The organism is Pseudomonas sp. AC255, assembly GCF_979258175.1.
Map to the genome: position 1 here is coordinate 4,512,501 of NZ_OZ409841.1, position 57,278 is coordinate 4,569,778.

Annotated in this window: 49 protein-coding genes and 2 pseudogenes (2 of these 51 cut by a window edge); 33 read left to right on the top strand and 18 right to left on the bottom strand. The window is 61.5% G+C overall.

Translation table 11 applies throughout. The annotated features are described in order from the left end of the window. Window positions 1-1,314, bottom strand: partial view of a CoA-acylating methylmalonate-semialdehyde dehydrogenase gene (locus tag ACZZ0K_RS20470; protein ID WP_041479657.1) — the 5' portion only. It extends 180 nt beyond the left edge of the window; only the first 1,314 of its 1,494 coding nucleotides appear in the window; it begins with the start codon at window positions 1,312-1,314; the stop codon falls past the left edge of the window. Between the two features lie 76 nt (window positions 1,315-1,390). Then, window positions 1,391-2,740 (bottom strand): omega-aminotransferase AptA, encoded by a 1,350-nt coding sequence (aptA, locus tag ACZZ0K_RS20475; RefSeq protein WP_064362892.1) that lies wholly within the window; start codon window positions 2,738-2,740, stop codon window positions 1,391-1,393. A 137-nt stretch (window positions 2,741-2,877) separates the two neighbouring features. Between aptA and ACZZ0K_RS20480 the strand changes: the two genes are divergently transcribed. The 9 genes from ACZZ0K_RS20480 to ACZZ0K_RS20520 all read left to right on the top strand — a co-directional run bounded on the left by ACZZ0K_RS20480 (window position 2,878) and on the right by ACZZ0K_RS20520 (window position 13,419). After that, entirely contained in the window at window positions 2,878-3,798 is a 921-nt protein-coding gene (locus ACZZ0K_RS20480) for a LysR family transcriptional regulator (protein WP_056787796.1), read from the top strand. A 119-nt stretch (window positions 3,799-3,917) separates the two neighbouring features. Next, window positions 3,918-5,306, top strand: a complete 1,389-nt coding sequence (locus ACZZ0K_RS20485; protein WP_463559292.1) for a uracil-xanthine permease family protein — start codon at window positions 3,918-3,920, stop codon at window positions 5,304-5,306. Between the two features lie 88 nt (window positions 5,307-5,394). Next, entirely contained in the window at window positions 5,395-6,045 is a 651-nt protein-coding gene (locus ACZZ0K_RS20490; protein ID WP_463559293.1) for a TetR/AcrR family transcriptional regulator, read from the top strand. A 7-nt stretch (window positions 6,046-6,052) separates the two neighbouring features. After that, window positions 6,053-6,634: an IMPACT family protein gene (locus ACZZ0K_RS20495; RefSeq protein WP_125917571.1), complete on the top strand. Its 582-nt coding sequence runs from the start codon at window positions 6,053-6,055 to the stop codon at window positions 6,632-6,634. A gap of 612 nt (window positions 6,635-7,246) precedes the next feature. Beyond that, window positions 7,247-8,794, top strand: coding sequence for an ABC transporter ATP-binding protein (locus ACZZ0K_RS20500; RefSeq protein WP_258707557.1), 1,548 nt, complete (start codon window positions 7,247-7,249; stop codon window positions 8,792-8,794). 13 nt (window positions 8,795-8,807) lie between these two features. Further along, the gene (locus ACZZ0K_RS20505; protein ID WP_056787784.1) at window positions 8,808-9,914 is read left to right on the top strand and encodes an ABC transporter permease; all 1,107 of its coding nucleotides are present in this window, start codon (window positions 8,808-8,810) and stop codon (window positions 9,912-9,914) included. Continuing rightward, window positions 9,914-10,840: an ABC transporter permease gene (locus ACZZ0K_RS20510; RefSeq protein WP_150638115.1), complete on the top strand. Its 927-nt coding sequence runs from the start codon at window positions 9,914-9,916 to the stop codon at window positions 10,838-10,840. Before ACZZ0K_RS20505 ends, ACZZ0K_RS20510 begins: the two co-directional genes overlap by 1 nt. Before the next feature lie 277 nt (window positions 10,841-11,117). After that, window positions 11,118-11,804: an SDR family oxidoreductase gene (locus ACZZ0K_RS20515; protein ID WP_217864429.1), complete on the top strand. Its 687-nt coding sequence runs from the start codon at window positions 11,118-11,120 to the stop codon at window positions 11,802-11,804. A gap of 274 nt (window positions 11,805-12,078) precedes the next feature. Next, window positions 12,079-13,419 (top strand): 8-oxoguanine deaminase, encoded by a 1,341-nt coding sequence (locus tag ACZZ0K_RS20520; protein WP_463559796.1) that lies wholly within the window; start codon window positions 12,079-12,081, stop codon window positions 13,417-13,419. A 124-nt stretch (window positions 13,420-13,543) separates the two neighbouring features. Here ACZZ0K_RS20520 and ACZZ0K_RS20525 read toward each other — a convergent pair whose 3' ends face one another. Further along, the gene (locus ACZZ0K_RS20525) at window positions 13,544-14,635 is read right to left on the bottom strand and encodes a calcium:cation antiporter (protein WP_258707556.1); all 1,092 of its coding nucleotides are present in this window, start codon (window positions 14,633-14,635) and stop codon (window positions 13,544-13,546) included. Window positions 14,636-14,921: 286 nt separating this feature from the next. On the opposite strand from ACZZ0K_RS20525, the gene ACZZ0K_RS20530 reads away from it, so the two are divergent. The 3 genes from ACZZ0K_RS20530 (at window position 14,922) to ACZZ0K_RS20540 (ending at window position 18,152) form a co-directional block, all read left to right on the top strand. Continuing rightward, window positions 14,922-15,995, top strand: coding sequence for a BMP family ABC transporter substrate-binding protein (locus ACZZ0K_RS20530; protein WP_016771815.1), 1,074 nt, complete (start codon window positions 14,922-14,924; stop codon window positions 15,993-15,995). Window positions 15,996-16,152: 157 nt separating this feature from the next. Beyond that, window positions 16,153-17,118 carry a 2-oxoglutarate and iron-dependent oxygenase domain-containing protein gene (locus tag ACZZ0K_RS20535; RefSeq protein ID WP_150741596.1) on the top strand — a complete coding sequence of 322 codons (966 nt, stop codon included), beginning with the start codon at window positions 16,153-16,155 and terminating at the stop codon, window positions 17,116-17,118. Between the two features lie 80 nt (window positions 17,119-17,198). Then, window positions 17,199-18,152, top strand: coding sequence for an adenosine deaminase (locus tag ACZZ0K_RS20540; protein WP_024011466.1), 954 nt, complete (start codon window positions 17,199-17,201; stop codon window positions 18,150-18,152). Between the two features lie 121 nt (window positions 18,153-18,273). On the opposite strand, the gene ACZZ0K_RS20545 is transcribed toward ACZZ0K_RS20540, so the two are convergent. The 3 genes and pseudogenes from ACZZ0K_RS20545 to ACZZ0K_RS20555 form a co-directional block, all read right to left on the bottom strand. Next, entirely contained in the window at window positions 18,274-19,641 is a 1,368-nt protein-coding gene (locus ACZZ0K_RS20545; RefSeq protein ID WP_150638125.1) for an MFS transporter, read from the bottom strand. Between the two features lie 127 nt (window positions 19,642-19,768). Continuing rightward, a pseudogene (locus tag ACZZ0K_RS20550) lies at window positions 19,769-20,502 on the bottom strand (ArsR/SmtB family transcription factor). A gap of 317 nt (window positions 20,503-20,819) precedes the next feature. Beyond that, the gene (locus ACZZ0K_RS20555; RefSeq protein ID WP_016771820.1) at window positions 20,820-21,749 is read right to left on the bottom strand and encodes a LysR family transcriptional regulator; all 930 of its coding nucleotides are present in this window, start codon (window positions 21,747-21,749) and stop codon (window positions 20,820-20,822) included. Between the two features lie 118 nt (window positions 21,750-21,867). Here ACZZ0K_RS20555 and ACZZ0K_RS20560 point away from each other — a divergent pair, with 118 nt between their 5' ends. The 3 genes from ACZZ0K_RS20560 to ACZZ0K_RS20570 all read left to right on the top strand — a co-directional run bounded on the left by ACZZ0K_RS20560 (window position 21,868) and on the right by ACZZ0K_RS20570 (window position 23,531). Next, window positions 21,868-22,161, top strand: a complete 294-nt coding sequence (locus ACZZ0K_RS20560) for a putative quinol monooxygenase (protein ID WP_125917567.1) — start codon at window positions 21,868-21,870, stop codon at window positions 22,159-22,161. 32 nt (window positions 22,162-22,193) lie between these two features. Next, window positions 22,194-23,207, top strand: coding sequence for a zinc-binding alcohol dehydrogenase family protein (locus tag ACZZ0K_RS20565; RefSeq protein ID WP_256811723.1), 1,014 nt, complete (start codon window positions 22,194-22,196; stop codon window positions 23,205-23,207). A 150-nt stretch (window positions 23,208-23,357) separates the two neighbouring features. Further along, window positions 23,358-23,531: a hypothetical protein gene (locus ACZZ0K_RS20570; protein ID WP_016771823.1), complete on the top strand. Its 174-nt coding sequence runs from the start codon at window positions 23,358-23,360 to the stop codon at window positions 23,529-23,531. Between the two features lie 17 nt (window positions 23,532-23,548). On the opposite strand, the gene ACZZ0K_RS20575 is transcribed toward ACZZ0K_RS20570, so the two are convergent. After that, the gene (locus tag ACZZ0K_RS20575) at window positions 23,549-24,745 is read right to left on the bottom strand and encodes a multidrug effflux MFS transporter (RefSeq protein ID WP_024011460.1); all 1,197 of its coding nucleotides are present in this window, start codon (window positions 24,743-24,745) and stop codon (window positions 23,549-23,551) included. A gap of 105 nt (window positions 24,746-24,850) precedes the next feature. Then, window positions 24,851-25,030 carry a cation transporter gene (locus tag ACZZ0K_RS20580; protein ID WP_463559294.1) on the bottom strand — a complete coding sequence of 60 codons (180 nt, stop codon included), beginning with the start codon at window positions 25,028-25,030 and terminating at the stop codon, window positions 24,851-24,853. 148 nt (window positions 25,031-25,178) lie between these two features. Here ACZZ0K_RS20580 and ACZZ0K_RS20585 point away from each other — a divergent pair, with 148 nt between their 5' ends. The 3 genes from ACZZ0K_RS20585 to cueR all read left to right on the top strand — a co-directional run bounded on the left by ACZZ0K_RS20585 (window position 25,179) and on the right by cueR (window position 28,541). Beyond that, window positions 25,179-25,562 (top strand): hypothetical protein, encoded by a 384-nt coding sequence (locus ACZZ0K_RS20585; RefSeq protein WP_024011458.1) that lies wholly within the window; start codon window positions 25,179-25,181, stop codon window positions 25,560-25,562. A 175-nt stretch (window positions 25,563-25,737) separates the two neighbouring features. Next, on the top strand, window positions 25,738-28,131 hold the full coding sequence (gene cueA, locus ACZZ0K_RS20590; protein ID WP_463559295.1) for a copper resistance metal-translocating P1-type ATPase CueA: 2,394 nt from the start codon (window positions 25,738-25,740) through the stop codon (window positions 28,129-28,131). Continuing rightward, on the top strand, window positions 28,128-28,541 hold the full coding sequence (cueR, locus tag ACZZ0K_RS20595; RefSeq protein WP_016771827.1) for a Cu(I)-responsive transcriptional regulator: 414 nt from the start codon (window positions 28,128-28,130) through the stop codon (window positions 28,539-28,541). The genes cueA and cueR overlap by 4 nt, the downstream gene beginning before the upstream one ends. Here cueR and ACZZ0K_RS20600 read toward each other — a convergent pair. From ACZZ0K_RS20600 to ACZZ0K_RS20610, 3 genes and pseudogenes are all read right to left on the bottom strand, one after another. Then, window positions 28,495-29,702 (bottom strand): annotated as a pseudogene (locus tag ACZZ0K_RS20600) (MFS transporter). The gene cueR and the pseudogene ACZZ0K_RS20600 overlap by 47 nt on opposite strands. Window positions 29,703-30,258: 556 nt before the next feature. After that, a complete protein-coding gene (locus ACZZ0K_RS20605; RefSeq protein ID WP_016771829.1) occupies window positions 30,259-31,155 on the bottom strand; it encodes a PA4780 family RIO1-like protein kinase in 897 nt (298 codons plus the stop codon). Between the two features lie 430 nt (window positions 31,156-31,585). Continuing rightward, on the bottom strand, window positions 31,586-32,863 hold the full coding sequence (locus ACZZ0K_RS20610) for an acetyl-CoA C-acetyltransferase (RefSeq protein WP_252883128.1): 1,278 nt from the start codon (window positions 32,861-32,863) through the stop codon (window positions 31,586-31,588). A gap of 237 nt (window positions 32,864-33,100) precedes the next feature. On the opposite strand from ACZZ0K_RS20610, the gene ACZZ0K_RS20615 reads away from it, so the two are divergent. From ACZZ0K_RS20615 to ACZZ0K_RS20635, 5 genes are all read left to right on the top strand, one after another. Further along, the gene (locus ACZZ0K_RS20615; protein ID WP_252879379.1) at window positions 33,101-34,453 is read left to right on the top strand and encodes a 3-oxoacyl-ACP reductase; all 1,353 of its coding nucleotides are present in this window, start codon (window positions 33,101-33,103) and stop codon (window positions 34,451-34,453) included. Between the two features lie 2 nt (window positions 34,454-34,455). After that, window positions 34,456-35,310: a MaoC family dehydratase gene (locus tag ACZZ0K_RS20620; protein ID WP_252877383.1), complete on the top strand. Its 855-nt coding sequence runs from the start codon at window positions 34,456-34,458 to the stop codon at window positions 35,308-35,310. 302 nt (window positions 35,311-35,612) lie between these two features. After that, window positions 35,613-37,229, top strand: coding sequence for a collagen-like triple helix repeat-containing protein (locus ACZZ0K_RS20625; RefSeq protein ID WP_463559296.1), 1,617 nt, complete (start codon window positions 35,613-35,615; stop codon window positions 37,227-37,229). Between the two features lie 134 nt (window positions 37,230-37,363). After that, a complete protein-coding gene (locus tag ACZZ0K_RS20630) occupies window positions 37,364-39,034 on the top strand; it encodes a ShlB/FhaC/HecB family hemolysin secretion/activation protein (RefSeq protein WP_056787743.1) in 1,671 nt (556 codons plus the stop codon). A 519-nt stretch (window positions 39,035-39,553) separates the two neighbouring features. Next, window positions 39,554-39,916: a DUF6124 family protein gene (locus tag ACZZ0K_RS20635; RefSeq protein WP_016771835.1), complete on the top strand. Its 363-nt coding sequence runs from the start codon at window positions 39,554-39,556 to the stop codon at window positions 39,914-39,916. An 844-nt stretch (window positions 39,917-40,760) separates the two neighbouring features. On the opposite strand, the gene ACZZ0K_RS20640 is transcribed toward ACZZ0K_RS20635, so the two are convergent. Together ACZZ0K_RS20640 and ACZZ0K_RS20645 are read right to left on the bottom strand one after the other, a co-directional pair. Next, entirely contained in the window at window positions 40,761-41,168 is a 408-nt protein-coding gene (locus ACZZ0K_RS20640) for a response regulator (RefSeq protein ID WP_252885269.1), read from the bottom strand. 82 nt (window positions 41,169-41,250) lie between these two features. Next, complete coding sequence (locus tag ACZZ0K_RS20645) at window positions 41,251-41,457, bottom strand: Flp family type IVb pilin (RefSeq protein ID WP_122748111.1); 207 nt, start codon at window positions 41,455-41,457, stop codon at window positions 41,251-41,253. A 338-nt stretch (window positions 41,458-41,795) separates the two neighbouring features. Between ACZZ0K_RS20645 and cpaB the strand changes: the two genes are divergently transcribed. From cpaB to ACZZ0K_RS20685, 8 genes are read left to right on the top strand one after another with little or no spacing between them, the layout of a single operon-like run. Next, the gene (cpaB, locus tag ACZZ0K_RS20650; RefSeq protein WP_252885268.1) at window positions 41,796-42,737 is read left to right on the top strand and encodes a Flp pilus assembly protein CpaB; all 942 of its coding nucleotides are present in this window, start codon (window positions 41,796-41,798) and stop codon (window positions 42,735-42,737) included. Window positions 42,738-42,757: 20 nt separating this feature from the next. Continuing rightward, on the top strand, window positions 42,758-43,975 hold the full coding sequence (locus ACZZ0K_RS20655; RefSeq protein WP_252885267.1) for a type II and III secretion system protein family protein: 1,218 nt from the start codon (window positions 42,758-42,760) through the stop codon (window positions 43,973-43,975). Further along, a complete protein-coding gene (locus tag ACZZ0K_RS20660; RefSeq protein ID WP_252885266.1) occupies window positions 43,972-45,162 on the top strand; it encodes a pilus assembly protein in 1,191 nt (396 codons plus the stop codon). Before ACZZ0K_RS20655 ends, ACZZ0K_RS20660 begins: the two co-directional genes overlap by 4 nt. Beyond that, entirely contained in the window at window positions 45,159-46,427 is a 1,269-nt protein-coding gene (locus tag ACZZ0K_RS20665) for a CpaF family protein (RefSeq protein WP_041480648.1), read from the top strand. The genes ACZZ0K_RS20660 and ACZZ0K_RS20665 overlap by 4 nt, the downstream gene beginning before the upstream one ends. 17 nt (window positions 46,428-46,444) lie before the next feature. Beyond that, window positions 46,445-47,329 carry a type II secretion system F family protein gene (locus ACZZ0K_RS20670; protein WP_252885265.1) on the top strand — a complete coding sequence of 295 codons (885 nt, stop codon included), beginning with the start codon at window positions 46,445-46,447 and terminating at the stop codon, window positions 47,327-47,329. Between the two features lies 1 nt (window position 47,330). Then, complete coding sequence (locus tag ACZZ0K_RS20675; RefSeq protein ID WP_252885264.1) at window positions 47,331-48,215, top strand: type II secretion system F family protein; 885 nt, start codon at window positions 47,331-47,333, stop codon at window positions 48,213-48,215. Between the two features lie 23 nt (window positions 48,216-48,238). Then, a complete protein-coding gene (locus ACZZ0K_RS20680; protein WP_258707553.1) occupies window positions 48,239-48,961 on the top strand; it encodes a tetratricopeptide repeat protein in 723 nt (240 codons plus the stop codon). Between the two features lie 9 nt (window positions 48,962-48,970). Then, window positions 48,971-49,243: a DUF3613 domain-containing protein gene (locus ACZZ0K_RS20685; protein WP_041480652.1), complete on the top strand. Its 273-nt coding sequence runs from the start codon at window positions 48,971-48,973 to the stop codon at window positions 49,241-49,243. Between the two features lie 104 nt (window positions 49,244-49,347). On the opposite strand, the gene ACZZ0K_RS20690 is transcribed toward ACZZ0K_RS20685, so the two are convergent. The 4 genes from ACZZ0K_RS20690 to ACZZ0K_RS20705 form a co-directional block, all read right to left on the bottom strand. Further along, window positions 49,348-49,710 (bottom strand): DUF6124 family protein, encoded by a 363-nt coding sequence (locus ACZZ0K_RS20690; RefSeq protein ID WP_041480653.1) that lies wholly within the window; start codon window positions 49,708-49,710, stop codon window positions 49,348-49,350. An 886-nt stretch (window positions 49,711-50,596) separates the two neighbouring features. Further along, window positions 50,597-52,115, bottom strand: a protein-coding gene (locus ACZZ0K_RS20695; RefSeq protein WP_463559297.1) for an IS3 family transposase whose coding sequence is annotated in 2 segments (ribosomal slippage) — window positions 50,597-51,650 and window positions 51,649-52,115 — 1,521 coding nt in all. Because the reading frame shifts where the segments join, the coding sequence is not laid out codon by codon here. Between the two features lie 179 nt (window positions 52,116-52,294). After that, a complete protein-coding gene (locus ACZZ0K_RS20700) occupies window positions 52,295-53,074 on the bottom strand; it encodes a response regulator (protein ID WP_374046347.1) in 780 nt (259 codons plus the stop codon). Window positions 53,075-53,180: 106 nt separating this feature from the next. Beyond that, entirely contained in the window at window positions 53,181-53,651 is a 471-nt protein-coding gene (locus ACZZ0K_RS20705; protein ID WP_056787729.1) for an A24 family peptidase, read from the bottom strand. A gap of 35 nt (window positions 53,652-53,686) precedes the next feature. Between ACZZ0K_RS20705 and ACZZ0K_RS20710 the strand changes: the two genes are divergently transcribed. Beyond that, window positions 53,687-54,172: a TadE/TadG family type IV pilus assembly protein gene (locus tag ACZZ0K_RS20710; RefSeq protein WP_463559298.1), complete on the top strand. Its 486-nt coding sequence runs from the start codon at window positions 53,687-53,689 to the stop codon at window positions 54,170-54,172. After that, window positions 54,169-56,931: a PAS domain-containing sensor histidine kinase gene (locus tag ACZZ0K_RS20715; RefSeq protein WP_258707551.1), complete on the top strand. Its 2,763-nt coding sequence runs from the start codon at window positions 54,169-54,171 to the stop codon at window positions 56,929-56,931. The genes ACZZ0K_RS20710 and ACZZ0K_RS20715 overlap by 4 nt, the downstream gene beginning before the upstream one ends. On the opposite strand, the gene ACZZ0K_RS20720 is transcribed toward ACZZ0K_RS20715, so the two are convergent. Beyond that, window positions 56,916-57,278: the final stretch of a pilus assembly protein TadG-related protein gene (locus ACZZ0K_RS20720; RefSeq protein WP_258707550.1), read on the bottom strand. It continues 1,635 nt past the right edge of the window; only the last 363 of its 1,998 coding nucleotides appear in the window; its start codon lies off the right edge, out of view; its stop codon occupies window positions 56,916-56,918. The genes ACZZ0K_RS20715 and ACZZ0K_RS20720 overlap by 16 nt on opposite strands.

Consider the following 57,278-nt stretch of genomic DNA (forward strand, 5'->3'; position numbering starts at 1 on the left):
CACGTTGACGCCGACCATGCCGACTTCGATCTCGTCGCAGAACAGCCGCGCCGCTTCGCCGTCACGGGTGAAGATGCAGGTGCCGTTGCCGTATTCGTGATCATTGATCAGTTGCATCGCCTCTTCCAGGCTGTTCACCCGCACCACGCACAGCACCGGCCCGAAGATCTCTTCTTTATAGATGCGCATCTCAGGGGTGACGTTGTCGAACAGGCAGCCACCGAGGAAGAAGCCGTCTTCATGACCGGCGACGCTCAGACCGCGACCATCGACCACCAGGGTCGCGCCCGCCGCCACACCGTCATCCACATAACCGCTGACCTTGTCACGCGCCTGACCGGTAACCAACGGCCCCATGTCCAGACCGCACGAGGTACCCGCGCCGATTTTCAGTGCCTTGATCTGCGGAACCAGTTTCGCCACCAGCGCGTCGGCAACTTGATCGCCAACACACACGGCAACCGAAATCGCCATGCAGCGTTCGCCGCAGGAACCGTAAGCCGCGCCCATCAGTGCACTCACCGCATTGTCGAGATCGGCATCCGGCATCAGTACCGCGTGGTTCTTCGCGCCGCCCAGTGCCTGAACGCGTTTGCCGCGCTTGGTGCCTTCGGCGTAGATGTATTCGGCAATCGGTGTCGAACCGACGAAACTCAGCGCTTTGACTTCCGGCGCTTCGATCAACGCGTCCACCGCTGTCTTGTCACCATGGACCACACTCATCACGCCTTTCGGCAACCCTGCTTCCAGCAGCAACTGAGCGATCAGCAGCGTCGAGCTTGGATCGCGCTCGGATGGCTTGAGGATGAAGCAGTTGCCGCAGACGATCGCCAGCGGGTACATCCACAGCGGGACCATGGCCGGGAAGTTGAACGGAGTGATACCGGCAACAATCCCCAACGGCTGGAAGTCCGACCAGGCATCGATGTTCGGGCCGACGTTGCGGCTGTACTCGCCCTTGAGGATTTCCGGGGCGGCGCAGGCGAACTCGACGTTCTCGATACCGCGCTTCAATTCACCGGCAGCGTCTTCCAGGGTCTTGCCGTGCTCTTCGCTGATCAGTTGCGAGATGCGCGCTTCGTTCTGCTCCAGCAGTTGCTTGAAACGGAACATCACCTGGGCGCGCTTGGCCGGGGGCGTGTTGCGCCAAGCCGGAAACGCAGCCTTGGCGGCATCAATGGCTTTCTGAATGGTGGCCTGGCTGGCCAGTGGCAGTTTGTGAATTGCCTGACCGGTAGACGGGTTGAACACATCTACCGCGCGACCGTTCTCGGTTACCAGTTCGCCATTGATCAAATGCGGGATAACGCTCATCGAACACTCCTGAATTCTTGTGCGCAGACGCCCGCTACAGACGCCTGCTAATTACATAGCTATATAGAAGGAAAAATCAGTCGAGCTTGTTCAGCACTTCGCCGACCGCGTCGAACAGACGATCGAGGTCTTGCGGCTTGCTGTTGAAGGTTGGGCCGAACTGCAGGGTGTCGCCGCCGAAGCGTACGTAGAACCCGGCTTTCCACAAGGCCATGCCCGCTTCGAAAGGACGCACGATGGCATCACCGTCGCGCCCGGCAATCTGGATCGCGCCGGCCAGGCCGTAGTTGCGGATGTCGATGACGTTCTTCGAGCCTTTCAGGCCGTGCAGCGCGTTTTCGAAATGCGGCGCGACTTCGGCGACGCTCTGCACCAGGTTTTCCTTTTGCAGCAGGTCGAGTGCGGCAAGGCCAGCGGCACAGGCCACCGGGTGTGCCGAATAGGTGTAGCCGTGAGGGAATTCCACGGCGTATTCCGGCGTCGGCTGGTTCATGAAAGTCTGGTAGATCTCGGAGCTGGCAATCACCGCGCCCATCGGGATCGCGCCGTTGGTGACTTGCTTGGCGATACACATCAGGTCCGGGGTTACGCCGAAGCTCTCGGCGCCGAACATCGAACCGGTGCGGCCGAAACCGGTGATCACTTCATCGAACACCAGCAGGATGTTGTGCTGATCGCAGATTTCGCGCAAACGCTTGAGGTAACCCTGTGGCGGAACCAGTACCCCGGCGGACCCTGCCATCGGTTCAACGAACACCGCAGCGATATTGGAAGCGTCGTGCAGCTCGATCAACTTGAGCAGCTCATCGGCCAAAGCAATACCGCCCTGCTCCGGCATGCCGCGGGAAAACGCATTGCTCGCCAGCAGTGTGTGCGGCAGGTGATCGACATCCATCATCGCCTGACCGAACAGCTTGCGGTTGCCGTTGACGCCGCCGAGGCTGGTGCCGGCGATGTTCACGCCGTGGTAGCCACGGGCGCGGCCGATCATTTTGGTCTTGGTCGCCTGACCTTTCAGGCGCCAATAGGCACGGACCATTTTCACCGCGGTATCGGCGCATTCGGAACCGGAGTCGGTGAAGAACACGTGGTTCAGATTGCCCGGGGTCAGTTCGGTGATTTTCTCTGCCAACTGGAAAGACAACGGATGGCCGTACTGGAAACCCGGCGAGTAATCGAGAGTGCCCAGCTGTTTCGAAACGGCTTCCTGAATTTCCTTGCGGGTGTGCCCGGCGCCGCAGGTCCACAGACCGGACAGCGAGTCGTAGATCTTGCGGCCCTTGTCGTCGAACAGCCAGCTGCCTTCAGCGCCGACGATCAGACGCGGGTCGCGCTGAAAGTTGCGGTTGGCGGTGTACGGCATCCAGTGCGCGTCCAGCTTCAGTTGGCTGGCCAGTGGCGACGGCGCGTTTTCAGGCATGTTCATCGGGCAAAACCTCGCAGGGCATAAGCGTCAGGGAGATGGAAAGCGTTGTTGCAGCTAAATTGCCACGGCGATAAAGTCGGTGAAATCCAACTCTTCTAACCTTCAGTTAGATCATTGCTAAACAAAGAGAACAAAAAATGAGCAGCCGCCGCGCCGATCCATTGGCCCAGGTCAGTGACTTTGATATCCGTTTGCTGCGGATTTTTCGCAGTGTCGTGGAATGTGGCGGCTTCTCCGCAGCGGAAACCGTGCTCGGCATCGGGCGCTCGGCGATCAGCCAGCAGATGAGCGATCTGGAACAGCGCCTCGGCTTGCGCTTGTGTCAGCGTGGCCGGGCCGGATTTTCCCTGACCGAGGAAGGTCGTGAGGTGTATCAGTCGGCACTACAGCTGTTGAGTGCACTGGAGAGTTTTCGCACCGAGGTCAACGGTCTGCACCAACACCTGCGCGGCGAGCTGATCATCGGCCTGACCGATAACCTCGTTACCCTTCCGCACATGCGCATCACCCACGCCCTCGCGCAGTTGAAGGAACGCGGGCCGGATGTGCAGATCCAGATTCGCATGATTGCACCAAACGAAGTTGAACAAGGTGTGCTCGACGGGCGCCTGCACGTTGGCGTGGTGCCGCAGGCCAGCGCCTTGTCAGGACTGGAATATCAGCCGTTATACAGCGAGCGTTCGCTGCTGTATTGCGCGGTGGGTCATCCGCTGTTTTATGTCGACGACAAGCAACTCGATGATCAACGCCTCGACAGTCAGGACGCGATTGCGCCGACCTTTCGTTTGCCGGCGGAGATTCAGGCGCACTATCAGGCGCTCAATTGCACTGCCAGTGCCTCTGACCGTGAGGGCATGGCATTTCTGATTCTGACCGGGCGCTACATCGGTTATCTGCCGGATCACTACGCCAGCCTTTGGGTGCAGCAGGGGCGTTTGCGTGCGCTCAAGGCCGGCACGCGTTTTTACGATTTGAGTCTGGCATCGGTCACGCGCAAGGGGCGGCGCCCTCATTTGGTGCTGGAAAGTTTCCTGGAGAGTCTGGCCGCGACGCGATAGATAAGCGCGCAGAGCCCAGCCCGGCAGGGCCTCATCGACAGAATCCAGGAATAACCTGAGCAAGTGGACAGGTTTTTGCAGTGAAGGGCTGACTCGTCCTTCAACAAGAAGCCAAAACCATGCAGCCAGATTCCGATTCGTCCAGTGAACTGATCTACGGCCTCAACGATCGCCCCAAACCACTCGCCGCCATTCTCGCCGCACTGCAACACGTGCTCGCCAGTTTCGTCGGCATCATCACCCTGCCACTGGTGATCGGTTCCGCGCTCGGGCTGACCGCGCATCTACCGTACCTGATCAGCATGGCGCTGATGGTCTCGGGCGTCGGCACTTTTATCCAGGCGCGGCGACCGTTCGGCATCGGCGCGGGGATGATCTGTCTGCAAGGCACCAGTTTCGCGTTTCTCGGTGCGGTGCTGTCGGCCGGGTTTCTGGTCAAGCAGCGCGGCGGCAGCCCGGAAGATATTCTGGCGATGATTTTCGGCGTGTGCTTTTTCGGCGCAATCGTGCAGATCGTGCTCAGCCGTTTCATCGGTCAGTTGCGCCGAGTGGTCACACCGCTGGTGACCGGCATTGTCATCACGCTGATCGGCATCAGCCTGATCAAGGTCGGCATCACCGATCTGGGTGGCGGCTTCAATGCCCCGGACTTCGGCGCGCCGGGCAATCTGGCCTTGGGCGTGTTCGTGCTGCTGACGATCATTCTGCTCAACCGTTCGAACACGCCTTGGGTACGACTGTCGGCGATCATCATCGGACTGGTGCTAGGCAGTCTCGCTGCGTGGTTCAGCGGAAAATTAGTGCCACAGCCGTTGCCTGACTTGCCGCTGGTGAGTTTTCCTACGCCGTTCAAGTTCGGATTCAACTTCGACTGGACCGCTTTCCTGCCGGTCGCTCTGATTTACCTGATCAGCACCATCGAAACCGTCGGCGACCTCACCGCCAACTGCATGCTCGCCCGCCAACCGATCAGCGGCCCTTCTTATATAAGCCGCTTGCGCGGTGGCGTGCTCGGTGACGGCGTGAGCTGCATGATCGCGGCGACCTTCAGCGCCTTCCCCAACACAACGTTCGCGCAGAACAACGGCGTGATCCAATTGACCGGCGTTGCCAGCCGCTACGTCGGTCTGTATATCGGCGCGATCCTGTTCTGCCTCGGCCTGTTCCCGATGATCGGTGCGGTGCTGCAACAGATCCCGAAACCGGTGCTCGGCGGTGCGACGCTGGTGATGTTCGGCGCAGTGGCGGCGGCGGGCGTACGCATTCTCGCGCAGTCACCGCTGGACCGGCGCAGCATGTTGATCATCGCCACTTCGTTCGGCGTCGGCCTTGGCATCGCCGCGCAACCGAACCTACTGCACCTGTTGCCGAAACTGGTGCAGAACCTGTTCGACTCGGCGATCACCAGCGGCGGGCTGACGGCAATCGTCCTGTGTCTTTTGTTGCCGGAAGGCAAAACCGCTGAGACAAAAAGCCCCGCGTCATTGAACAAGATCGAACAGGCGTAACTGTTTTTCCGCGCAAGGACTTGTCGGATGCCTGTGGGTGCGCTATCAACGCAACTGGTTGCACCCACAGACAATCCCGGAAGTGCCTATGACCTTTGAAGTCCCAGCCCACGGCGGCAAACCCGCCAGCCGCATTCGTCAGAAGAACGAAGAGACCATTCTCAAAGCCGCCGAAGACGAGTTCGCCCGTCACGGGTTCAAAGGCACCAGCATGAACACCATCGCGCAGAATGCCGGGCTGCCCAAGGCCAACCTGCATTACTACTTCACCAACAAGCTCGGTTTGTATGTGGCAGTGCTGAGCAACATCATCGAGTTGTGGGACAGCACCTTCAACACCCTCACTGCCGAGGATGACCCGGCCGAAGCGCTGACCCGCTACATCCGCGCGAAGATGGAATTCTCCCGGCGCCACCCACAGGCTTCGCGAATCTTCGCCATGGAAGTGATCAGCGGCGGCGAATGCCTGAGCGAATATTTCAATCAGGATTACCGCACCTGGTTCACCGGGCGCGCGGCGGTGTTTCAGGCGTGGATCGATGCGGGCAAGATGGATCCGGTCGATCCGGTGCACCTGATCTTCCTGCTGTGGGGCAGCACCCAGCATTACGCCGACTTCGCCACGCAGATCTGCCGCGTCACCGGGCGCAGCAAGTTGACCAAGCAGGACATGGAAGACGCCGGCAACAACCTGATCCGCATCATTCTCAAAGGCTGCGGCCTCACTCCTTCTCTATAAGACGTTTATGCCTTTCACCCTCAGCGGTTTTTGCGAGTACCGCGAAGAGATTCGCAAAAGCCGCTTCATCACTCTGGCGACGCCGATCAGCAGCCCCGCCGATGCGCAGGCGTTTTTCGAGCAGCACAGCGATTTGAATGCCACGCACAATTGTTGGGCGTGGAAACTCGGCGCGCAATACCGCAGCACTGACGACGGCGAGCCGGGCGGCACCGCAGGGCGCCCTATTCTCGCGGCGATCGAAGCGCAGGACTGCGATCAGGTCGCGGTGCTGGTGATTCGCTGGTACGGCGGCATTCAACTGGGCACTGGCGGCCTGGCCCGGGCCTACGGCGGTGGCGCCAACAAGTGCCTGCAAGCGGCGGAAAAAATCGAGCTGATCAGCCGCGTGCCGCTCAGTTGCGCCTGCGGATTTGCCGAGTTGGCGCTGGTGAAGTTGCGCGTGGCGGATCTCGGTGGATTGGTGGTGGAGGAAAACTTCACGGCCAATGGGGTTGAGTTGAAATTGGCGGTAGGAGAAGCGCAGATCGAAGTGCTGCAAAGTCAGTTGGCGGATCTGAGCCGTGGGCGGATTTTGTTGCAGCGTTGAGAGTGGAAGATCAAAAGATCGCAGCCTTCGGCAGCTCCTACAGGGTGATCGCATTCCACCTGTAGGAGCTGCGGAACGCTGCGATCTTTTTGGGGCATTACATGCATTCCATTTTCTGCCGACTTGCCCACATCGGCTGTGCACCCGACTGTGGATAACCTGAGCACATACCGCTGTAACCCTTCTGTCATGCGGCTTTGCGCGATTTGTTCACTTTTCGTTCAATTGATCCGACGAAACGAAAAATCAGCGTAAAAACAGATAGTTAACATCGTTTATCACCATTAGAAGAAAGCATCGCAGTGCTTATGCCCGACCTCGGCGCTTGCGCACAATTACTGTGGAACAACCTGTGGATAAGCCGTTCATGACCGTCGCTGTCGCTGGATCTGCCTAGGCCCCAAGTGATTGCTCGTTTTTTAACCAACGTAGCACGAGCAAAACTGGAGCCTGTTCAATGGCTTTGCGCTGAATTGGTGCTCGATAGAAAGACAAAACGCCCGCCGATGCGCTGCTGTCGGCACTTGCGGACCGGCTCCGCAAGCGTTCCTGACTCAATGGCCAGGAAATTGCTTTATCCACAGGCACAACTCCAAGTCAGTCGAGCCTGTCATGTCCATCGCCCCTTCCCCGCCGCGCCTGCAACTGCGCCAGATCAGCAAACGCTACCCCGGTTGTCTGGCCAACGACGCCATCGACCTGAGCATCGCGCCGGGTGAAATCCATGCCCTGCTCGGTGAAAACGGCGCGGGCAAAAGTACGTTGATGAAGATCATTTACGGGGTCACCCAGTGCGACAGCGGTGAAATGCTCTGGCAGGGGCAGCGCGTGCAGATCCGCAACCCGGCACAGGCGCGGCAGTTGGGCATTGGCATGGTGTTCCAGCATTTCTCGCTGTTCGAAACCCTCAGCGTCGCGCAGAACATTGCCCTGGCGATGGGCGCGGCGGCCGGCACGCCGAAGCAACTGGAACCGAAAATTCGCGAAGTATCGCGGCGTTACGGCATGGCGCTGGAGCCGGAGCGACTTGTCCACAGCCTGTCGATCGGCGAGCGGCAGCGGGTGGAAATCATTCGTTGCCTGATGCAGGACATCCGCCTGTTGATTCTCGACGAGCCGACCTCGGTGCTGACGCCGCAAGAGGCGGACGAATTGTTCATCACCCTGCGGCGCCTTGCCGACGAGGGCTGCAGCATTCTGTTTATCAGCCACAAGCTCGGTGAAGTGCGGGCCTTGTGCCACAGCGCCACGGTGCTGCGCGGCGGTCGGGTAGCCGGGCATTGCCTGCCGGCGCAATGTACGGATCAGCAACTGGCACAACTGATGGTCGGCGAAGCGGCGGGATTGATTGGCGAGTATCCGAAAGTCAGCGGTGGCGCGGCGTTTCTGCAGGTGCAGGGTTTGAGCTGGCACAACCCGGATCCGTTCGGCTGCTCGCTGACAGACATCGACCTGCAAGTGCGCAGCGGTGAAATCGTCGGCATCGCCGGGGTCGCGGGCAATGGTCAGGATGAGCTGCTCGCCCTGCTCAGCGGCGAGCAGCCCTTGCCTCGTGCGCAAGCGGCGACCCTGCGCTTCGCCGAGCGAAACGTCGCTGACCTGCGCCCGGACGCGCGGCGCAAACTCGGTCTGGCCTTCGTGCCGGCCGAACGCCTCGGCCACGGCGCGGTGCCGGAGTTGAGTCTGGCCGATAACGCCCTGCTCAGTGCTTTCCAGCAAGGACTGGTGAGCCACGGGTTGATCCAACGCGGCAAAGTCGAAACCCTCGCGCAGCAGATCATCCAGCGTTTCGGCGTGAAGACCCCGGACACGCAAACCGCTGCGCGCAGCCTGTCCGGCGGCAACCTGCAGAAATTCATCCTCGGCCGGGAAATTCTTCAGCAACCGAAACTGCTGATCGCCGCGCACCCGACCTGGGGCGTCGACGTCGGTGCCGCCGCCACCATCCATCGCGCCTTGATTGCCCTGCGCGATGCCGGCGCGGCGATTCTGGTGATTTCCGAAGACCTCGATGAGCTGTTCCAGATCAGCGATCGCCTCGGCGCGCTATGCGGCGGGCGTCTGTCGGCACTGCAAGACACCGGCCTTACACAGCTGAGCGATGTCGGCGCGTGGATGGCCGGCCAGTTCGATCACTCACCTCGCGCCGCCTCGGTTTAACGGAGTTCCAACCATGCTGCTTTCTCTCGAACCCCGTGGCCAGCAATCGCGCCTGATGCTGTGGTGCTCGCCGTTATTGGCGGCGGCGCTGACCCTCGGCTGCGGCTCGCTGTTGTTCATCGCGCTGGGCCACGACCCATTGCAAACCTTGCACACACTGCTGATCGCGCCCGTCAGCGATTTGTATGGAGTGTCCGAATTGCTGGTCAAGGCGCTGCCGATTCTGCTCTGCGCACTCGGCCTGGCCGTGGCCTATCAGGCGCGGATCTGGAACATCGGCGCCGAAGGCCAACTTCTACTTGGCGCCTTGGCCGGCAGTGCTCTGGCAGTGAACGTTATCGACATGCAAAGTCGCTGGGCGCTGGTGCTGATTCTGCTGACCGGCACGCTGGCGGGCGCCGCATGGGCCGGGCTCACCGCATGGCTGCGCACGCGCTTCAATGCCAATGAAATCCTTACCAGCATCATGCTCAATTACATCGCGCTGAACCTGCTGCTGTTCTGCGTGCACGGGCCGTTGAAGGATCCAGCGGGCTTCAATTTCCCGGAGTCGGCGATGTTCGGCGACGCCAGTCGTTTGCCGCTGCTGCTGGAGGACGGCCGCGTGCATGCCGGCGTGTATTTCGCCCTGCTCGCGCTGGTTGCGGTGTGGGTGTTGTTGCAGAAAAGCTTTATCGGCTTCCAGATCAAAGTGCTCGGGCTGGACAAGCGTGCGGCAGGTTTCGTCGGCTTTCGCGAGAAGCGCCTGATCTGGCTGGCGCTGTTGATCAGCGGAGCTCTGGCCGGACTCGCCGGGGTCTGCGAAGTGACCGGGCCGATCGGCCAACTGGTGCCGCAGGTGTCGCCGGGCTATGGCTACGCGGCGATCACCGTGGCGTTTCTGGGACGGTTGAATCCGCTCGGCATTCTGTTCTCCAGTCTGCTCATGGCGCTGCTGTACATCGGCGGCGAGAGCGCGCAGATGTCGCTCAATCTGCCGCAAGCGATCACCCAATTGTTCCAGGGCATGATGCTGTTTTTCCTGCTCGCCTGTGACGTGCTGATTCTCTATCGGCCACGCCTGAAACTGCGCTGGAGCCGGCGCGCCTCGACCCCTGCCGTAACCGCCGGAGCGCTGTGATGGATATCGATCTGTTGAGCAATATTTTCTATGCCATGGTCCGCTGCGGCACGCCGCTGTTGCTGGTGGCATTGGGTGAGTTGATCTGCGAGAAAAGCGGCGTCCTCAACCTCGGCCAGGAAGGCATGATGCTGTTCGGTGCGGTGATCGGTTTTATCGTCGCGCTGAACAGCGGCAACCTGTGGCTGGGTGTGCTGTTGGCGATGTTGGCCGGGATGTTGTTGTCGTCACTGTTTGCCTTGGTCGCGCTGGTGTTCAACGCCAATCAGGTCGCCACCGGTTTGGCCCTGACGATCTTTGGTGTCGGGCTTTCGACGTTTGTCGGCGCGGCATGGGTGGGTAAGCCGCTGGCGGGTTTCGAGCCTCTGGCGATTCCGTATCTGAGTGAGATCCCGCTGATCGGGCGGATGCTGTTTGCCCAGGATCTGCTGGTGTATCTGTCGTTCGCGCTATTTGCCTTGGTGGCGTGGGTAATCATCAAAAGTCGTGTCGGCCTGATCATTCAGGCGGTCGGTGAAAACCCGGATGCGGCCAGCGCAATGGGCTTGCCGGTGCTGACCGTACGCACCTTGGCGGTGTTGTTCGGCGGAGCAATGGCCGGGCTGGCCGGGGCCTATCTGTCGCTGGCCTACACGCCGATGTGGGCGGAAAACATGACCGCCGGGCGCGGCTGGATTGCCCTGGCGCTGGTGGTGTTTGCCAGTTGGCGGGTGTGGCGGTTGTTGCTCGGGGCGTATCTGTTTGGCCTCGCCAGCATCCTGCACCTGGTGGCACAGGGATTGGGACTGGCGATACCTTCGAGCCTGCTGGCGATGCTGCCGTATTTGGCGACGATCTTGGTGCTGGTGTTGCTCTCCCGCGATGCCGTACGCACTCGGTTGTATGCGCCGGTTTCGTTGGGGCAGCCGTGGCAATCGGGACATTAGTTGATGTCAGAGCGGGCCTCTTCGCGAGCAGGCTCGCTCCCACAGGAGATCTGAGTGAACACGGGCATATGTGGGAGCGAGCCTGCTCGCGAAGGCCTCCGCACCGGCAACATCTGGAGCACGACCCACAACTATTTCTGATCAAACACCCTCGAGAAACTCAAGAAGCCTGGAGTATGCTCCGGGATCAAAGCCTGTTTTTCGCCAAGCGCTGCAACTGCGCCTCGGTCAGGCGTGTCCATTGAATCCTGAATGCTGACTTTCAAGGAAACCCATCATGTCTCAGGCAAAAAACGCACTGATCATCGGCGCCTCCCGCGGCTTGGGCCTCGGTCTGGTGAAGACCCTGCTGGCCGATGGCTGGCAAGTCACCGCGACGGTGCGCAATCCGCAGAAGGCCGAGGCGCTGCAAGCGCTGGGTGACGTGCGCATCGAGAAGCTCGACATGGACGATCAGCAAGCGGTGATCGCTCTGAGCCAGAAGCTCAAGGGCGAAACCTTCGATCTGTTGTTCGTCAACGCCGGGGTCAAAGGCCCGGACGTGCAGACGCCGGGCGGCGCGACCCTGGCCGAGGTCGGGCAACTGTTTTTCACCAACGCGGTGGCGCCGATCAATCTGGCCCAGCGTTTCGTCGGGCAGATTCGCGACGGCAGCGGCGTGCTGGCGTTCATGAGTTCGGTACTCGGCAGCGTGACCATGCCCGACGCGCCGGAACTGGCGCTGTACAAGGCGAGCAAGGCGGCGCTGAATTCGATGACCAACAGTTTCGTCACGCAACTGGGCGAGCAGAAACTGACTGTACTTTCGCTGCACCCGGGCTGGGTGAAGACCGACATGGGCGGCGAAGGCGCCGATCTCGACGTCGAGACCAGCACCCGCGGGCTGATCGATCAGGTCAATGCGTTTACCGGCAAGGGCGGGCATCACTTCGTCAATTACAAGGGTGAAACCATTCCCTGGTAAGCACTGATAATCCCGATGTGGGAGCGAGCCTGCTCGCGAATACGATCTGTCAGGTAAATCTGTATCGACTGACATGACGCCTTCGCGAGCAGGCTCGCTCCCACAGGGGGATGATGGTGAATGGTCGGGTGGCGCTTGCCCGATGGGGCGATTTGTTTGAAACTGCGCGCCTCGTCCTTCGCGGCGACCCTGGATCAGCAGACAGGGCAACACTGAGCTGGCAACCCTGAACCCAACTTTCAGAGGAGCCGGCCACAATGCCTGCGACCCGTACCTGGTTAAAAATCCCCTCGCCATTTTCACCTCCAACGAGCTTGATGCCCGTGGCGGCCTTGTCGTGCAAGACGGTGTCATCGTCGAAGTCCTCGCTGCCGGTCAGCAGCCGTCGGCGCCGTGCAATGAAGTGTTCGATGCCCGCGAGCATGTGATCCTGCCGGGCCTGATCAACACTCACCATCACTTCTATCAAACCCTGACCCGCGCCTGGGCGCCGGTGGTCAATCAGCCGTTGTTTCCGTGGTTGAAAACCCTGTACCCGGTATGGGCGCGGCTGACCCCGGAAAAACTCGCCCTCGCCACGAAAGTGGCGCTGGCCGAATTGCTGCTCTCGGGTTGCACCACGGCTGCCGACCATCACTATCTGTTCCCGGATGGTCTGGAAAACGCCATCGACGTGCAGGTCGAAACGGTGCGCGAACTGGGCATGCGCGCCATGCTCACGCGCGGTTCGATGAGCCTCGGCGAGAAGGACGGCGGCCTGCCTCCGCAACAAACGGTGCAGGAAGGTCAGGTGATTCTCGACGACAGTCAGCGGCTGATTCACGAGTACCACGAGCGTGGCGACGGTGCGCAGATCCAGATCGCTCTGGCGCCATGCTCGCCATTCTCGGTGACCCCGGAAATCATGTCGGCCAGCGCTGATCTGGCGAACAAGCTCGATGTGCGTCTGCACACCCACCTCGCTGAAACTCTCGATGAAGAAGACTTCTGTCTGCAACGCTTCGGCCTGCGCACCGTCGATTATCTGGACAGCGTCGGTTGGCTCGGCCCGCGTACCTGGCTGGCCCACGGCATCCATTTCAACCCCGACGAAATCGCCCGCCTCGGCCAGGCCGGCACCGGCATTTGTCACTGCCCAAGCTCGAACATGCGCCTGGCGTCCGGCATCTGCCCGAGCATCGAGCTGACCGACGCCGGCGCGCTGTTCGGCCTTGGCGTTGACGGTTCGGCGTCCAACGATGCCTCGAACATGATCCTCGAAGCGCGTCAGGCTTTGTACATCCAGCGCCTGCGCTACGGCGCCGAAAAGATCACCCCGGAGCGCGTGCTGGGCTGGGCGACCAAAGGTTCGGCGAGCCTGCTCGGTCGCACTGACATCGGCGAAATCGCCGTGGGCAAACAGGCGGATCTCGCGTTGTTCAAGCTCGATGAACTGCGCTTCTCCGGTAGCCATGATCCGATTTCGGCGTTGCTGCTGTGCGGCGCCGATCGGGCAGATCGGGTGATGATTGGCGGCAAGTGGCGTGTGATTGATGGTCAGGTTGAAGGGTTGGATCTGAAAGGTCTGATCGCCGATCACAGCCAGGCGGCCCGGCAGTTGATCGCAGGGACCTGACTCACCGCCGTTCAAAACTGTGGGAGCGAGCCTGCTCGCGAAGAGGGAGTGTCAGACAACATGTTTGTCGGATGACACACCGCTTTCGCGAGCGGGCTCGCTCCCACATGGGTATCTGCCAGCCCTATAGGCCCAGTAGGGACAGCATGATGAATGTGGCAAACAGCACAAAGTGCGTCATGCCCTCAATGGCGTTGGTCTCGCCGTCATTGAGGTTGATTGCGCTGACGATCAGGGTGATGAAGATCATCACCGTTTGCACCGGGGTCATCGCCATTTGAAACGGCTGGCCGGTGTACAGCGCCATCGCTTCCATCACCGGTACGGTCAGAATCACCGTCGACAGTGACGCCCCCATCGCAATGTTGACCACCGACTGCATGCGATTGGCCAGCGCCGCTCGTAATGCGGTGAGAATCTCCGGCGCGGCGGAAATCGCTGCCACCAGAATCGCCGTGATAACTGGCGGCGCGCCCGTGCCTTCCAGGCCCAGATCGAGGGTCTTGGACATCACCTCGGCCAGTGCGCCGATGATCACCACCCCCGACACCAGAATGCCGATCGACAGCACCAGGCTGACCGGCTTCGGCTCCTGCTCGACCGGCTCTTTCTTCCGACGTTTGTCCGGGTAGCTGTAGCTGAAAAAGTAACTGTGCGGGCCGACCTGCATGCGCAGGAACAGCGCGTAGAGCACCATCATTGCGCCGATGGTGAACGCCGAATACATCTTCCAGTTGGCCTCGGGAATGAACTCCGGGACCACCATCGACACCCCCATCGCGGTGAGGATCATGACGCTGTAGCTGCGCGCCGAATCGTCGTTGTAGGACTGTTCGCCGTGTTTGATCCCGCCCATCAAAGCGGCGAGGCCGAGGATGCCGTTGATGTCGAGCATGACCGCTGAATAGATCGTGTCGCGCACCAGCGTCGCCGAGGCCTCGTTGCTCATCATGATCGCCAGGATCACCACTTCGACCAGCACTGCCGAGAGTGTGAGGATCATCGTGCCGTAGGGGTCGCCGACTTTTTCCGCCAGCAGTTCAGCGTGATGAGCGACGCGCATCGAGGCGGCGACAATAAAGGCGATCAGCAGCAGACCGCCGACCAGCGCGACTATCTGGCCGTTGTGCAGCAGCCAGTGTTCCAGTGGATAAGCAACGCACGCGGCAAGGACTGCCAGCAGCAGGAAGCTTTCTTGTTTGAGGATCGAGAGCATGACGGGCCTTTTGCCGAAAAGAGCTGATGAAGCTACTGACTGCCGAGCGCCGCTAACGTTTCGTTACATCTCTGCGCACCACGCGATGGCAGCTGGATTCAGGCATGCACTTTTATTGGCCTTGCCGGCCTCTTCGCGAGCAGGCTCGCTCCCACATTGAAATGCGTCCCTGTGGGAGCGAGCCTGCTCGCGAAGGCCGCGCCGCGTTTTCGAATGCGTTTGTTGTCCTTTTGGTCAGCAATTTGCATTGGCCCTGAGCACACACAACAAAATGGAGTTCGGGTTCATGCCAATACGTCCGCTGCACAAACTGCTGTACGCCGCCATCGGTCTGGGAATCAGCCTGAGCGCCAGCGCTGCCGATCCGCTGAAGGTCGGTTTCGTCTACATCGGCCCGATCGGTGACCACGGCTGGACGTATCAGCACGAACAGGGGCGCAAGGCCCTGGCGGAAAAACTCGGCACGCAGATCACCACCAACTACGTGGAAAACGTCGCCGAGGGCGCCGACGCCGAGCGGGTGATCCGCAACATGGCCAAGGACAAATACGACCTGATTTTCACCACCTCTTTCGGCTACATGAACCCGACGGTGAAAGTCGCCAAACAATTTCCCAAGGTGACGTTCGAACACGCCACAGGCTACAAGCAGGACAAGAACCTCGGCACTTACCTGGCACGCACTTACGAGGGCCGTTACGTCGGCGGTTTCCTCGCGGCGAAGATGACCAAGACCAAGAAGATCGGCTACGTCGCCTCGTTCCCGATTCCGGAAGTGATCCGCGACATCAACGCCATCCAGCTGGCCTTGAACAAGTACAACCCTGGCACCGAAATCAAAGTGGTGTGGGTCAACTCCTGGTTTGATCCGGGCAAGGAAGCCGACGCCGCCAACGCGCTGATCGATCAGGGCGTCGACGTGGTGTTCCAGCACACCGACAGCCCGGCGCCGATCCAGGCTGCCGAACGGCGCGGCGTGTATGCCGTGGGCTACGCCTCGGACATGGCCCACTTCGGCCCGAAAGCGGTGCTGACCTCTATCGTCAACGACTGGGCGCCGCACTACATTCAGGCGACGCAGAGCGTGATCGATCACACCTGGAAATCCCAGGATTACTGGGGCGGGTTGAAGGAAGGCACGGTGGAACTGCCGATCAGCGACCTGGTGCCAGCGCCGGTGAAAGCCGAGGCCGAGCAGTTGATCGCCGACATCAAGAGCGGCGCATTGCAGCCGTTTACCGGGCCGATCAAGGATCAGGCCGGTGTAGAAAAAATCCCGGCGGGCGTGAGCGCGACCAATGCGGAACTGGCTTCGATGAATTACTACGTTGAGGGCATGAAGGCCGAGATGCCGAAGTAACTTTCAAAAAATACACCGACCCGTGTGGGAGCTGGCTTGCCTGCGATGAGGCCTTCACATTCAACATCACTGTTGCCAGTTAGATCGCCATCGCTGGCAAGCCAGCTCCCACAGTTTTTTCAGTGTTCTCATGTTTGCGTTTCTTCAGGACCAGTGCATGAACAGTCTTCCGATCATTGATATCAGCCCGCTCTATAGCGACGACGAAAACGCCTGGCCTGCGGTGGCCGAACAAATCGACCAAGCCTGCCGCGAGTGGGGCTTTTTCTACATCAAGGGCCATCCGATCTCGGCGCAACGTATCGACGCCCTGCTCGATCACGCCCAGCGCTTCTTTGCCTTGCCCGCCGCAGAAAAACTCAAGATCGACATCACCCAGACCCGCCATCATCGCGGCTACGGTGCGATTGCCACAGAGCAACTGGACCCGGACAAACCCAGCGATCTGAAGGAAACCTTCGACATGGGCCTGCACCTGCCGGACGAGCATCCCGAGGTGCTCGCGGAAAAACCCTTGCGCGGCCCCAATCGGCACCCGGCGCAACCCGGCTGGGAAACGCTGATGGAGCAGCATTACCTCGACATGCAGGCGCTGGCGCAAACCCTGCTTCGAGCGATGACCGTTGCGCTGGGCATCGAGCGCGACTTCTTCGATACGCGTTTTGTCGAACCGGTCAGCGTGTTGCGCATGATCCATTACCCACCGCGTCACACCGCCAGCTCCGCCGAGCAACAAGGTGCCGGCGCCCATACCGATTACGGCTGCATCACCCTGCTCTATCAGGACAGCGCCGGCGGTTTGCAGGTGAAGAACGTCAAAGGTGAATGGATCGACGCGCCACCGATTGACGGCACGTTCGTGGTCAACCTCGGCGACATGATGGCGCGCTGGAGCAACGACCGTTATCGCTCGACGCCGCACCGGGTGATCAGCCCGCTGGGCGTGGATCGCTATTCGATGCCGTTCTTCGCCGAACCGCACCCGGACACGCGCATCGAATGCCTGCCCGGCTGCCAGGACGCGCAGCATCCGGCGAAATATCCGACCACCACCTGCGCCGAATTCCTGCTGTCGCGTTTCGCCGATACCTACGCGTATCGACGTGAGCAAGAGGCGGTTTGATCGATCACCTGGTCAGGTTTTGCCAATTGTTGCGGCCAGCCTCTGTAGAATGCCGGCATTGCACCTGATGAGAAAAGACTATGTACGACTGGCTCAACGCCCTGCCCAAAGCCGAACTGCACCTGCATCTGGAAGGTTCGCTGGAGCCTGAACTGCTGTTCGCCCTGGCCGAACGCAACAAGATCGCCCTGCCGTGGAGCGACGTTGAAACCCTGCGCAAGGCCTACGCCTTCAACAATCTGCAGGAATTTCTCGACCTGTATTACCAGGGCGCCGATGTGCTGCGCACCTCGCAGGACTTCTATGACCTGACCTGGGCCTACCTGCTGCGCTGCAAAGCACAGAACGTGATCCACACCGAACCGTTCTTCGATCCACAGACCCACACCGACCGGGGCATCCCGTTCGAAGTGGTGCTCAACGGCATCGCCGCCGCACTCAAGGATGGCGAGACGCAACTGGGCATCAGCAGCGGTTTGATCCTCAGCTTCCTGCGCCACCTCAGCGAAGACGAAGCACAGAAAACCCTCGATCAGGCGCTGCCGTTCCGTGATGCGTTTGTCGCGGTCGGGCTCGACAGTTCCGAGATGGGCCACCCGCCGAGCAAGTTCAAACGCGTCTTCGATCGCGCCCGCGACGAAGGCTTCCTCACCGTCGCTCACGCCGGTGAAGAAGGCCCGCCGGAGTACATCTGGGAAGCCATCGACCTGCTGAAAATCCAGCGCATCGACCATGGTGTCCGCGCCATCGAAGACGAGCGCCTGATGCAGCGGATCATCGACGAGCAGATCCCGCTGACCGTGTGCCCGCTGTCGAACACCAAGCTCTGCGTGTTCGATCACATGTCGCAGCACAACATCCTCGACATGCTCGAGCGCGGCGTGAAGGTCACGGTCAACTCCGATGACCCGGCGTATTTCGGCGGTTACGTGACCGAGAACTTCCATGCGCTGCACGAGCATCTGGGAATGACCCAGGATCAGGCCAAGCGCCTGGCGCAGAACAGCCTGGATGCGCGGTTGGTAAAACCTTAAGCAACACCGCAAAACCAATGTGGGAGCGAGCCTGCTCGCGAAGAGGGAGAGTCAGTCAACATTTACGTTGAATGACACACCGCTTTCGCGAGCAGGCTCGCTCCCACATTCATATCGATGTTCACTCGGTAAGCTCTTCCAGGGTCTTGCCCCGCGTCTCCATCCCGAACAGCCACACCACGCCCGCCGCGATCGCAAAGCACGCCGCGCCCAGCGCGAACACCCCGCCCTGCCCGGTAATCGGGAACACCAGCCCGGTCACCAATGGCCCGAGCAGTGAGCCGACGCGGCCGATGGCCGAGGCGAATCCCGAGCCGGTTGCCCGTGCGGACGTCGGGTACAGCTCTGGCGTGTAGGTGTAGAGCACCGCCCACATGCCGAACAGGAAAAACTGCATCAACAGCCCGGTGCCGATCAGCAACGCCACGTTGCCGCCGAACACCGCACTCTGCCCATACAGAAACGCCATCACCCCGCCGCCCAGCAGGGTGACGATGCACACCGGTTTGCGCCCCCAACGCTCGACCAGCCACGCCGCCATGAGGAAGCCGGGAATCCCGCCGAGCGAGATCAGCACCGTGTAGTAAACCGACTGCGTCACGGCGAAACCCGACTGCTGCAGCAATGCACTGAGCCAGGAAGTCAGCCCGTAAAAACCCAGCAATGCGAAGAACCACAGACTCCAGATCATCGTTGTGCGCTGGCGATATTGCGGCGACCAGATCTGCTTGAGTGCCGAGAAGAAATTACCCGGTGGCGTCACCGTGCGTGGCAAACGAACCGGTTCCGGCAAGCCTGCACCGCCCAGCGAAGCACGCACTCGCGCTTCGATGCCGTTCAACACCTTGTCCGCGTCGACGTCGCGCCCGGCCTGTTCCAGCCAGCGCGGCGACTCAGGGATGAAAAAGCGGATCGCCAGAACGAACACCGCCGGCACCGCCAGCACCAGGAAGATATCGCGCCAGCCAATCAGCGGCAGCAGGAAGTACGAGAGCACGCCCGCTGCGACAAACCCCAGCGGCCAGAAGCCGTCCATCAGGGCGATGTAGCGCCCGCGCCGTTGTGCTGGAATCAGCTCCGAGAGCATCGACTGTGCGATGGGAAACTCCATGCCCATGCCAATTCCGAGCAGGATGCGAAACAGCGTCAGCGTCTCCACCGTCTGCGCTGTCGAACACAGGTAACTGGCCACGCCCCACAACACGATGCTCCACTGAAACACCGGTTTGCGCCCGAAGCGGTCGGCGAGCATCCCAGACAACGACGCGCCGAGCACCATGCCGAAAAAGCTCGAGCTGGCCAGCAACCCCGCTTGCGCACTGCTCAGGCCGAACTCGGCTTTGATCGAGCCGAGCAGGAAAGTCATCATCGCCAGATCCATGGAATCGAAGAAAAACGCCAAGGCGATGATGATGAAAATGACGCGGTGATAGCCGCTGAGCGGCAGCCGTTCCAGGCGTTCAGCCGCACTAAAGCGTTGTGTATTCATGTTGTGCTCCCCCATCCGGAAAATCCCCGGATCGAGTGTGCGCGATGGTCATACAGAGGTCGTACTGGATGCGACCTGTTCACAGCCGTGGACGACGTCAGCCTTCAGCTCATCGCCGAGCAACGCTCTAGAACGCTGTTTCCAGCTCGGTTTCCTTGGCAAAGCGATGGATTTCGCGCTGGCCGGTGGCGGTCAACTGCAAGGCGCGGGAATCGTTGGGCAAAGTCAGCCAGCCGGACTGCATGAACAACTGCAACAGCGCCGCGCCCAGTGAGCCGCCCATGTGCGGACGGCGCTCGCTCCAGTCCGGGCAGGCGCAGGCGACCTGCACGTTGCGGTGGGCCAGGGCCTGGATGAACACTCCGCGCTGCGCCAGTCGGGTGGAGCCCTTGTGCGTCACCACCACCCGCTGCTCAAGCTGTTCGATCCAGCCGGCGTCGAGCAGGCGCTGATACAGGTCGGCCGCCAGGGTGCCGCCCAGATGATCGTCGCAGAACCGCGCGCGCAACAGCGAAGACGGCGCCGCCTGCGGCCTGACCATGGGAGTCGTGCGTTTCAGCGCATCAGGGATTTGCCGTGGCGCGCTGGCAATGGTGGCGCTGGCCAGTGCTTCGATCGCCGCGCCGATTTCCGGTGCCGCCAGGCGAAAGAAGCGTTTGCGCCCACGCATTTCGATGTTCAACAGCCCCCTGCGGACAGGCGTCCCAGATGCGCACTGGCCGACGACGGCGAGAGCCCGGCCAGCAGCGCCAGCTCTTCGGCTTGCCGCGCCGAGCCATCCATCAACGCCCACATCATCGCGCTGCGCTTGGGGTCGGCCAGCAATGTCGCGATCTGGCTGATGCACGGTGCATGTTCCATATGTTCACTCCCTGTTGAATCGTATCGTCTACCGCTCGGAGACATCCTGGCCGGTTATGGGGCATCGGCCAACACGCGAAAATCGCCCGGGATCGGTGGCAAGGGATGCCATCGACACCAGCTGCTCCGGCACACAACCTGGCAGCAGAAGTAGCAACCGTCACCAAAAGCCGGCAACGCGTTACGGGGTCTGCGCGCCGGGTGTCAGTGCAGGCATGAGGCGGGCGCTAGTATAAGCGGGTTAAGCCAGACGTCCTGCGCCTGGGCCTGGGCAGGTGGCGATTGTTCCTGACAGAAATTTCTCTAATTGCCTGCGACTAATGATCAACTTTGAGGAAACCGGGAAATTGGCTACTCAATTCGGCGCATCGGCTGGCGAGCATCTCTCTCAGAAGGTTCACCGGCTTACTCAATTGTGCGCGATGGGCGCACAACAGATTCAGCGGTGCGCGCTCACACAGCAGTTCCGGCATCAGCACTTTGAGGCGTCCGGCGAGCACATCGGCGCCGACGTCGAGCCAGGACTTGTAAGCGATACCGGCACCGGCCAGCGCCCATAGCCGTACTACGTCGGCGTCATCGCTGAAGCGGTCGCCGCTGACGGTCAGGCCGACTTCGCGCTTGCCATCGTGAAAACTCCAGTGGTCGTGGACGCGGCTGCCGAGCATGTACAAAAGGCAGTTGTGCTGGGCCAATTGCTCGAGCTGGCGCGGCTCGCCATGCCGGGCCAGATAATCGGGGGATGCGCACAACACCCGGCGATTGTGTGGGGCGATGGGCAAGGCGATCAGGCTGGAATCTTCCGGCTCGCCGTAGCGCAGGGCGATGTCCACCGGTTGCCGGAACAGGTCGGCGATGCGGTCGCCAAGCAGCAGGCGCACCGTCAGCTTCGGGTGTTCACGCTGGAACGCGTCGAGCCACGGCAGCAGCAGATTGCGGCCGAAGTCCGAGGGCGCCGAAAGCTGCAAAATCCCGCTGACCTGATCCTGTCCGCTGGCGAGCAGGCGACGCCCTTCGTCGAGATTGCTCAGGGCGGCGCGGGCATATTCAAGAAAGCCTTCGCCCTCGGCGGTCAGGCGCAGGCTGCGGGTCGAACGCGCCAGCAGCCGCGCACCGAGTTGCTGCTCGATGCGCTTCAACGCCGCGCTGGCCACCGCCGCGGACATGTCCATCACCCGTGCCGCCGCCGACAGGCTGCCCAGATCCGCCGCGCGAACAAACAACTGCAAGTCATCAAAACGCAGCATGCGCAGCCTCGATTATCAAAAAATATTGAAAGAGACTGCTCTTTTAGCCGGTTTTATCGCGCAGAGAAATAGCCAATGATGGCCTCCATCGAATTCATCCCGATTCTGGAGTCCGCGCATGTCCCAGCCCTTTACCGCTATCGCCACCCTGACCGCCAAACCCGGTCAGCAGGACGTTCTCGAACAGGCGCTGCGCGCCCTCGTCGAACCGAGCCGCGCCGAGCCCGGTTGTGGCCAGTACGACCTGCACCGCGACCTTGCCGATCCGCAGGTTTTTTATGTCATCGAACAGTGGGCCAGTGACGAGATTCTTGAGGCGCACAACGCCAGCGCGCATTTTCAGAAGTTTCAGGCCAGCGCCGGCCACACCATCGAACACTTCCAGCTCAAACGCCTCGGCAAGATTGCCTGAATCCTTCTTCTATCAACTGTACGGAGCCATTTATGAAAGCCATTGCCTATTACGCTTCCCTGCCGATCAGCGACGCCAAGTCCCTGCAGGACATTGAACTGCCAGAGCCGGTCGCCGGCCCGCGCGACCTCTTGGTGGAGGTCAAAGCCATTTCGGTCAACCCGGTCGACACCAAAGTGCGGCAGAACATGGCGCCGGAAAACGGCGCGGCGAAAGTGCTGGGCTGGGACGTTGCCGGTGTGGTCAAGGCGGTCGGCAGCGAAGTCACCCTGTTCAAGGCCGGTGACAAGGTGTTCTACGCCGGTTCGATCGCCCGGGCCGGTGGCAACAGCGAGTTGCACGTGGTCGATGAGCGCATCGTCGGTCACATGCCCAAGTCCCTCGGTTTCGCCGAAGCCGCCGCGCTACCGCTGACCGCCATCACTGCGTGGGAATTGCTCTTCGAGCGCCTGCAAATCAGCGAGGGCAGCAATGATGAGGGTCAGAGCCTGCTGATCGTTGGCGCGGCGGGCGGAGTGGGCTCGATCCTTACCCAATTGGCCAAGCAGTTGACCGGCCTGAAAGTGATCGGCACCGCTTCCCGCCCACAGACCCGTGACTGGGTCAGCGAACTCGGTGCCGATCTGGTCATCGATCACAGCCAGCCACTGAGCGAAGAATTGAAGCGCGCCGGCATCGCCAGCGTGACCCACGTCGCCAGCCTGACCCAGACCGATCAGCATCTGGCGCAACTGGTCGAAGCCCTCGCGCCGCAAGGCAAGCTGGCGCTGATCGACGATCCGAAGTCCCTCGACATCAGCCTGCTCAAGCGCAAGAGCCTGTCGCTGCACTGGGAGTTCATGTACACCCGCTCGCTGTTCGAAACGCCGGACATGATCGAACAGCACAAGCTGCTCAACCGCGTCGCCGAACTGATCGACGCCGGCACTTTGAAGACAACTTTGGGCGAGCACTTCGGCGTGATCAATGCAGCCAACCTGCGACGCGCCCATGAGCTGCTGGAAAGCGGCAAGGCCAAGGGGAAAATTGTTTTAGAAGGTTTCTAAAAAATAAAGCCTCGCAACCGCTCGTGATGCCAGAGCGGTTGCGGGGCTTTTGCCGTCAGTCGGTTGCTTGACCCTTGTCACAATTACGCGGGTATCGAGGTCTACAATCGAAGCCTCTGCGATACATCTTTTACGCAAGGGAGGTCAGCAATGAAGATCCTGATAAAAGAAGTGGCAAAGTCTCAATGGCAGGTGCGCCTGGACCAGCACGTCGTAACCTTTCGCAGTGAAGCCGAGGCTCTGGCCTTCACTCGCACCCTCGAAGCGCGACTCTGCGCGCCCCACCGAATCCCCGAACCCAGCCAGCAGCGCGCCGCCGGCTGAGCTCCAAAGTCGAGCGTTCAGACCTGGGCTTGCGCCAACGCCCGGGCATTCTGCAAACGCCGGGTGAGCAGCGCGACGCTCACCACCAGCAAACCGCACAGGCTGATGACCATCGCCATCGGCACGGCGCTGCCATCGTGCAACACCCCCACCAACGCGGCGGCACCGGCGGCGATGCTGAATTGCAGGCAACCGAGCATTGCCGATGCACTGCCGGCACGGGCGCCCTGACCGTTCATTGCGCAAGCTGAGGCGTTGGGAATGATGCAGCCGAGGCTGGCAATGCAGATGAACAGCGGAATCAGCAACGGCCACAACGCCTCTGGACGCATCGCGCTGACCGCCAACAGCGTCAGCCCGGCGAGGAAATACACCCACACCGCGCGCACCAGCAAGAACGCCGGGCCACGCTTGGCCAGCAGACGCGCATTGACCTGCGCCACCAGAATGAACCCCGCCGCGTTGGTGCCGAACAGCCAGCCAAAATGCTCGGCGGGTACACCGTAGAGCTTGATGAACACAAACGGTGAGCCAGCGATGTAGGCGAACATGCCGGCGATCGCGATGCCGCCGGTCAGGGCGTGGCCGAGGTAGACCGAATCCTTGACCAGTCGCGCGTACTGGCGCAACGCACCGGACAACGGCTGGCGCGGCACGTGGGCCGGCATGCTTTCCGGCAGCCCCAACGCCACCGCCAGACCCGCCGCCGCACTGAACCCGGTGAGCACCAGAAAGATCGACTGCCAACCCGTGGTATTGACCAGCAGCCCACCGAGCATCGGCGCCAGAATCGGCGCCAGGCCCATCACCAGCATCAATTGGGAAAACACCTTCGCCGAGCCCACCGCGTCGCACTTGTCGGCAACCACCGCGCGGGAAATCACCATCCCCGCACAGCCACCGAGTGCCTGGACGAAACGCGCGCCGATCAGCCATTCCAGGCTCGGCGCGTAGGCGCAGGCCAATGACGCCAGAGTGAACAGAGCAACGCCGCTGAGCAGCGGAAGTCGCCGGCCGAAACGATCGGAAATCGGTCCGTAAGCCAGTTGGCCCAGCGACAGACCGAGGAAGTACGCCGCCAGCGTCAGCTGGACATGCTGCTCATCGGTGCCGAACGCCAGCGCCATGGCCGGGAAGGCAGGCAAATAGAAGTCGATCGCCAAAGGACCGAAGGCGCTCAAGGCGCCGAGTATCAAAATCGTGCGGAAATTCATCAGGCATCCAGGTGGGCAAGTCGCAGCCCGACAGTCTAGCCGCGCCCGGACGCCTTGAACATTCCGATAGCTCGCTAACGATCAATTTCAGACGAGCTTCACCTCTTAACCCTCTTCGCGGATCGCTTCGATGACCTGATCGGCACTCAGCGCACTTTCGACGCCGACTTCCTTGGCCGCCAGATCGACGCGCACGCTGGCTGCCGGATCCAGCGCCTGCACCGCAGAAGTAATGGCTTTGACGCAATGACCGCAGGACATGCCTTGAACGTTGAACACTTGCATGGGAAGACTCCTTTGAGTGAGGTTGCCGGCAGTCTCGAGCTTGCCACGATGGCAAGGTCAAGTTCTGCGAAAAACTGCCGGGCTGGCATTCGGCGCCGCGCTCGGCCAAGCTGCATGCATCAATGACTGGAATTCAGGAGATTCAGCCATGCGCTGGTCAGCTTTGGGCCTGTTTGGCTTGCTCAGCCTTTTCGCCGCCGTCCCGCAGGTGCAAGCCGCCGGCGAGGATTACGCGGTACTGATCATTTCCCGCGAGCGCCTCGAAGTGGCGACCTCGTGCGAGATCGGCGTGTACATCCAGGATCAGCTCTCGGCGCGCCTGTTCCAGGAGCAGAGCACGTCGTTCAACTTGCCGCCGGGCAAGGTTTCGCTGCGCTTGAAACTGCTGCCGGGCCAGGCGCCGGGTTGTAATCCCGGGATGCTCGCACCGGGCTCGCAGGAAGTCGTGCTGCATGCCGGGGATGTGCTGAAGTTCCGCCTGGCGATGAATGCCGAAGGCGTGTACCTCAAGCCGGCTGGCCTCGGTTATTGAGCAACCGCCTCGACCTGTGGGAGCGAGCCTGCTCGCGAAAGCGCCGGGTCAGCCAACATGATTGCTGAATGATGCACCGCATTCGCGAGCAGGCTCGCTCCCACAAGAATGGTGCTTGACCTTGCCCGCATGGCAAGGTTGATCCTGTAGACATCCACTACAGGGAGCGCGACCGATGTCCGAATCCACCACTTTCGATCTGCCGATTGCCGGCATGACCTGTGCCAGTTGCGCCGGGCGTGTCGAGCGGGCGCTGCGCAAGGTCAGCGGCGCCAGTGCCGTCAGTGTCAACCTCGCCACCGAACAGGCCCGGGTGCAGGCGCCCGGCGACAGCCTGCCGGCGCTGATGCAAGCCGTGGAGCGCGCCGGTTACAGCGTGCCCCGGCAAACCGTCGAATTGAGCATCGACGGCATGACCTGCGCGTCCTGCGTCGGTCGCGTCGAACGTGCCCTGAGCAAAGTCCCAAGCGTGAGCAGCGTCAGCGTCAATCTGGCCAACGAACGTGCGCACATCGAATTACTCGGCCAGGTCGATACGCAAACCCTGCTCGACGCGGTGAGCAAGGCCGGTTACTCGGCCAGCGTCTGGCAAGCTGAACGGCCACAGTCCGATGACCAGCAAAAACGCCTGCATCGCGAGCGCTGGGCATTGATCTGCGCGATCGCCCTCGCTCTGCCGCTGGTGTTGCCGATGTTGCTGCAGCCGTTCGGCATTCATTGGATGCTCCCGGCCTGGGCGCAATTCGCCCTCGCCACACCGGTGCAATTCATCTTCGGCGCACGCTTTTATGTTGCGGCGTGGAAAGCCGTGCGCGCCGGTGCCGGCAACATGGACCTGCTCGTCGCCCTCGGCACCAGCGCCGGTTATGGCCTGAGTGTCTATGAATGGGCCAGCGCCGCCGGACGCATGCCGCATCTGTATTTCGAGGCCTCGGCGGTGGTCATCGCTTTGGTGTTGCTCGGCAAATATCTCGAAAGCCGCGCCAAACGCCAGACCGCCAGCGCCATCCGCGCTCTTGAAGCGTTGCGGCCGGAGCGGGCGATTCAAGTCATCGACGGGCGTGAGCAGGACGTTGCGATCAGCGCCCTGCGCCTCGACGATCTGGTGCTGGTCAAACCCGGCGAACGCTTCCCGGTGGATGGCGAAGTCGTTGAAGGCCAGAGCCACGCCGACGAAGCGCTGATCAGTGGCGAAAGCCTGCCAGTGCCGAAACAGCCGGGCGACAAGGTCACCGGCGGCGCGATCAATGGCGAAGGTCGTTTGCTGGTGCGCACCCAGGCGCTCGGCGCGGAAACCGTGCTGGCGCGGATCATTCGTCTGGTCGAAGACGCGCAAGCGGCGAAAGCGCCGATCCAGAAACTGGTGGACAAGGTCAGCCAGATCTTCGTGCCGACCGTGTTGCTGATCGCCCTGGCTACGCTGATCGGCTGGTGGCTGTACGGCGCACCGCTGGAAACCGCGGTGATCAATGCCGTCGCCGTGCTGGTCATTGCCTGCCCGTGCGCCCTCGGCCTCGCCACCCCGACGGCGATCATGGCCGGCACCGGCGTCGCCGCACGCCACGGCATTCTGATCAAGGACGCCGAAGCGCTGGAGCGCGCCCATGAAGTCAGCAGTGTGGTGTTCGACAAGACCGGCACGCTGACCTCGGGTACGCCGCGTATCGCGCACTTCAGCGCGGTCGATGGCGACGAAAACAATCTGCTGACACTGGCCGGTGCCTTGCAGCGCGGCAGCGAGCATCCGTTGGCCAAAGCGGTGCTGGATGCCGCCGCCGAACGCAGCTTGAACGTGCCCGACGTCAGCGACAGCCAGTCGCTGACCGGACGCGGCATTGCCGGCACGCTGGATGGCCGGCGCCTGGCGCTGGGCAACCGGCGGATGCTCGACGAAAGCGCCTTGAATGCCGGTGAATTGAGCACATCCGCCGAAGCGTGGGAACGCGAAGGTCGGACACTGTCGTGGCTGATCGAACAAAGTCCTGAGCCGAAGGTGCTGGGCCTGTTCGCCTTCGGTGACACGCTGAAACCCGGCGCACTGCAAGCGGTGCAACAACTCGCCGCGCGGGATATCCAGAGTCACCTGCTGACCGGCGACAATCGCGGCAGCGCACGGGTGGTGGCCGAGGCCTTGGGCATCCGCAATGTTCACGCCGAAGTGCTGCCTGCCGACAAAGCCGCGACGGTGGCCGAGCTGAAGAAAACCGGCGTGGTCGCCATGGTCGGCGACGGTATCAACGATGCCCCGGCCCTCGCCGCCGCAGACATCGGCATCGCCATGGGCGGCGGCACCGACGTCGCCATGCACGCGGCCGGCATCACGTTGATGCGCGGCGATCCGCGACTGGTGCCGGCAGCGCTGGAGATCAGTCGCAAGACCTATGCGAAGATTCGCCAGAACCTGTTCTGGGCCTTTGTCTACAACCTGATCGGCATTCCGCTGGCGGTGTTCGGCTTCCTCAATCCGGTGCTGGCCGGCGCGGCGATGGCGCTGTCGAGCGTCAGCGTGGTGAGCAATGCGCTACTGTTGAAAACCTGGAAACCCAAGGACCTGGAGGAACACCGATGAACATCGGCCAAGCGGCCCGACAAAGTGGCCTGAGTGCAAAAATGATTCGTTACTACGAGTCGATCGGTTTGCTCAAAGCGGCCAATCGCACCGACAGCGGCTACCGCGTGTACGGCAGCGATGACCTGCACACGCTGGCGTTCATCAAGCGCTCGCGGGATCTGGGCTTTTCCCTGGAGGAGGTCGGCAAGCTGCTGACCCTCTGGCAGGATCGCCAGCGTGCCAGCGCCGATGTGAAAGCACTGGCGCGCCAGCACATCGACGAGCTGAACCAGAAGATCCGCGAGCTCGGCGAGTTGCGCGACACCCTGCAGGACCTGGTCGAGCATTGCAGCGGCGACCATCGCCCGGACTGCCCGATTCTCAAGGAACTGGCGTCGGGCTGCTGCGCGCAACCCGCCCGCGCCTGATCCGCAACAGCGTCACCACGCACAACGTACCCAGGGGAATGCCGTGGAACAGCATGACCACGGCCCCCGGCGTCCACCACGCATAGAACGGCGCAGCGACCAGCATGCCGATACCGAAACCGCTCATCTGCAGCAAGGTCAGCACGCTGAAAATCGGCAGGCGTAACGCCGCAGGTTCCCGTTGCAAACGTGACATCAGGCTGACTTCGGAAACCCCGTCGCCAAGCCCCGCCGGCAAGGCGAACAGCAGCAGACCGTAGAGGCTGTGCTGCTGGAACATCAGAATGAAACCGCACGACATCAGCGCCACGCCGCAGAAAAATCTTCTTTCGAGGTGGCTGTTCTCCGAGCCCTTGAGGTGACTGGCGATGCGTGCGCCGAGCAGTTTGCCGCTGGCCCATACCGCAAGCGCCAGGCCCAAGGTCGTACTCGCCGCCTCCGGCGTGAGCAGTTTCGAAATGATCGGGAAGCCGACGTTATGCGCAGCGCTGCCCAAGGTGTCGGCCATGGTCACCGCGAGCATGGCCGCGACCACTGGCGCCGAACGCAGGCCCTGCCGTAGCGCAAACCATTCACCGCGCTCCGGCTGTTCGATGACATCGTTTTTTCGAAACGCAGCGGCACGATCAGCAGCGCCGCGAGCAAATAGGTCAGCGCGTTTAGGGCGAAGACCGTTTCAAAACCGAAAGCAGCCACCAGCAACCCCGACACCAGACTGCCGCCGACCATGGCGGCTGAAGAGGCTGAGGCGATCCAGGCATTGGCCTTGAGCAGCTGCGCCGGCGCGATCAAACGCGGCAACTGGCTGTTGAGGCCGATGGCGAACATCGAATTGCCCAGGCCGAGGCCGAAGGCAATCAACGGCAACAGCCACGCCTGCTGACTCGCCGGTGTGATCAACAGCAGCCCCAGCAGCGCCGCACGCAACAGATCGAAAGCAATCAGCGGCGCGCGGCCCTGCCAGCGTCGGTAGAAGCGTGTGCCGATCAGGCTGGCAAAAATTCCGCCACCGACGCGGCTGGCAAGGAAAATCCCGACGCTCATGGCGCTGTTGCTTAACAGGTAAACGTAGGTGGACAGCGCGACCATGTTGAGGAAGGCGCCGAAATCGGAGATCAGCCGGGCGGTTACGATCAGGTGGGTGTTGCGTGGGGTGGTCACATTCAGTCCTTGAGTGTGGTTGGAGCGCTGGACAGTAGACGCGAATAAGCCAGGATCCGAAAGCCCCCTCACCCTAGCCCTCTCCCAAAGGGAGAGGGGACCGATTGGGGGATATTTGGGAAATACACCGACCTGAACGTTTTCCGTTGAATCCATAATCGACTCGGTTTTTTCAGGTCGATGTATGGCTAAAGACACCTCGGTCGGCCCCTCTCCCTCCGGGAGAGGGACCGATTGGGGGATATTTGGGAAATACACCGACCTGAACGTTTTTCTTTGAATCCATAATCGACTCGGTTTTTTCAGGTCGATGTATGGCTAAAGACACCTCGGTCGGCCCCTCTCCCTCCGGGAGAGGGACCGATTGGGGGATATTTGGGAAATACACCGACCTGAACGTTTTCCGTTGAATCCATGATCGACTCGGTTTTTTCAGGTCGATGTATGGCTAAAGACACCTCGGTCGGCCCCCTCTCCCTCCGGGAGAGGGCTGGGGTGAGGGTGCTTTTTGACTCAAACAAAAAACCCGGCCGAAGCCGGGTTTTTCATCACGCGATCACTGCATCCACGGCGGTGGAGGCGGTTCTTCGGGTTTGCCTTTCGGCGCGTCGTCCGCCGCGCGAATGGCCTGCTTGCGTTCCTCGTCGAGGCGCGCCGCTTCGATTTCGCGCAGCACCCCGCCGACATCCGCCAGGTCCTCCGGATCGTCGAACTCGCCGGTCAGCACACTGTTCGGGTGCAAGGTGCCGGCTTCGTACAACGCCCACATTTCCTTGGCATATTTGGTCTTCTTCAATTCCGGCGCGAAGCGACCGAAGTACGAAGCCATGTTGCCAACGTCACGCTCTAGCATGCTGAACGCGTGGTTGTTGCCCGCAGCGTCGACTGCCTGGGGCAGGTCAATAATCACCGGACCGGTCGGGGTCAGCAGCACGTTGAACTCGGAGAGGTCACCGTGCACCAGACCGGTACACAACATCAGCACGATCTGCGAAATCAGGAACGCGTGATACTCGCGCGCCTGATCAGGCTCCAGCACCACATCGTTCAGACGCGGCGCAGCGTCGCCGAATTCGTCAGCCACCAGTTCCATCAACAGCACGCCGTCGAGGAAGTCATAGGGTTTGGGCACTCGCACGCCGGCGCCGGCCAGACGGAACAGCGCCGCCACTTCGGCGTTCTGCCAGGCGTCTTCGGTCTCTTTGCGACCGAACTTGGACCCCTTCGCCATGGCCCGCGCCTGACGACTGTTACGAACCTTGCGGCCTTCCTGATACTCGGCCGCCTGGCGGAAACTGCGTTTATTCGCCTCCTTGTAGACCTTGGCGCAACGTAACTGATTGCCGCAGCGCACTACATAAACAGCTGCCTCTTTGCCACTCATCAGTGGACGCAGCACTTCGTCGACCAGACCGTCCTCGATCAGGGGTTCAATGCGTTTTGGAGTCTTCATCAGCTTTTATTGTGGGTCCTTTATTACCAAACACGCGAATGTCACTCGTTATACGGCAATCCTCGCCCGACGGGGAGGGGTTGCCGACCTGTGAACCTTGAGGATGCACACACTGTGCCGGATCAATCGCAGCGACCCGGGCGAATCATAGCCGAGACCGTGGCATTGATTGGTATCGGTCGGCAAGGGCATTTGCGACAGAATCTGACATGGTCGGTGAACTTCAGTTGCCCTCACCCCAGCCCTTTCCCAGAGGGAGAGGGGGCCGACCGAGGTGTCTCCCGTAATACATCGACCTGACAGACCGCAGCGCTTCTGGTTTGAATCGCATCTCTGGATTCGGTGAAGGGCGCTCAGGTCGGCGTCGATTTCAAGCATCCCCCGATCAGTCCCCTCTCCCTTTGGGAGAGGGTTAGGGTGAGGGGCTTTTTCAGCGTTCAATGATCGCGGTGACACCCTGCCCGCCCGCCGCACAGATCGAAATCAACCCTCGCCCCTTGCCCGCCGCATCCAGCAGCTTGGCCAAATTCGCGACAATGCGCCCGCCCGTTGCGGCGAACGGATGCCCCGCCGCCAGCGAACTGCCTTTTACATTGAGCCGACTGCGATCAATCGAACCCAGCGGTGCCTCGAGCCCCAGGCGGGTTTTGCAATATTCGGGATCTTCCCAGGCCTTGAGCGTGCACAGCACTTGCGCGGCGAAGGCTTCGTGAATTTCGTAGTAATCAAAATCCTGCAAGGTCAGGCCGTTGCGCGCCAGCAAGCGTGGCACGGCATACACCGGCGCCATCAGCAGGCCCTCGGCACCGTTGACGAAATCCACTGCCGCCGCTTCGCCGTCGCGCAGATAAGCAAGGATCGGCAAGCCGCGCTCTCTGGCCCATTCTTCACTGCCGAGCAACACCACCGAAGCGCCATCGGTGAGCGGCGTGGAATTGCCCGCCGTCAGCGTGCCCTTGGCGCTTTTCTCGAAGGCCGGTTTCAGCGCGGCGAGTTTTTCCAGGGTCAGGTCCGGGCGCAGATTGTTATCGCGGGTCAGGCCGAGGAAAGGCGTCATCAGATCGTTGTGCCAGCCTTCGCTGTAGGACGCGGCGAGTTTGTGGTGGCTTTCGAGGGCCAGTTGATCCTGTTCTTCGCGGGGAATATTCCAGGTCTGCGCCATCAGTTCGCAGTGCTCGCCCATCGACAGGCCAGTGCGTGGCTCGCCGTTGCGCGGGAATTCGGGGATCAGGTGCTGGGGGCGCAACTGCAAAAGGGTTTTCAGTTTGTCGCCGGTACTCTTGGCGCGGTTGGCCTGCAGAAGAATCCTGCGCAGGCCTTCGCTGACGCTGATCGGCGCGTCGGAGGTGGTGTCGACGCCGCCGGCAATGCCGCAGTCGATCTGGCCGAGGGCGATCTTGTTCGCCACCAGCAACGCCGCCTCCAGACCGGTGCCGCAGGCTTGCTGAATGTCATAGGCCGGTGTCGTCGGAGACAAGCGCGAGCCGAGCACGCATTCGCGGGTCAGGTTCATATCCCGTGACAATTTAAGCACCGCGCCTGCCACCACCTCGCCAATGCGCTGGCCGTGCAGGTTGTAGCGCTCGATCAGGCCTTCCAGCGCGGCGGTGAGCATCGCCTGATTGCTGGCCGTGGCGTACGGCCCGTTGGAGCGGGCGAAAGGGATGCGGTTACCGCCGATGATCGCGACGCGGCGCAGCTGGGTCATGGATAACTCCTGTGGAATTTGCGGATTCACATGGAAACCTGTGGGAGCTGGCTTGCCAGCGATGGGGGCGGCACTCCCAACCCTTCAGCGGCTGACACTCCGCCATCGCGGGCAAGCCCGCTCCCACAGGGTCAGTGGTCTACTCTGCTAAACCAGCGTAGGCCTTATTGCGCCGATCGAACGATTGATTGCCGTAGACAGTCCACACTTTGAACCCCAACTTCTGGAGAGCGTTCCATGTCTGACCGCTATATCGACTTCGCCAACTCATCCTTCGGCCATCGTCTGGTCGGGGCCTTGGGCCTGCCGTCGCCGGTGCGGCTGGAACGCTGGCAGGCGGGGCGTCTGCGGCCGATCGAGGGCGCCCTGTTGATCGGTGGCGGGCCGCTGGCCGAACGGATCAGCGTGTTTGCCAATCGCTTGACCGACGCGATCTACAGCTACGGCACCGAGCCCTCGCTGGCCACTGCATGGATCCCCGGCCACGGGCCGAAACTCAAAGCGGTGGTGTTCGACGCCAGCGCTCTGCAACACACCGACCAGCTCAAGCAGTTGCGCGAGTTCTTTCAGCCATTGATGAAGAACCTCGACCATAGCGCGCACCTGGTGATTCTCGGCCGCGCGCCGGAAACCTTGGGTGATCCGTTCGCCTCCAGCGCACAGCGAGCACTTGAAGGCTTCTCGCGCTCGCTGGCCAAAGAGCTGCGCGGCGGTGGCACCTTGCAGTTGATCTACGTCGGCGAAGGTGCCGAGGATCAATTGGAAGGCCCACTGCGATTTTTCCTCTCGCCGAAAAGTGCATTCGTTTCCGGCCAGGTGATTCGCCTGACCGCGTGCGCCACGCCAGTGACCGACTGGACCCGACCGCTGGCCGGGCGCAAGGCGCTGGTCACCGGTGCTGCGCGCGGCATCGGCGCGTCGATTGCCGAAACCCTGGCCCGTGATGGCGCTGAGGTGATCCTCCTCGACGTACCGCCGGCCAAGACCGACCTCGAGGCCCTCGCCGCGCGCCTCGGCGGCCGTGCGATTACCCTCGATATCTGCGCCGATGACGCCGCCGCGCACTTGATCGAACAGCTGCCCGACGGGCTCGACATCCTCGTGCACAACGCCGGCATCACCCGCGACAAAACCTTGGCCAACATGACCCCGGAATTCTGGGACGCGGTGCTGGCCGTCAATCTCAACGCGCCGCAAGTGCTGACCAAGGCGCTGCTCGACAGCGGCACCCTGCGCGACAACGCACGGGTGGTCCTGCTCGCCTCGATCAGCGGCATCGCCGGCAATCGCGGGCAGACCAACTACGCAGCGAGCAAGGCTGGCCTGATCGGTCTGGCCCAGGCATGGGCGCCAACGCTGCTGGAACGCGGCATCAGCATCAACGCCGTAGCCCCCGGTTTTATCGAAACCCAGATGACCGCGCACATTCCGTTCGGCCTGCGCGAGGCCGGGCGGCGCATGAGTTCGCTGGGCCAGGGTGGCTTGCCGCAGGACGTCGCCGAAGCCGTGGCGTGGCTGGCGCAACCGGGCACGGGCGCGTTCACCGGGCAGGCGCTGCGGGTCTGTGGGCAAAGTGTTCTGGGGGCATAAAGATGAGCATCGAATGGCACACGCTGGATCGCGAACCGAGTCTGCCCGCGCTGTACTCGCGGGCGGCGACGCGACGCAAAATCACCGGTACGCAACTGCCCGACAGCGGCCTGCGTTGCTGGGTTGATATCGACGGCAAGCGGCTGGCGGCTTATCGCAAGGTCTGCGGTTTCGTCGATGACGGCCTGCTGCCGCCGACCTATCCACACATCCTCGCCTTTGCCTTGCAGATGCAATTGCTCACGGCCAGGGATTTTCCCTTCCCGCTGCTGGGGCTGATTCACCTGAGCAACCGCATCCGCGTGTTGCGGCCAATGGGCGCGATCAGTCGCGCGCAAGTCAGCGTGCGCGTGCACAACCTGCAACCACATGCCAAGGGCGCGACGTTCGATCTGTTGACCACCCTCGACGATCAGCTCGGGCCGCTGTGGGAAGCCGAAAGCCGGATGCTCTGTCGCGGGGTGAAACTCGAGGGCGAGGCGCTGGCACAGGACTGGCAGCCGTCGCAGGATTTGCTTGAGGTGACGCGTTGGACTGCGCCGGCCGATATCGGTCGCCAGTATGCGAAAGTCTCCGGCGACTACAACCCGATTCACCTGAGTGCAGCGAGCGCCAAGCTGTTCGGTTTTCCCACCGCGATCGCCCACGGACTGTGGAACAAGGCGCGGACACTGGCGGCACTCTCCGATCACCTGCCCAAAGCCAACCTGGAAATCGCCGTGCACTTTCGCAAACCGGTGCGCCTGCCCAGTGAAGTGACATTGCTGGCCAGTGCCGCGGGATCCAGCGGTGAGTTGCGTCTGATCGGTGCCGGCGACCTGGAACATATGGTCGGTCAGTGGCAACCGATCGCCTGATCTGGCGGGGCGGAAAAACCCGTTAATTGTGTATATATCACTTAAGTTTTTCCGCGCCCTGCCCGCCGCTTTGCAAAAAACCGAGCCTTGAATTTCAAGGCTTTTTTTGCCCGTTTATTACCGGGGTATTAGTCCTTCGGCATAGCGCCGGACCCTTTATATAAAGGGGTTAATACCAACTTGAGAATGGTGAAAAACCTGGCGTCGACTGAGATTACAGCCACGGACGAGGCATCGCCGACGACAGATCGGCGAGCCATCGAAGGCAACGTAACGTTGTAACAGGTGCAGGAATCTCAATCATGAAAACTCAAGTGATGTGGTCCAAATCGGCAATCGCGCTGGCACTGATTCTTTCGGTCGGCCTCGTCGGCTGCAGCAGCGGCGGTGGCGGCCATCGCAGCAGTTCGGGCAGCTCGACGGCGGACGGCACGGCGGGCACCGATGGCAGCGGTGGCGCGGGCGGCGGAACCGGCGGCGATACTGCCGGCACTGGTGGCACAGGTGGCACAGGTGGCACCGGCGGCGATACCGCAGGCACTGGTGGAACCGGTGGCACTGGCGGTACTGGCGGAACCGGCGGCGGCACCGATCCGACCAATCCAACCAATCCGACAGACCCGACCGATCCCACCAACCCGACCAATCCCGCTGCACCTTCGCTGGTGACCACAACACTTGTTCAGGATGTCGGCAAAACCGTCAGCGGTGTCGGCGATGGCGTCGGCCAGATCGGCGATTCGCTGAGCACTGTTCCGGTCGCTGGCGGCATCGTGCAAAGCGTGGCCAACACCACTGGCAACGTGGTCAGCACCTTGGGCGATGGCGTCACTGATGGCATCGGCAAACTGGCCACTGCCCCCAATGGCCTGACCACCACCGTGGCCTCGGTTGGCGGCGTGGTTTCCGATGTTGGCGACGGCGTGTCGGACCTCAGCGTCAAACTCAACACCGCGACCCGCAGCGTTCCTGTCGTTGGCGGTGTAGTCACCCGCGTGGCGCCGCTGGTCGATGGCATCGGCGAAAAAGTCACCATGCTTGGCGACACCCTCAACACCTCACTGACAAGCGGCCCGACCAGCCAGTTGACCGACAAGGTCGGCAGCGGCCTGGTGCCGGTGATCGCCATGGTCGAAAGCACCACCGACAAACTCGGCGATGCCACCGGTCTGGGTGATCCGCTCAAAGGGGTGATCTCGAAAGTGGGCGGCACGGTGAACAGTCTTGGCGGCAAAGTTACCGACGCAGGCAGTGGCAATGCCCTGACCAACACCCTCGGCGGCGCCCTGAGCAACACCGGCACGGCGGTCGGCAAAGCGGGTGGTCTGGTGTCCAATGGCACTGGCTCGGGTACTGGCGGCATCGGTGGCATCGGTGGCGGGCTGGGCGGCACCGGTCTGCTGCAAACTGTCGGTGGTGCGGTGGTCAACGTCGGCAGCGGTCTGAATGCCGGCAGCACCAGCGGCGTGGTCAGTGCCGGCGGCGTCAGCGCTGGCGGGCTGGGCAACACGATTGCTTCGATCAACACCGTACTCGGTGGTTCGGGCACACCGATTACTGCATCCACCTCGCCGCTGGCCAGCGTCGGCGCCGCTGTCGGTGCGGGACTCAATCCGGTCACCAGCGCGGTCACCACTGTCACTCAACAGGTCGGCGCCGCTACCGGTCTCGGCACTCCGGTCGCTGGTCTTACAAATCAGGTGGGCGCCGCAGTCGGCAATCTCGGCGGAGCGATTGCCGCCACCAACAACCCGGTCACCACTGCTGTCGGCGGTCTGGTTACCAACGTCGGCGGCACCGTGGCAGCGGTCGGTGGTCTGGTCAACAGCGGCACTGCCACTGGTGGCGGCACGGCAACCGGTGGTCTGGGCGGGGTACTCGGTGGCCTGACCGGCGCGTTGAGCGGCACTCAACGCTGAATTGCACCTGGCCGATTCGACGGCCTTACCTACAGCGCCTACGCTTGGTTGAGGGCGGAAGATTCCCACGAGTCTTCCGCCTTTTTTCTACGGAAAAATCTGCCCTGTGCTGTGTTCTGACCATGGAGTGTCCTATGCGCGTACTGGCATCCCTGCTGTGCCTGAGCCTCAGTTCCGCTGCCCTCGCCGACACCTTGCCCAGCTTTCTCAACAGCAACGAAACCATCCGCAACCTGCCCGTTCCCAACCTGCCCGCCGACGCCTATCGCCCGAGCGCGGCGCCGCTGCAAGTGCCGGACCCGGGTGCGACCGCCGCGCAGCCACTGCTGATGGAAACCAAGGTCAACCTGAAGACCGTGCAGATCGAAGGCGGCACGATCTACCCGCTCAACGAACTCGCGGAAATCTACAAGCCCCTGATCGGCCGTCAGGCCAGCCTTGCCGAACTGATCGAAGCCACGCGCAACATCACCCGTCGCTATCAGCAGGACGGCTATCTGTTGTCCTACGCGTTCCTGCCGCAACAGAACTTCGATGACGGCGTGGCCCGCGTGGTGCTGGTCGAGGGCTATGTGCGCGATATCCAGATGCAGGGCGACATCGGTCGGGTCAAAGGCCTGCTCGATAAACTCGCCGCGAAAATCCAGGCCGAACGCCCGCTGACGCGCAAGACCTTCGAGCGCTACACCACGCTGATGAGCCGTATTCCTGGCGTGACCATCCAAGCGCAAGTGCCGCCACCGGGCACCACCGATGGCGCGACCACCCTGGTTGCCCAGGCCAGTCGCAAACCGTTCACCAGCACCCTGAGCACCACCGAAGACAACCGCAACGGCCCGCAGGCGTTGCTCGGTGTCAGCAGCAATTCGCAGACCTCGATGGGCGAACAGTTGAGCCTCAGCGGCCTGTTCCCACCGGGCGACGACAAAGAGCATTACTACCGTCTCGACTACAGCCAATTCCTCGATACCGAAGGCACGCAACTCAACGTCTCGGCCTCGCGTTACCGCGCCGACCCGGACACCGAAGTGCTGGTCGGCGGTGGCGGACGCCTGAGTACCCACCGCGAGAACGATCGCTACTCGATCGGCTTCAGCACGCCCTTGATCGCCTCCGCCAACGAGCTGCTGACGGCCGGCTCACGTCTGTATGCGGTCGATGACAAGACGCGCTACGACGGCATCAACTTTCCCTTCAGCACCGAACTGCGCACCGATGTCCGCGCCCTGGCTTTCGAAGGCGACTGGCGCAAGGCCGACGCCCGCCAACTGCGCATCCTCAGTGCCGGCGTCTACCAGGGCTTCGACAGCCTCGGCGCACACACCAACTACGACGACATCGACCTGGATTTTTTCCGCGTGCGCTTGTCCGGCGTGCAGAGCGACAAGTTCCTCGACAACTGGCAAGGCGTGCTCTCGGCGGCGCTGTACTGGAGCGACGACACCTTGCCCGACAGCGAACGCGCCGTGTTCGGCGGGCAGAACTTCGGCCGTGGCTACCCCGACGACCAGGCCTCGGGCGACAAGGGTTGGGGCGTGGCCTACGAGGTCAACTACAGCTTCAACCGCGACGGCAACTGGGTGCGCATCCTGCAACCCTACGTAGTTGTCGACCGCTCGCGCAGCTGGTTCAACCAACTGCCGGTGCAGGCCAACAACCTGTCATCGACCGCCGTCGGGCTGCGCTTTGGTGATGCCAAGTATTACAACGTGGCGCTGGAAGTGGCGAAGGCGATGTCGGATGAAGCACTGGATACGTTCAATCGCAAGCCTCGGTACAGCATCAGTTTCAGTTATCAGTTGTGATGGTCGAGCGGTGTGTCAGTCAGGATTTTTTGACTGACGCACCGCCTTCGCGAGCAGGCTCGCTCCCACAGATTCGGCGGTGTTCATGGTTGCTGAGTACAACCGCCGTCCCTGTGTGAACGAGCCTGCTCGCGAAAGCGTTCGGCTATTCAACCGATTTATCGCAGCGCTTAAACCAGCCGTTTAAACACACGCCCCGTTACCTCGCAACAGCCCACAAATCCTTGCGCCATTGCCTACGGCTACGCCAGAATCCGCCGGCTTGTGCGCCTGGGGCGCGGGTTCTATCGTTTGCCTGCCACTGCTTATCAGTGGTCGGGTTTAGCAGCTCGCCGATACCACGTTGCACCAGTTCTATCAGTCTGGAATACATTCCTGTGCTTGATGGCGGCTGTGCGCAGGGCGCCCTCGGGCGCGCCGATTTCGTGGCTCATCGGTCTGCTAACCTGCGTCCAGCTGCCACCCTTATCGTTTAGCAGCGAGAGGTTGCGGCCCTTACTCCACAAGGAGACTGAGCCCGTGAAAAAGATAACGCCCGATCCACCCCTTGCCGATCCGACTTTCGCCGACCCGCTCGTCGAAGCGCAAAAACTCAAGGAAGCCGCCGACCGCGCCATCGATTACTACCTCAACCCCCGCCTCATCAAAGACCCCGCCGCACCGCGCAAACCCAGCACCCTGTTCATCGTCGACCCGGCTGCGGACAACGAAACCCTGCTGGTGCATGCCTGCGAATCACTGGCCTCGGCGAGCATCATGGCCAGCGACCTCGCCGGATTTATCGATGGACCACAGCGCAACTCCCTGTTGGGGATACAACAGGTGATCATGCTGGGCGAACTGGCGGTCAACCGCGTACTGGACAGGCTTGTGCCGGAGTGACAAGAGCTAGAGGTTGATTGCGCAGGTGGTGAGTCAGGCAGAGCGTTGTTGGCTGGCCGCCTTCGCTGGCAAGCCAGCTCCCACAGGATTCATGTACATCAGGCAGGAATGGGTTGGCTGGCAGGGCGCTATCGCGAGCAGGCTCACTCCTACAGTTTTGATCGCGGGTGTTCAGTGAGAGACTGGTGGCTGGCAGGGCGCCTTCGCGAGCAGGCTCGCTCCCACAGTTTGAATCGAGTACATCAGTGAGAGACAGGTCGGCTGGCAGGCCGCCTTCGCTGGCAAGCCAGCTCCCACAGGATTGATGTACATCAGGAAGAAAATGGTCGGCTAGCAGGGCGCAATCGCGAGCAGGCTCACTCCTACAGTTTTGATCGTGGGTGTTCAGTGAGAAACAGGTCGGCTGGCAGGGCGCTTTCGCGAGCAGGCTCGCTCCCACAAAAGCAAAAGCAAAAGCAAAGCAGCGCAGCTGCCCGCGGCGAAGCCGCCCCACTCAACAATGAGCGCAAGCTCGAGTGCTCTTGATCTTGATCCACCGGCGACGTCGGAAGGCTGAGCGGAGGGATTGATCCGGGCGTGGGAGCGTAGCGACCGTCTGGCGCAGCCAGACACAGCGGAAGGAGGTGCAGCGAAGCAAACCGGAGCCGCTGCGCCCGGATCAGTCCCGGAGCGAAGGAACCCGAGCCTGCGAGGGCCGAACGCAGGAGCTAGCGTTTTTTGCTTACTTTTTTAGGCGCTTGTAAAAAGTAAGTCGCCGTCAGGCGAAACCGCCAGCCGCAGCACCCGAAGCAACGGATATTCACCCAAAACCCCACCAACACGGTCGGCCCAAAGGCCGCCGAGTTCACCCACCCTGAACCTTAGGCTTGGGAAAAAGATTATCGAGAGTCTCCAACAACCGAACGTGATAAATCGGCTTGCGAAACAGATCCAGCACCTGCAACCGCAACATATCGCTGACATCCTCCATATCCGCATGCCCCGACATCACAATCACCGGCAAATGCGCCCGCGACGTATGCTCACGCAACCGCCTGATCAGCGACATGCCCGACTCCTCGGGCATACGCAGATCAGTAATCACCAAAGCAATATCCGGATGCCGGGTCAACAGATGCAACGCCAACTTCACCGACGTCGCGGTATGACAGACAAACCCCTCCCCCTCCAGCAACTCCGCCAACTCCAGCAACGCGTCTTCTTCATCGTCAACCAGAAGCAACTGTTGGCGGTTAGGCGAAGACGCGTTCATAGGCAATACCTGAATGCTGAAGGATTAATCCAGTGTAGTGCGATATCAGCCAGGTGCAGAGTTCATAAAAATCGAAGGGTGCTTAAGGGGTCGGAGCCGGTGCCGGTGCCGCCGGAAGTGCATTCAAAATGCTGTTGAATATCGCCAGGATCCGATCTCCAATCGGCGTAATGAACGCCACGACCACCACAGCCACCATCGCCACCACAATCGCATACTCGATCGCCGAAGCACCCTCTTCACTGCGGGCAAACGCGCGAGCCTTGGCGATCACATAATCAAAAGTCATACGAAACATAGGTCCACTCCTTCGCGCCTCTGGCGCCGACATCACCACCGCGGCAAGGTTCCACCGTGCCACCTGAGCATTGTCAACAAACCCCCGCCCAACAACTGTAAGAACGCATTAATCACAAAGCATTAATCCCAACGTGTCTCGGCCATTTCCGGCTGTTAACCGGCCAGACTCACACTTTGGTACGGTTATTTTGCCTGTCACTAATGGCGCTTTTGCTTGGATCAGCTAGCTTGGAAATAGCGAAATAGTTGCATGTTCATAGCTGCCGAATCAGTACGCCTTTCACAAGCAAATGCAGTCGGTTGTGCAGCAGGAAAGGGAGAGCCGTCATGAACAGTCGCGTCACCATGGGCCTAGCCGCGTTGCTGTTGCTCGGCGCGGTTTTTGTCGGTTACTGGGGGCTGGTGCTCAGTCGTCAGCCAGCCCCGGTCGCCGAGGCGCCCGTCGCCCCAGCGGTCAGCATTGAACAGACTGTCGCGATTGCCGAAGACCAGACCCGCCAACCGGTGGTGGTGCTGCTCCACGATGTGCCGCCGTTCACGCCGTTGACCGCCGCCGATGTGACCGTGGAAAAACTGCGCAGCGCACCGGCGGGCAGCCTGACCAGCATCGAACAAGCAGTCGGCCGCACGCCTTGGCGCCACCTCAGCGCTGGCACCTGGCTGAATGACGAAAGCTTCCAGGCCGGCGGCGCGCTGGCGCGGATGATTCGCCGCGACGAGCGCGCGCTCACCGTGGCCGTCGATGAAGTGATCGGTGGCGCCGGGCAATTGCTGCCAGGCGATTACGTCGATGTGCTGCTGTATCTGCGCGAGGACGCGAGCAATCTGCAGCAGTCGGCGCAGATCGCCGTTCCGGCCCTGCGCGTGCTCGGGGTCGGCGATCAGTACGGCCTGACCAACGACGGCCAACCGGCGACGCCCAGCCTCAGCGCCGAAGAAAAACTCAAACAGGACCAACGCCGCATCGCCGCGCGGACTGCGGTGCTGGCGGTGCCGGAACAACTGCTCAGCCGCCTGATGCTCGCCACTCAAGTCGGCACCTTGCGTCTCGCGGTGCGCAGCAGCGAAGAACAGCGGCTGGCCAAATATTGGGCCGGCGAAGCGCAATCGCCCGCGCACCTGGATCGCGCCAACAGTCAGCTTTTCCAGTTCACCCAACTCGCCCTGGGCAGCGCCCAACGAGCACCTGCCACCGCCAGTGCCGGCGCGGTGCCCAGGCCTGCGGTGGAAATCATTCGCGGCAACCAGATCAGCCAACAAACCCCATGACTGCGCAAGGATTCACGTGCATGCAGAGTCGACTCAGACCGACATTGAAACCGGCGCTCCGGGCCTTGCTGTTGTTGGGATTGACGATGGACAGCGCCGTCGCGGCGGTCGGCAACTGCTCGGCACTGCCGCGCCTGCCCTCGGTGATCGAGATCGGTGAAGGCTTCCAGCAGGATATGCAGTCACCGGTGGCAATCACTCGGCTGGCAGTGGGCGATCCGAAAATTGCCGACGTGCATGCCAATGGCGGTTCGTCCTTTCTGCTCACGGGCGTCGGCCCCGGCGCGACCAGCCTGATGGTCTGGACGGCCTGCTCGGCGCAGCCGCAGCAAGCCATGGTCTTCGTCCAGGGCGCGGCGACCACGGCGCTGACCAGCAGCGTGCCGTCGGACGATCCGACCCTGCCGTCGCAAGTGCAGACCGACATCCGCTTCGTCGAAGTCAGCCGCACCAAACTCAAGGAAGCCACGGCGTCGCTGATCGGCACGCGCGGCAATTTCCTGTTCGGTTCGCCCGGCACGCTGCCACCGATCGACGGCGTGCCGCAGCCGCGCTTGCCGGTGGATAACTCGCTGTTCAATTTCTCCTGGGTCGGCGGCAAGACCATGGCGATCATCAACGCCCTGGAAACCAGCGGCTTCGCCTACACCCTGGCGCGGCCGAGTCTGGTGGTGTTGAACGGGCAGAGTGCGAGCTTCCTGGCCGGCGGAGAAATCCCGATTCCAGTGCCCAGTTCCGGCAGCGACAGCGTGTCGATTGAGTACAAGGAATTCGGCATCCGCCTGACCCTGACGCCAACCATCATCGGCCGCGACCGCATCGCCTTGAAAGTCGCCCCGGAGGTCAGCGAACTGGATTTCGCCAACGCGGTGAACATCGCCGGCACCACCGTTCCGGCGCTGACCATCCGCCGCACCGACACCAGCGTGTCGCTGGGTGATGGCGAAAGTTTCGTCATCAGCGGTTTGATCAGCACCACCAACAGCTCGCAAGTGAACAAGTTTCCAGGCCTGGGCGACATTCCCATCCTCGGGGCGTTTTTCAAGGGTTCGCAAATCAAACGCGAAGAGCGCGAACTGCTGATGATCGTCACCCCGCACCTGGTCCAGCCATTGGCGGCGGACGCGCGTTTGCCGTCGTTGCCGGGAGAGAAGCTGCGCAATTACGACCCGAATTTCTATCGCATGTTCTTCCTCGAGAACGGTAACTTCGACAAGCGCAGCGGGTTATCGCAATGAGCCAGAATCTCAGTCAGACCTTCCTCGCCATCACCCGCAACAGCACCGATCTGGAATGGCTGCAAAGCGCACTCGCGCCACTGGGCCAGGTGGTCAGCGCCGGTGCCGGCAGCCTCGACGAACTGCTCGCACTGGTCGATGTGACGTTCGCCAATCTGGTCTTCGTCGGTCTCGATCGCGAGCATGTCGTGGCGCAAAGTGCGCTGATCGAAGGTGCGCTGGAAGCCAAGCCGATGCTGGCAATCGTCGCCCTCGGCGACGGCATGGACAATCAACTGGTGCTCAATGCGATGCGCGCCGGCGCGCGGGATTTCGTCGCCTATGGCTCACGTTCAAGCGAAGTCGCCGGGCTGGTGCGGCGCTTGGGCAAACGCCTGCCCGCCGTCACTCCCAACACGCAGCTGGGCGGGCTTACCGTGATGTACGGCGTGCAGAGCAGTTCCGACGGTGCCTTGCTCGCCAATCACATGGCCATGGTGGTGCAGAAGAGCGGCCAGCAAACCTTGCTGCTCGACCTTGGCCTGCCCCGTGGCGACAGCCTCGCGCTGTTAGGGCTGGAGAGCTCATTTCACTTCGGCGACGCCCTGCGCCATCTGCGCCGGCTCGACGCTACGCTGATCGACAGCGCATTCACCAGCGCCGACCACGGCCTGCGCATTCTTGCCTACGCCAACACTGACGAACCGCTGGAAACCACCAGCGCCGCCGAGCTGTACATGCTCCTCAGCGCCCTGCGCCAGCACTTCCAGCACATTGTCGTGAACCTCACCGGGCAGGCCGACAGTGAGGCATTGCGCACCTTCGTCAGCCATTGCGACAAACTGCTGTGGTACACCGACCAGAACATACTCAACTGCCGACGCAACCTCGCCGTGCTCAACCAGTGGCGCGAGAAAGGCATGAAACTCGAGCATGGGCGCTTGCTGATCGATCGCTACCTGAGCAACGTCGCGCCGGATGCCGAGACCTTGGGCAAGACCTTCAATCTGGAAGTCATCGCCGTGCTGGCGTTCAGTCCCGACGTGCGCCTGAACGCGAAAAACCAGGGCGTCAGCCTGTTCGAACTGGCGCCCAGGGAGAAACTCACCCAGAGCCTGCGCACCCTCGGCGAGCGCTTGGCGAAACGCTCCGAAGGCCTGAGCAAACCGAAAGTCACCTGGTTCGACCGTCTGCGAGGCCACTCATGAGCGCAGAAAAACTCTTTGGCGCAACGTCGCACGGAGCGATCGGCAACAGCGATCACGAAGGCCTGAAACTGGTCCTGCACCGCTACATCATCGACGCCATCGAGGAGTCGGGGAAAAACCTGCTGGAAGGTTCGCGCCAGCAACTGGCGCAGTTCGTCACCGACAAGGTCGCCGAATACATCGCGCGTTTGCACTTGGCGATCTCGCGCTACGAAATGGAGCGCCTCGGCGAAGAAATCGTCGACGAACTCACCGGATTCGGCCCACTGGAAGTCCTGCTGCGCGACCCGTCGGTGACGGAAATTCTGGTCAACGGCCCGCACCGGGTGTTCATCGAGCGCGACGGCGTATTGCATCAAAGCGATCTGCGTTTTATCGATGCGCATCACGTCGAGCGGGTCATGCAACGCATCCTTGCGCCGCTCGGGCGCCGCCTCGATGAGTCCTCGCCGATGGTCGATGCGCGCCTGCCGGACGGCAGCCGGGTCAACGCGATCATCCCGCCGATTGCCCTCGACGGCCCGTGCCTGTCGATCCGCAAGTTCCGCAAGGACATGCTCAAGAGCACCGACCTGATGGCGATGCAGACCATCGATCTGGCGATTTTCGAATTCCTGCAGAACGCCGTGGGCAAGCGCTGCAACATCCTGATCAGCGGCGGCACCGGCACCGGCAAGACCACGCTGCTGAACATCCTCAGCCAGTTGATCAACCCGCACGAACGGCTGGTGACCATCGAAGACGTCGCCGAACTGCAACTCGGCCATCCGCATGTGGTGCGTCTGGAAACCCGTCCGCCCAACGCTGAGGGGCATGGCGAGGTCAAGGCCAGCGACCTGATTCGCAACGCCCTGCGCATGCGTCCTGACCGGATCATCCTCGGCGAGATCCGAGGCGTCGAAGTGGTCGACGTGCTCACCGCGATGAACACCGGTCACGACGGTTCGATGAGCACCGTGCACGCCAACAACGCCCAGGACGCGTTGCTGCGCCTGGAGACTCTGGTCGGCCTGACCGGACGCTCGATTGCCGAACGCACCTTGCGTCAGATGATCTGCGCCGCCCTCGACGTGATCATTCAACTGACACGCATGCCCGATGGCCGGCGCTGCGTCAGTGAAGTGGTAGAAGTGGTCGGCATTCGCGAGGACGTCTACGTCACCAACACCCTGTTCCGCCTCGACCGCCGCACGGGGTTCGGCTTTGTCCGCGAAGCGGTCAACCCGGCCGGCGACAAGCTGCGCCACGACGCTCACCTGGGCTGACGGCGAGGAGCACGCAGATGCTGGGACCGATCATTCTCATCGCCATTTGCCTGATGCTGCTGGGGCTGTCGATCTATCTGTTCCTGCAAGGGCTGCGCAAGACCGCGAAGGAAAAAGTCCTCAATCGACTCGCCGCCGGACAACCGCAGCTGGCCGTCGAGCAGACCAGGTGGGTGGGACTGGAACGGATGTTTTTACGTGCTGGACTGGGTCGGCCGAGCGAGCGTTTCGGCCTGTGGCTGAGCCTGTGGGCGGCGGCCATGGGCCTGGGATTTCTGCTCGGGAGCTGGGTTGGTTTGCTGATCATGTTGCTCGTCCCGCCCGTGGCGTTGCGGTTGTACATCGCCATTCGCTACCGGCAACGGATCCGTCGCATGATCGAACAACTGCCGCAACTGCTTGACCACACCGTGCGCAGCCTCAAGTCCGGGCGCACCCTCAGCGATGCAGTCCTGGGCGCCATCGAAGCCAGTGAAGCCCCTTTGAAAGCGGCCATGGGCCGGGTACAGCGCAACGTGCAACTGGGGGTGAACTTGCCTGACGCCGTCAGCGATTTTGCCGAACTCTACGAGCAGGACGAACTGCGTATGTTCGCCCTCGGCCTGAAGGTCAACCACCGCTACGGCGGCAACGCCAGTGAGCTGCTGGAGAACCTGATCAAACTGATCCGCGAGCGCGACCAGGGCGCGCGGCAGTTGCGCGCGCTGACCGGGGAAACTCGCATGACTGCTTGGGTTTTGGGTTTGCTGCCGCTGATTCTGGTGAGCTATTTCATGCTGACCAACCCCGGCTACATGCTCGGCATGTGGCACGACGAAAGCGGCCAGACCATGCTGCTCAGCGCCGCCGTGTTGCAGGTGTTGGGCAGTCTGGCGCTGTGGCGCATGTTGCGGAGCGTTTGAGATGGTCTGGCTCGCGGCGTTGCTGTTGCTCCTCGGTTCGCTGTTATTGCTGGGCAATCACCTGCTCACCGAGCGCCGCCGCGTGCGACAGGTGCATCAGCGCTTGCACGGTCAATTGGTCCGGGAGAACCGTTTCGGCCACTGGCTGCGCGCGCTGGGCAACAGCCGTTTCGGCCGGGGCTCGGTGAGCATCGACAGCGAAACCCAGACCCTGCTCTGCCGGCTCGGCTGGCGCCGCGCCAACGAACGCGCGCTCTTCGCCGCCTGCCAGATCGGCACGCCGCTGCTCGCTCTGGGGCTGGCGATCTTTTTGCAGGAAGTGTTTTTCCCGCAGACCAGTCACCGCTGGATGGCGCCGATGTTCGCTGCGGGCGGCGGCTATCTACTGCCCAAACGCCTGCTCGCCTACGCCGCCGCCCGCCGACAGAAAACCATCGCAGTGGAAATTTCCACGTTCATACCGCTGCTGCGCATCCTCTTCGAATCCGGCATGGCCGTGGAACAAGCGCTGCGCGTGCTCAGCGTCGAAGCGCAGAAACTGCTGCCGGAGCTGACCAGCGAACTGCGCCTGATCCTCAGCCGCGTCGACTCGGGTCTGGAGCTGGGGCAGGAGCTGAACAAGACGGCGGTGATGCTCGCGGTGGACGAATTCACCGACACCTGCGTGATCCTCCAGCAACTGATCCACCAGGGCGGCGGCGCGATGAAATCACTGCTGGCGCTCAAGCAATTACTCGATGACCGACGCCTGACCCGGCTGCAGGAATACATCTCGAAAATGTCCGCGAAGATGTCGGTGGTCATGATGCTGTTTCTGTTTCCGGCCCTGCTCATCGTACTGGCCGGCCCGGGCTTCACCGCCATTGCCCGCGCCTTCGCAAACTGACCTTGGCTCATGGAGAGCGTTTGATGAAAGTACTGATAGTCATGGCAAGTCTGTTGCTGATCAGCGGCTGCGCCACGGACGGCCAGGCGCCGTGGACCTCGCTGCTGTCGCCGTCCAGCTGCAGCAAACTGACCTCGGAGCAGGAACTGTCGCTGAACCTCGCCGATGACCTGGCCAGCGACGGCAAGCTCCACGCCAGCCTCGCCAACCTGCAAAGCCTGCCGGACAACCTCAGCGAAGTGCGCCTGCGCAAAGCCAAGGTTTATCGCCTGCTCGGCCGCAGCGAAGCCGAGCCGCTCTACCGCAGCCTGCTCGGCGGCTGCCTCACCGCCCAGGCCGAACACGGCCTCGGCCAGGTCTACGCCGCCCGTGGCGACAACGGCCAGGCCCAGGCCCACCTGCAACGCGCCGCGCGCCTGGCGCCCACCGACGAAAAAATCCGCAATGATCTCGGCGTGGTCTACCTCAACCAACTGCGCCTCAACGAAGCGAAATTCGAATTCCTCACCGCCATCGAACTGAGCCAGAACAATCAACTGGCGACGCTGAACATGGTCACCCTGCTGCTCTACCAGAACGACTGGCCGCAAGCCGCGGAAATCGTCAGCCGCTCGAAACTGACCCCGGAGCAATTCACCGAAGCGCAGCAACGCGCAGAAAAACTCAAAGCCCCGACCAACACCAAAGCCGCCCCCGGCGACCGCGTCGCCGCCTTCATCGACCCGTTACCGCCGACGCTCGAATAGGAGACAGCCATGACCATCCGCAAAGGCCTGTGCTACCTGACCCTGCTCACCCTGCCCCTCAGCGCCCAAGCCATCGACGCCGGCCCTGCTTCTGCGCAGCAGCAGGAAACCGAAGGCTGGCTGGTCCTGCAAAGCCGCAACAAAGCCGCCTCCCCCAAACCCCAAAGCGCCACCGCCACCGAACGCGAACTGGCGATGCAGCGCTGGCTGAAGAAATACCAGTACGAGATTCCGGACTTTTACGATCCGGATGCGGGCGGGAAGATCGAGAGCAAGAATTAGTCTGGTGGTGTGCTTGAAGGCCCTTCGCGAGCAAGCTCGCTCCCACAGTCGACCGCGTGCTTTCGGTGGGAGCGAGCCTGCTCGCGAAGAACGATAACGCGGTTTCAACGCTGCGGATCAACCCGATCCAGCGCCCGATTCACGGCTAGCTCGGCCAGCATGACAATCTGCTGAATCGCCAAAGCCGTGCTGCGCTGAAACCCGCTCAACTCGCCAGCGAAATTACTCGCCATCGCACTCGCTGACGCCAGCGACTCACAGGCATGCGCCAACAAGCTTTCGGTATCGACATTGGGCACCACCATGAACAGCGTGCTGGGCGGGTGCGGTTTTGCGGGTTCGGGGCAGAGATAGAAATCGAGCGCGCGTTTTATCGCTTCGCGGTTTTTCACAAGATCGTCGGCGCGCATGGCGTCTTCGAGCGGGGTGGTGGGGGATGGGGGTGGGTCTGGGATCAGTTTGTCCATTAAAACGGCTCTCCAAAATCTGCGGTGCGACCCAATGCCATTCTCACGGGGCAAAAGGTGGCAACTGTATGCGGGGTGAGAATACCGGTTATGGACACCCGGCCAGACCGAAGTCTGCCCGCACACAGCCGCCATGACACATTGCAGACAGCGGACAAGCTGGCGGCGATTATGCGTGCACAGATACTGGATGACCATAAGTAGCAGGGTTCTCACACCCGATCGCCGAAGGTTCGACGACAGCCAGAGACTAGTGACCCGACGTCCGACGGACAACCTGAAAACCTTGTGGGAAGGTTCTGGTTATCTCGCATCAGATTTAAACGACTTCGAGTTATCGGCGGACCGGCCGGCCTCATCGCGAGCAGGCTCACTCCTACAGAACAGCAAAAGCAAAAGCAAAAGCAAAAGCAAAAGCAAAAGCAAAAGCAAAAGCAAAAGCAAAAGCAAAGATCGCAGCCTTCGGCAGCTCCTACAGTTGGATCGCGTACCAATTAAGAACAGGTCGGCTGTCAGGCCGCCTTCGCGAGCAGGCTCGCTCCCACAGAAAGCAAAAGCAGCACAGCTGCCCGCGGCGAAGCCGCACCACTCAACAATGAGCGCAAGCTCGAGTAGCTTTTGATCTTGATCTGGGAGCCCGTCGGCAGGCTGAGTGGAGGGATTGATCCGGGCGTGGGAGCGCAGCGACCGTACGACGCAGTCGTACACAGCGGAAGGAGGTGCAGCGAAGCAAACCGGAGCCGCTGCGCCAGGATCGATCCCGGAGCGAAGGAACCCCGAGCCCCAGCGAGCGGGCCGAACGTCAGGGCGAAGACCTTTTGGTTACTTTTGGGGCGTTCGGTGCGTGTCAACGTATCTGTCGCTTCACGGCTGTTTTAGGAGTCTATTACGCCCTTGTTTCAGGGCGCTCTGGATTCAGGTAAACAGCGTTTGCGAGTTTCCAATTACGTACTTCGCCGCTCCAACGGCTGGGGTTAGTTGCTTTGGCTGCCTTGTAAAGATTCTCCCGTGCCTGCAGTAACGCAGGTGCCTTGCCTTCGTGACGCTCATTGGGCGTCACGTATTTCAAGGCGCTATGACGATGCTCGTCGTTGTACCACTCAACGAATTTCTGCACCCAGAGTCGTGCTTCCGTGAGGTTGTCGAAGGGCCGCTCGGGCCACAGCGGGCAATACTTAGCCGTACGAAAAAGCGCTTCGGCATAGGCGTTGTCATTGCTTACTCGGGGTCGGCTGAACGACGGTTCGACGCCCAATGCAATCATGCTTTCTCGAAGAAGCGAGCCTCTCATTACGTGACCGTTGTCCGAGTGCAGTACCAGCGGACGACCCGCCGTACGCTCTCGTAAGCATCCTTTTTCAAGCAGTACGCATGCATGTTCTGCGCGTTCGGATTCGTGTACTTCGTTGGTCACTAATTTGCGGCTATAGATGTCTTTGACCATGTACCAGTAGTAAAAGCGACCTTTAACGGTGGTGGGTAACCACGTGATATCCCAACACCAAACTCGATTTGGGGCATCAGCACAATGTGTGGTCAAAGCTCGGCGCTTCGGAGCTTTGGCTCGGCCTCGACGGCTATTCTGATTTGCCTCTTTCAGCACCCGATAGAATGTTGATTCCGATGCCAGATAGATACCTTCGTCAGCTAACTTCGGGACAATCTGGTGCGGTGTCAGACTCGCGTAGCCAGGTTGATTAGCAGCATCCAAAACAGCCTGACGCTCTGCGACGCTGAGTTTGTTGGACGGTGCTTCGCGCTTGATGATCTGGCGCTTGTCGGCTTCGCAGTGTCGCCAACGCTGAACCGTCCGCAAACACAGCCCGATCTCTTTGCATGCACGAAACCGACGTGCACCACTTGCCACTGCCTCAGCGATCAGGCCCAAAGCCTGCACACGATCAGGGGCGCTGATCAGCCTTCCTTGTCCTTGCCCCAGATCGCATTGGCTTTTTTCTGAGTTCCAGTAAAGCGACCGCCTCCTTGCAATCAGCATCGGATCGAAGCAGTTGTCGCTCCAGCTCCTTTATCCGTATTTGCTCGGTGGTCGGTTTTTTGTTGGGCTGAGGCTCCATCGCAGTGTTGGCATTCTGGCAAGCTTGGCGCCATTGCTGAATCTGCTCAGGATAAATGCCCTTGATTCGGCAATATTGTGAAAGCTCTACCTCGCTCAACGGCGCGGTTTCCAGAACGGCGTTGAATTTGTCGGCGCTGGACCACTGATTGCTGGTTTTATTATTCCCAGGAACAATCAATCCTTTATCTCTAGCCATTTGCCTCCAGTTTCGCAGTGACTGTGGGGTGACGCCGATTGCAACGGCGAGCTCTGCTACGGAACGGTTTAAGGGCGGCATCATTTGAAGAACAGCCCAGTCTCTGAAGTCATCGTCATAACGCTTCGGCATTGCTAGACACCTTCGCCCCCATGAATGGTTGAGTCAATCAACAGAGGTGACAGGTAGGCTGACACGGGGGGCGTTTGCCAAAAGTGACCCGCCGTAAGGGCGGAACCGTAATCAGCGACACCAAAAAACGGATATTCACCCCAACCACCCAAAGCATGGTCGGCCCAAAGGCCGCCAAGTCAATGCGCAGTAACCCGCTGCCGCCCAGCAGATCCAACGGGCGAAAGGGCCAAAGCCAACTGCGTCCGATTATGCATATGCGTCAACCGCAACACCTGCGACACATACAGCTTCACCGTGTTCTCGGTAATCCCCAACTCACAGGCAATCTGATAATTGGTCTGCCCCTTGCCCACCAACCGCGCCACATCCAACTGCCGGGGCGACAACTGACTGAACACCGCCGGCATCTCGGCAGGCTCAGGCTCACCATCGGCCAGCACCGGCGCGGGCGAGCGCCGCACCTTGTCCAGATCCTGATAAAGGTCATCGATCGACTCGGACAAGAACTGCAACTTCTGATTCAGATGACCCAGATGCAGATTCTTCTGCCGTTCCTGCAAAGCCAGCTCCTGACGCTGCACCCCCTCGAGCAACTCAGCCAGATCAATCGGCTTCTGATAGTAATCGGCAATCCCCGCACGCAACGCCTTGATCACATCCTGCTTGTCAGCGCGCCCGGTGAGCATGATCGCCTCGAACACCCGCTGCTTGCCGGCCAGCCGCTGCAAAGCCTGGATCAACTCGATGCCGTCCATGTCCGGCATGTGCAAATCACTCAGCACCAGACCGATGTCCGGGTCCGCCCTGAACAGCTCGATGGCTTCAAGGCTTGAGTCGCACGGCACGCAACGGTAGCCACTGCTCTCGAGAAACTCACAGAGTTCTTCGACGATCAGCGGCTGATCATCGACCACGAGGATTTTTACCGAATTAGGCTTGTTCACGAACCACTCCATTTGCTCGGCCAACGCTGACGATTCCTGCACTTTGGTGGCGTATTCGCCTGAATTGAAAGTAGACCCACTTTCCGACTATGTACATAGGACTAGTGGCACCCCGCGATCAGGTGATCCAGTACAGCGAAAGCACTACCCCTACCCACACGAACGGCGCAAATGGCAGCTTTTTTGACTTGTCCGGGGCCAGATGACGCAGATGCGCTCTAAGCCCTTGAGCCATATGAGGCCAGACTTTTGGCGCGAGCAGCAGCCACAGCACGCTGGCCAGGCCAGCGCCGATAAACGCGCCAAGAACGAATATGCCGTTCGTCGCAAGACCCAGGGCTGTCATTAATTTCACATCACCAGCGCCCATGCGGCCCATGAAATAACCGGGCAGCGTCAGCAGCAAAGCGATCAGGCAGGCCCAGCCGCCCTGCCCCGCGTCGGCACCCAGCCAGGTGCTGCCGGTCGCCAGCAACCAGACCAGCGCCAGCGCGCCCACGCCTAACGTCAATGCGTTGGAAATTCGCCGCTGCCGGGCATCTTGCGCGGCGCAGATCGCCAGCCAGATCAGAACAAGGGAAATCTGCATGCGCTGAAAGCCGTCCGTTTTGCCTGATTGATTCTATGCTGATACTACGCAGTGACTGTCAGGGTAGACGCACGCATGAAAAACGGCTTTCGCAGGTCGCAAAAGGTGCGGTGGCGATCGAATTCGCCTTGGTGTTCATCATCTTTTTCGCAGTGTTTTACGGGCTGGTCAGCTACGGCCTGCCCTTCGTGATGATGCAATCGTTCAACCAGGCCACCGCTGAGGCGGTGCGCCGCAGCGTTGCGGTGGACCCGACCACGCCGAACTATTCGACGGTGGTGGTCAACACCGCCAATGCTGCGCTGACCCAACAACTGCAATGGCTGCCCTCGGCATTGAATCTGGTGGTCGGGACCGACACCAGTGCGGCTTACGACGCGGGGACCGGCACCCTGACCGTCAGCGTCAATTACCCGGTGAGCAAGCTCAATCAGATCATGCCGTTTCTGGTGCTGCCCGGGATCGGCACGGTGCCTAATCTGCCCACGCACCTCATCGCCCGCTCGAGCCTGCAATTTTGACCGCCGGCGATAAGCTTTTCGGGCGCTTGCTCAAGCGCGCCCCCGCCGCAGCCCACGAATTGCCGGACCACCTCGGCGCGCCGCCGATCGGCCTGCATTTTTATCTGGATGGCAACGGCGATGTGTTGCAGATCGCCGGCCCGCTGCGGCATTTGCTCGCCCAGCACAAACCTCAGGGTCAGCCGCTGCCGCTTCGCGCCTATCTGCTGCCGCATAGCCTGCTGAGCGTCGAAGGCCAGCCGCGGGACTGGCACGGGCAATTGCTCGATCTGGATTTCACCGGCCTGAATGATCAGCCGCTCCACCTGCGCGGCTGGGTGCAGCCGCTGGAGGATGGCTGGCGATTGCAGCTGCTCGACATCGCCGACCTGTTGCTCGAACGTCAGCAAGCGCGCGACCGCGACGCCTGCCAGGCCCTCGCCGCGCAAGTCAGCGATCGCCTGCGCACCTGCAGCCTGACGCGTTTGCCGATGGTGCTCGGCGAACAATTGCAGGCCATCGCCCAGCGCTGGCACATCCCCTGCCTCGCCGTGGCCTTGCTGGATGAACAGGCCCAGGGCTGGCAGATTCATCAACAGTTTCGTGCCCACGACGCCCCGCAACTGTGGGAGGACGGCCAGCCATTGGGCACGCCGCTGGACAGCCTCAACGGCAGCGCACCGCAACGCCTCGCCGGCCCGCAGGGCCGCTATGAACATTCGCGATTGCAGGCCACGTTCGGCAACGCCAACGGGTTCGCTGTGCCCTACAGCAATGATCAAGGCGTGGTCGCATGGCTGCTTTGCGGGTTTTACACGGTCGACAACGTGGCGCCATGGCTGACCGATCGCGACTGGCTGACCTTGGCCGGTGCGCTGGCCGGACCGCTGCTCAGCCGCTTGCGCGAGCAGCGCCATGTGCAATCGATGGAACGTCTTGATTCCCTGCAAAACCTGCTCGGCACTGGCTGGTGGGAAATCAGTGCCGAAGAGCAGATTGCGCTGGCGCCGACGCTGGCCTCGGCACTGAATCTCAGCGATCACCTGCTGCCGGTAGAGGACTGGCTGTCGCTGTTTCATCCCGCCGACCGCGACGAATTGCGCAGCCGTTTGCGCGCCCTGCAATGGCAGGGCGAAGCGCTGACCCTGAGCGTGCGTCTACACCACGCGGAGGCAGGCGCAGCATTGACGTGGTACCGGATTCAGGGCCAGGTCAGCGGCATCGGTGAGCATCGGCGTCTGGTCGGGTTCATGCTCGACATCAGCGACATCCAGAATCAACAACAGCGCGCCGCTGCCGCCCATGCGCGGCTGGACAATCTGATCGCCAGTTCGCCGGCGGTGATCTACGTGCAGCGCTACGCAGAAGGCGCGTTGATCCCGGCGTTTTTCAGCGCCAGCCTGCAACCCTTGCTGGGCTGGACGCTGGAAGATTGCGACACGACAGCGCTGGTCGAGCGCGTGCACCCCGACGACCGCGAACTGTATTTCCAGCGCAACCGCCAGTTGCTGCGTGAAGGCTCGGTGCGTGCGCGTTATCGCCTGCGCGACAACCGTGGCGAGTATCACTGGCTGCTCGATGAGGCAAAACTGCTGCGCAATGATCTCGGGCTGCCGGTCGAGGCGGTGGGCCTGTGGCTGGATGTCACCGACGCGACGCTTGCCGCCGAGCAGGTGCGGCAGAGCGAGGAGCGCTACCGGATTCTGGTAGAGGATTCGCCGGCGATGATCTGCCGTTATCGCCCGGACCTGACGCTGATCTTCGGCAACCGACCCTTGGCGACTTATCTGGAATGCACCCCGGAACAACTGCCCGGCGTTGATCTGGGTGGCTGGATGTCCGAAGAACAGCGCGGCGCGTTTGTGCAGCGCCTGAGCCAACTGACCCCGGAACAGCCAGTGAGCACCGCCGAAATCAGCCTGCAATTGCCCGGACGCGAACACGCCTGGTGGGTCTGGTCGGATCGCGGCGTGTTCGATGAGCATGGGCAGTTGATCGAAGTGCAAGCGGTGGGCCGCGACAACACCGAGGTGCGCCGCTCGCAACAGCAACTCACCCAAAGCGCGAAAATGGCCACCCTCGGCGAAATGGCCACCGGCCTCGCCCACGAAATCAATCAGCCGCTGAACGTGATGCGCATGGCCATCGTCAACGTGCTCAAACGCCTCGGCAACGGTGATGTGCAGGTCGATTACCTGACCGACAAACTCAACCGTATCGACGCTCAGGTTCAACGCGCAGCGAAGGTGGTCGACCACATGCGTGTGTTCGGTCGCCGCTCGGAAATCGAACAACAGTTGTTCAATCCGGCCCAAGCCATCGAAGGCACCTTGTCACTGCTGGCCGAGGGCATGCGCGGCAAAGGTGTCGATCTGCGCATCAGCGAGACCGGCTTCGAGGCGCAGGTGCGCGGCTACGTCGATCAACTGGAGCAGGTGCTGATCAACCTGATGGTCAACGCCCGTGACGCCCTGCTCGGCAAGCGCGAGCACGACCCGGCATTCAAACCGTGGATTTCAATCTACGCCGAACGTGACGAGGAAAGCGTGCGCTTGTGGGTCGAGGACAATGGCGGCGGCATCGATCCGCGTTTGCTGGAGCGGATCTTCGAGCCGTTCTTCACCACCAAGCCGATTGGCGTCGGCACCGGCCTGGGCCTGTCGGTGAGCTACGGCATCATCGCCAACATGGGCGGCCAGTTGAGCGTGCGCAACTCCACGGAGGGCGCACGGTTCTGCATCGAATTGCCGATTGCCACGGATGATCAGATCACCAGATAGGCCTTGCCGGTCTGCCCGCAGGTCATGTTGGCGCCCACCTCGGTGTTCATCAGATTGATGCCCAGACCCTTGAGCAGATTGTTCAACAGCGGATCAAGCAATGGGCTGATCAGCCCGGTGACCACCGGCAACAAGCGGTTGCTGACATCGCTGATCAGTGAAGCCACACCGGTGACGATGGCGCCCAGCGGATTGCTGCCCACGGGTTTGTAGACGATCAGGTTGATGCCGGACAGCGTGTTTGCCAGGCTGCCGACGATGTTGCTGGTCGGCGCGGCCGGCAGCAGGCTCGGCGGCAGTTTCAGATTGGCCGGGGTGGCGAAGGGAGTGGTGCTGGAAAACAGCAG

Excerpts from the sequence above, each read along its gene's own strand:
- ACZZ0K_RS20625 (WP_463559296.1), top strand. The coding sequence starts at position 35,613 with ATGAAAACTCAAGTGATGTGGTCCAAATCGGCAATCGCGCTGGCACTG.
- ACZZ0K_RS20560 (WP_125917567.1), top strand. The coding sequence starts at position 21,868 with ATGTCCCAGCCCTTTACCGCTATCGCCACCCTGACCGCCAAACCCGGT.
- ACZZ0K_RS20680 (WP_258707553.1), top strand. The coding sequence starts at position 48,239 with ATGAAAGTACTGATAGTCATGGCAAGTCTGTTGCTGATCAGCGGCTGC.
- ACZZ0K_RS20710 (WP_463559298.1), top strand. The coding sequence starts at position 53,687 with ATGCTGATACTACGCAGTGACTGTCAGGGTAGACGCACGCATGAAAAA.
- ACZZ0K_RS20525 (WP_258707556.1), bottom strand. The coding sequence starts at position 14,635 with ATGCTCTCGATCCTCAAACAAGAAAGCTTCCTGCTGCTGGCAGTCCTT.
- ACZZ0K_RS20645 (WP_122748111.1), bottom strand. The coding sequence starts at position 41,457 with ATGACTTTTGATTATGTGATCGCCAAGGCTCGCGCGTTTGCCCGCAGT.
- ACZZ0K_RS20500 (WP_258707557.1), top strand. The coding sequence starts at position 7,247 with ATGTCCATCGCCCCTTCCCCGCCGCGCCTGCAACTGCGCCAGATCAGC.
- ACZZ0K_RS20655 (WP_252885267.1), top strand. The coding sequence starts at position 42,758 with ATGCAGAGTCGACTCAGACCGACATTGAAACCGGCGCTCCGGGCCTTG.
- ACZZ0K_RS20610 (WP_252883128.1), bottom strand. The coding sequence starts at position 32,863 with ATGACCCAGCTGCGCCGCGTCGCGATCATCGGCGGTAACCGCATCCCT.
- ACZZ0K_RS20665 (WP_041480648.1), top strand. The coding sequence starts at position 45,159 with ATGAGCGCAGAAAAACTCTTTGGCGCAACGTCGCACGGAGCGATCGGC.
- ACZZ0K_RS20615 (WP_252879379.1), top strand. The coding sequence starts at position 33,101 with ATGTCTGACCGCTATATCGACTTCGCCAACTCATCCTTCGGCCATCGT.
- cueA (WP_463559295.1), top strand. The coding sequence starts at position 25,738 with ATGTCCGAATCCACCACTTTCGATCTGCCGATTGCCGGCATGACCTGT.
- ACZZ0K_RS20555 (WP_016771820.1), bottom strand. The coding sequence starts at position 21,749 with ATGCTGCGTTTTGATGACTTGCAGTTGTTTGTTCGCGCGGCGGATCTG.
- ACZZ0K_RS20580 (WP_463559294.1), bottom strand. The coding sequence starts at position 25,030 with ATGCAAGTGTTCAACGTTCAAGGCATGTCCTGCGGTCATTGCGTCAAA.
- ACZZ0K_RS20535 (WP_150741596.1), top strand. The coding sequence starts at position 16,153 with ATGAACAGTCTTCCGATCATTGATATCAGCCCGCTCTATAGCGACGAC.
- ACZZ0K_RS20485 (WP_463559292.1), top strand. The coding sequence starts at position 3,918 with ATGCAGCCAGATTCCGATTCGTCCAGTGAACTGATCTACGGCCTCAAC.
- ACZZ0K_RS20495 (WP_125917571.1), top strand. The coding sequence starts at position 6,053 with ATGCCTTTCACCCTCAGCGGTTTTTGCGAGTACCGCGAAGAGATTCGC.
- ACZZ0K_RS20705 (WP_056787729.1), bottom strand. The coding sequence starts at position 53,651 with ATGCAGATTTCCCTTGTTCTGATCTGGCTGGCGATCTGCGCCGCGCAA.
- cueR (WP_016771827.1), top strand. The coding sequence starts at position 28,128 with ATGAACATCGGCCAAGCGGCCCGACAAAGTGGCCTGAGTGCAAAAATG.
- ACZZ0K_RS20490 (WP_463559293.1), top strand. The coding sequence starts at position 5,395 with ATGACCTTTGAAGTCCCAGCCCACGGCGGCAAACCCGCCAGCCGCATT.
- ACZZ0K_RS20530 (WP_016771815.1), top strand. The coding sequence starts at position 14,922 with ATGCCAATACGTCCGCTGCACAAACTGCTGTACGCCGCCATCGGTCTG.
- cpaB (WP_252885268.1), top strand. The coding sequence starts at position 41,796 with ATGAACAGTCGCGTCACCATGGGCCTAGCCGCGTTGCTGTTGCTCGGC.
- ACZZ0K_RS20515 (WP_217864429.1), top strand. The coding sequence starts at position 11,118 with ATGTCTCAGGCAAAAAACGCACTGATCATCGGCGCCTCCCGCGGCTTG.
- ACZZ0K_RS20640 (WP_252885269.1), bottom strand. The coding sequence starts at position 41,168 with ATGAACGCGTCTTCGCCTAACCGCCAACAGTTGCTTCTGGTTGACGAT.
- aptA (WP_064362892.1), bottom strand. The coding sequence starts at position 2,740 with ATGAACATGCCTGAAAACGCGCCGTCGCCACTGGCCAGCCAACTGAAG.
- ACZZ0K_RS20540 (WP_024011466.1), top strand. The coding sequence starts at position 17,199 with ATGTACGACTGGCTCAACGCCCTGCCCAAAGCCGAACTGCACCTGCAT.
- ACZZ0K_RS20690 (WP_041480653.1), bottom strand. The coding sequence starts at position 49,710 with ATGGACAAACTGATCCCAGACCCACCCCCATCCCCCACCACCCCGCTC.
- ACZZ0K_RS20630 (WP_056787743.1), top strand. The coding sequence starts at position 37,364 with ATGCGCGTACTGGCATCCCTGCTGTGCCTGAGCCTCAGTTCCGCTGCC.
- ACZZ0K_RS20685 (WP_041480652.1), top strand. The coding sequence starts at position 48,971 with ATGACCATCCGCAAAGGCCTGTGCTACCTGACCCTGCTCACCCTGCCC.
- ACZZ0K_RS20575 (WP_024011460.1), bottom strand. The coding sequence starts at position 24,745 with ATGAATTTCCGCACGATTTTGATACTCGGCGCCTTGAGCGCCTTCGGT.
- ACZZ0K_RS20670 (WP_252885265.1), top strand. The coding sequence starts at position 46,445 with ATGCTGGGACCGATCATTCTCATCGCCATTTGCCTGATGCTGCTGGGG.
- ACZZ0K_RS20660 (WP_252885266.1), top strand. The coding sequence starts at position 43,972 with ATGAGCCAGAATCTCAGTCAGACCTTCCTCGCCATCACCCGCAACAGC.
- ACZZ0K_RS20565 (WP_256811723.1), top strand. The coding sequence starts at position 22,194 with ATGAAAGCCATTGCCTATTACGCTTCCCTGCCGATCAGCGACGCCAAG.
- ACZZ0K_RS20605 (WP_016771829.1), bottom strand. The coding sequence starts at position 31,155 with ATGAAGACTCCAAAACGCATTGAACCCCTGATCGAGGACGGTCTGGTC.
- ACZZ0K_RS20505 (WP_056787784.1), top strand. The coding sequence starts at position 8,808 with ATGCTGCTTTCTCTCGAACCCCGTGGCCAGCAATCGCGCCTGATGCTG.
- ACZZ0K_RS20480 (WP_056787796.1), top strand. The coding sequence starts at position 2,878 with ATGAGCAGCCGCCGCGCCGATCCATTGGCCCAGGTCAGTGACTTTGAT.
- ACZZ0K_RS20570 (WP_016771823.1), top strand. The coding sequence starts at position 23,358 with ATGAAGATCCTGATAAAAGAAGTGGCAAAGTCTCAATGGCAGGTGCGC.
- ACZZ0K_RS20545 (WP_150638125.1), bottom strand. The coding sequence starts at position 19,641 with ATGAATACACAACGCTTTAGTGCGGCTGAACGCCTGGAACGGCTGCCG.
- ACZZ0K_RS20510 (WP_150638115.1), top strand. The coding sequence starts at position 9,914 with ATGGATATCGATCTGTTGAGCAATATTTTCTATGCCATGGTCCGCTGC.
- ACZZ0K_RS20620 (WP_252877383.1), top strand. The coding sequence starts at position 34,456 with ATGAGCATCGAATGGCACACGCTGGATCGCGAACCGAGTCTGCCCGCG.
- ACZZ0K_RS20585 (WP_024011458.1), top strand. The coding sequence starts at position 25,179 with ATGCGCTGGTCAGCTTTGGGCCTGTTTGGCTTGCTCAGCCTTTTCGCC.
- ACZZ0K_RS20700 (WP_374046347.1), bottom strand. The coding sequence starts at position 53,074 with ATGGAGTGGTTCGTGAACAAGCCTAATTCGGTAAAAATCCTCGTGGTC.
- ACZZ0K_RS20675 (WP_252885264.1), top strand. The coding sequence starts at position 47,331 with ATGGTCTGGCTCGCGGCGTTGCTGTTGCTCCTCGGTTCGCTGTTATTG.